Below are 57,671 nucleotides of genomic sequence, written 5' to 3' on the forward strand. Positions count from 1 at the left end.
CTCGCGCCGCCCGTACCCGTTCGTGTGGAGCACTTCGCGCGGCCGTCCGGCGGTGTGCGTCGGCCCGTCCGCGCGCCGCTCAGCCGCGCAGCGGCCGGGCGTACGTGACGTACTCGCGGTGGGCCGCGAAGCCCAGCCGTTCGTACAGGCCCAGCGCGCCGGACGGGTTGGCGGTGTCGACGGTCAGCGAGGCGGTGTCGTAGCCGTGGGTGAGGGCCGCGTCGAGGGTGGCGGCCATCAGGGCGGGGGCCGCGCCGAGGCCCCGGTGCGAGCGGCGGGTGGCGAGATAGCCGATGTGGCAGTCGCGGGACCCCTCGGCCGCGGTGTCCGCGTCGTACTCCTCGGCGATGAGGTACGCCACCACCTCGTCGCCGTCCAGGAGCAGCCGCGACAGGGCCGGGCGGAACGAGCGGGCGCCCACCACCCAGGTCCGCCAGTCCGTCGCGTCCATCGCGGTGAAGTCCCAGTGGTCCCGGAAGGCGTCGTTGTGGGCCAGCCGGGTGGCCTCCTCGTAGGCGCTCTCGAACGGCACCAGCCGCAGCCCCTGCGGCACGCCCCCGGTCACCGGGCGGCCCGTGGTGAGCGGATGGGTCATCTCGAACCACCACCGGCAGGCGGTGAACCCGCCGCTCGACGCCAGCGCCTCCAGGTTCGCGTCGCGGGACTTGCCGTTGATCAACAGCTCGCCCGGCAGCCGCGCGAAGCCCTCCGCGTGCAGCGCGCGGGCCCGCGCGTCCATCCAGGAGACCAGATGGCGGCCGAGCCCCTGGCGCCGCCACTCGGGGCGGACCGCCGCGTCGCTCCGGAAGCGGGCCGCGTCCACGGCGCCGTCCGGGGTGTGCACCACGGCGTACGCGACCATCCGCGCACCGTCCCACAGCGTCAGCGTGTCCCGCCCGAGGTCCAGCTTGGGGTTCTCCAGCTCCTCGGCGAGGTCGTCCGCGTCGACGTGGTGGCCGGTCCGGTCGGCCCGCTCGGCGTCCGCGCGCAGGTCCAGCCAGGCGGGCACGTCGGCCTTGCCCATCGGCCGCGTCAGGAACCCCCCGGGGGCGAGGTGCGACGTGGTGTTCACCGCTCCATGGTCGGCCGTGCGCACGACCTGTGCCCGCTGGCCCGTCCGGGTGGAGTACGCGGGGACTCGGCGCCCCCTCACCGTGGCGGATGACAGCGCCTGTCAACGTAGGGCCGCGTGTCCACGCCGCGTCCCGCGCCCCCTTCGCACCCTGTCCGCCGCACCCTGCTGCGCGCCGCCGTGGCCGGCGGGCTCACCGCGCTCACGGCGCCGAAGGCCCACGCGGCCGCTTCCGCGCCCCGGCCCTCCGGGGTGCCGGGGACCCAGATCCTCGCCTGTGACCAGGCGTCCCAGTCGGTGCTCCTGCTCGACGCGACCAGCGCTTACTGGCGGGCCGGGCAGAGCGACCGGACGGCGCGGGCCGCCGACCTGCTGCCGCTCTGGTCCTGGACACCCGTGAACGACCCCGGGCTCGCGGACCTGGATCCGAGGAGCGCCTGGCTGAACGTCAGCGAGGCCAAGGCCCGGTCCACCGCTTCCGGCACGCTCCTGCTGACCTGCGCCTCCGGCGGGTTCGTGGCGGCGGTGCGGCGCGAGGACGGGGCGGTGTACTGGGCGACGGCGCTGCCCGCCTGGACCAACCCGCACACCGTGGAGCTGCTGCCGGACGGCAATATCGCGGTGGCGGCGAGCACCGGCGGTTTCGTCCGCGTCTACACCGCCTCGCAGGGCGTGCGCTCCGGCGTGCACGCCTCGTTCACGCTGCCCGGCGCGCACGGGCTGCTGTGGGACAAGGGCAGCGGGCTGCTGTGGGCGCTGGGCGAGCGGCTGCTGGTGGGCCTGGCGGTGGAGGGCGGCGCCGCGAGCCCCCGGCTGACGGCGGCCCGCACGGTCACGCTGCCCGAGCCCGGCGGCCACGACCTGGCGCGGGCGCTCGGCGCGGAATCCCAGCTGTGGCTGTCGACGAGCGTCCATGTGCGCCGGTACGCCGTCGGCACCGGCGCGTTCGTCCCGTACCCGGACCAGGCCGCTGTCGACCGGGCCTCGGTCAAGAGCGTCAGCCAGAACCCCGTGACCGGGCAGCTGCTGACGGTGAGCCCCGAGCCGGGCTCCCCCTGCCCCTGGTGCACCTCGCGCATCAGCTTCCACGGCCCGGGCGGCGAGGAGGAGCTGAAGGGGTCGAGCCTGTACAAGGCGCGCTGGTGGACGGCCGACGCGCCGTGACGTCCGGCCGCCGGGGGAAAGCGGCCGGACGCCCGTGCGGCGGTCAGGGCGCGTTCACTGCCGCACGGTCCAGTGGTCGTTGGCGCCCGCCTGGAGGAACTTCAGGGGCGGGCACAGGAAGTCGCGCCCGGACGGGTTCGCCTCGGTCCACGGGGAGTCGGCGGGCCGTGCGGGCTTCCACACGCCGTTCTTGCGCAGCTGGATCGCGCTGCTGTCGAAGACGGTGCTCCTGGCCTCGGTGCAGTAGTAGCCCACGCCGGTGGCCGGGTTGACGCTCGCGTAGATCTCGAAGATGTCCCAGCCGTAGTCCAGGTCGCTCTGGTCGGTTCCGGACTGGCGGTAGAGCAGCTCCCACTGCGCGGTGCGGTGGTTGTACAGGTACGAGGACCAGCGGTTGCCGGATCCGCTGTCCTTGACGAGCTGGATGCTGAAGGCGGGGCGGCCGTCGACGGACGTCGTGTACTTGGCGCGGAAGTCGGCGTCCAGGGGCAGGATCTTGGCGGGGCCGCCGTCCCGCGAGCACCAGTCCCAGGCCCACAGCTCGTTGCCGCTGTTCCAGTAGGCGGTGACCACCTCGATGCAGGAGTTCTGCGCCTTGGTGGTGGGCGCGTAGGTGAAGTTGTCGGCGTTGCTGACGTGGTAGGCGGGATCGAGGCTGTGGGTGGCGGTGATGCCGTCGTGGGTGCCGGGCTGCGGGAAGATCCCCCACCAGTTGTGGGTGAGGGCGGCCGTGCGGGCGCCGCGGCCGTCCTTCAGCGCGGCGACCGCGCGGTCGCGGCCCGCGTCATGGCCGGGGGTGCGGGCCGAGGCGACGGTGCCGTGGTGCGGGGCGTCGGGCGCAGCGGCGGCGGCGACGGGGCGCTGGGCGGGCCGGGCGGCGGCGCTCCCGGCGCTCTGCGCGGTGCCCAGGGCCGCGGCGGCGACGAGCAGGGCGGTGGCGAGGGCGGTTCTCGCGGATCTGGCAGACCTCGCTGGGGTGGGCGTGCGTCTGTTCACGTGGCTCCTCCAGACCGGACCGGGGTCCGGACGTCATGGGGTACGACGGTGGGGGTGGGAGCACGGTCCGGCGGCGGCGCGGGATGGTGCGCCGCGGCGGAACCGGATGAGCGACTAGTAATGTTCATGTCATTGACAGAACTGTCAATAGCCGCAGGAGCCACACACGTTCACGGCTGGCGCTTTCGAGCCGCGCCCGCTCCGGAGGGCCGGGGCGGGCGGCGGACTCAGGAATCCGTTCCCCCCCTCGGGTCTACTGGGTGCCGTGGTCCAGACAGGGACACTCCCGCCCGCACCAACGGCAGGCCGGGGCCGGTGAGGGGGTCGGCGCGAACAGCAGGTCCAGGACCGCGTCCACGTCGTAGCCGTCCAACTCGCTTCCTTCCGGAACGAGCTGGTACGTACGGGAAAGGAACTCCGCGACGTCCTCCACACCGGCGAGCAGGTCCGCGCTGCCTTCGTCCGAATCCAGCCTGATCCGTAACCCTCCCGCGCCGCAGTACCACACCCGGACGTCGCCCATGCCGACCGGGCGGCGGGAGGTCAGCCCCTCGGCCACCAGGTCACGGCCCATCGTCCAGGTGGTGTGGGTGCCGTTGCCGCACACGAAGTCCACGGACACCGCGAGCGGATCGTCGGAGTCGTACGTCATCACGGCTTCCACCGGCGTCATGGCATCACCCCCCTCGTGCAACAGCTCCACATACAGCGGTACGCAGATCTCTTCCATGTCTCCCCCCTCGGGACGGGCACCAGCGTCGTCTCTATGTCCTCTATGACGAAATGGACAGTGGTGTTAGTGACGGATTCCACCACCTCACATACGCCCCGCGCGCCAGAACCGACTCAACTGCCCCCGGCCACCGTCGAAAACGTGTAAGCGCACCCCCCGTCAAGGGGGCGCGCCGGACACTCGGACGCGCCTGGGCGACCCCCCACGCCCCCTCGCCCTGCCGCACGCCCACTCCCCGGCCGCTCGACCCGCCCGCGTGCCGCTCGGCCCTCATTGTCAGTGGGGCGAGAGATGCTTGACGGTCCGACACCTTTTTCGGACACGAGGGAGAATCCGAGATGACCGAACCGGAGCGCACGGCCGCCAAGGCGTACGTCCGGCTGCTGCGGACCGCGCAGGCCGTGCTCGCCGACCCGGCGACGGCCCCGCGCGCCCTGGCGCTGCTCGCCGGGCCGATGGCCGAGGCCGAGGAGTCCCTGCGGGCGGCGGGGCTGGCGGGCAACGAGGCAAGACTGTTCGCCCTGGTGGACGACCTACAGACCGATACGTGCGCCTCGGGTCCCTGACCCCCGGGCGAGCCTGCCAGTATGGGGGCTCCGGGGGCCACGGCGAGAGGAAAGGGTGCGCGTCATGCGGGACTGGGTTGCCGAGCTCGGACTCGAACCCCACGCGGAGGGCGGATACTTCCGCCGGACCTACACAAGCGCACACACCCTGTCGCTGCCCCGGGGCCCCAGACCGGCCGCCACATCGATCCACTACCTGCTCACCACGGACGAACCGCGCGGCCGACTGCACCGCAACCGCAGCGACATCCTGCACTTCCTCATCGACGGCGGACCGCTCGAATACGTGACGCTCGCACCGGACGGCACCCTGGGGCGCGTCCGGCTCGGCCCGGACGACGAGCGGTTCCTGCTCGTCCCGGGCGGCCACTGGAAGGCGTCCCAGCTGGTCGACGGCGCCGGCCACGGCCTGGTCGCCGAAGTGGTCACCCCAGGCTTCGACTACGCGGACCACGAATTCGCGACGGAGGCGGACCTGTGCGGATTTCCGGACGCGAACGACGCGCTCCGGCCATTCCTCGCCGCGTGACCCGCGCGCCGCCTTGCCGACGTGTTGCAATCTCGCCAATGAACGGCCCCGGATCGCCTCGGCGGTCTAGACCAATGATACAAAGGCAGTCGCTCCACAGAACCACTCAGACACCCGCAGTGATCGATCTAGGGAGACACATGCCCGGCACACATGGTCATTCCCTGCCCCCCGTCCCCCGTTACCTGGAGATCGCCCACGACCTCAAGTCCACCATCGAGTCCGGCACTTCGGCCCCCGGCCACCGGCTGCCCGCCGAGCGCATCCTCGCCGAGCACTACGGCAGCAACCGCCAGACGATCCGTCAGGCCCTGGACGTGCTGCGACAGGAGGGGCTCATCAGCACCGAGAAGCGCGGCTCCTTCGTCCGGGGCGACCGCCCCGGCGAGGCGCACGCACGGCTGCTCCAAGCGCCCCCCGAGGCGCAGTTCCCACTGGGCGCGCTCAGCCCCCGGGCGGGCATCGCAGCCGCAACCCGGCTGGTCTGGGAGGCCCCGCCCGCCCCGTACGCGACGAGGCTGGGCCTGCGGCCCGGCGTGCGCACCCTGGTCCACTACTACACGGCCTCGGCCGGCGACCGGGTGATCCAGCACGCGGTCAGCTACCTCTCCCCCAGCCTGATCGCCCAGATCCCGCTGCTGGCCCGCTACGAGCGGACGCTGTCCCACCACACCCACAGCGATCTGCGCCGCCTCTACGCCTGGGCGGCGGACGCGGGGCTCAGCCTGGAGCACAACGAACAGCTCACCATGGCCCCCGGCGACGCACGCTCCGACGGAGTCCCGCAGCTGGAGATCCACCGCGAGGTGCGCGACCAGCACCACCGCACGGTGGAGATCACCCTGCTGACCTTCCCGCACGCGGAGCAAGGTCCGATATATCACTTCACGTCCCCGGCCCGGGATGTGCGCCCGCCGCTCTGACGCATACCCTTCCTCCCCATGACCAGATCATGGAAGACCGGGCTCACCGCCCTGGCCGCCGGGTTCGCCGCCGTCGCCGGATCCCTGGCGACGGCCGGTCCCGCCCAGGCGGCCACCCCGTTCGGCTCGCTCGACAGCGCCGTCGTCAGCCAGTTCACCCTCGACCCGGTGGCGGACTTCGGCGGACAGCGCCAGAACACCTTCGACGTCTACGACGAGGCGGTCAAGGCGGTGGAGGCCAAGGGCGCGGTCGCCCGGACGAACGCCACGAGCGTGCTCACGTCGGGCGGCCGCACCGGCATCAACGGCCTGTGCCACAGCACGGGCCTGGCGGCGGGCCTGAGCCCCACGGGCTTCTGCTGGGACAAGGCGGACGACACGTCCAACTCGTACACCGACGCGGGCGGCTGGACGCCCCAGGGCCTGACCGGCTCCTACGACGCCCAGCCCGGCGGTCTGGTCGACGGCCACAAGGCGTTCCTGGCCTCCTGGCACTTCAGCCGGGGCCTCGGCGGGGCGAACCCGGTACCCAACGAGTTCGCCCGCGTCAGCCTGGTCAACGCGGACAACAACAAGATCACGTACAATCATCTGCTGCTCGTCGAGCCGACCGGCACCCGGGCGGCCGGCGACGGCAACTTCCGGGCCGTCCAGGGCACCCACGCCGACGGTGTGGTCTGGTACGGCAACAAGCTCTTCGTCGCCAACGGCCGCTGGCTCCAGGTGTACGACCTCCAGCACATCTGGAAGGTCAACTCCAGCACGGAGTCGGTCGGTATCAACGGCACCACGTCCTCGGCGCGCTGGAGCAGCTACGCCCTGCCGATGATCGGCCGCTACCGCACCACCGCCGACGACAACACCCCGTGTGCCGTCGTCACCGGCACCAGCCCCTGTCTGAACTCGCTGAGCCTGGACCGCACCGGCCAGGACGGCCTGGTCTCCGCCGAGTACAAGTCCGGCGGGGCCGGCGGCCGCGTCGTGCGCTGGCCGCTGAACTACCTCACCGCGCTCCCCAGCACCACCGACCCCTCCGGCCACGGCGTCAGCCACGCCACCGTGGGCTACTCCTCCCCGGTCTGGGCGATGCAGGGCGCCACCACCAACGGCCAGTACTGGTACATGAGCGGCACCTGCCCCACCGGCACCGGCGGCGGCTCGGGGGACGCCATCGACTACTCGTGCATCCACCGGGCCCTGCCCGATGACGCCCCGCACGTGTACACCACCTCCCCGGTCCTGACCCAGAACCTGGGCTACTCGCCCGACACCGGACGGATCTGGGGCATCAACGAGCGCATCAACTCCACCACCGGCATACGGGTCGTCTTCTCGATCACGGGCTGACACCCTCCGCGCCACGACGGGCCGGACGCACCCCGCGTCCGGCCCGTCCCGCGTCCTGTCCGTGCCGCGTCCGGCCCGCGCGGTGGCTCAGCCGCCGCCCGGCCCGGGGAGCGCCGTCTCCTCCTTCGGACGGGCCGAGTGCAGCAGATACGGTACGTCGATGACGGCGACGCCCGGCGTGAACAGCAGCCTGGCCTTGAGCCGCAGCGCGTTCTGGTTGTGCAGCGGCTGCTCCCACCAGTGGCCCACGATGTACTCGGGGATCACCACCGAGACCATCGCGTCCGGATCGGCCGCCGCCCGCTCCTCGACGTACGCGATCAAAAGGGCGACCACCTCGCGGTAGGGCGAGTGCAGGATCTTCAGCGGTACGTCCAGGTCGTGCTCGCTCCACTGCCGCCGCAGCCGCTCCGCCTCCTCGTCGGCCGCGACGGTCAGGGCGGTGAGCGTGCTGGGCCGCAGGGCCTGCGCGAAGCCGATCGCCTTCAGGGTCGGGGCGTGCACCGAGGCGACCAGGACGAGCACATGGTGACGGGCGGGCTTGCGCGGCCGGTCCCGGGGCGAGACGGCGACCTGCTGGGCCACCCGCTCGTAGTGCCGCCGCACCCCCTTCATCCCGAGGAACAGCACGGGCATCGCGATGATCACCAGCCAGGCGCCATGGGTGAACTTGGTGATGAGCACGATATCGAGGACGAGACCGGTCAGGGCCGCGCCGATCGCGTTGATGGCTCGGGAGCGGTGGATCCCGCGCCGCCGCGCGGCGTCCGGGCCGGTCGCCAGCTCCTTGCGCCAGTGCCGGACCATACCCGCCTGGGAGAGCGTGAAGGAGACGAAGACGCCGATGATGTAGAGCTGGATCAGCCGGGTGAGCTCGGCGTCGAAGGCGATGATCAGCGCGATGGCGGCGAGCGCCAGCAGCACGACGCCGTTGGAGTAGACGAGCCGGTCGCCCCGGTTGTAGAGCTGGCGCGGCGCGTAGCGGTCCCGGGCCAGGATCGAGGCGAGCATCGGGAACCCGTTGAAGGCGGTGTTGGCGGCGAGGACCAGGACGCCCGCGGTGAACGCCTGCACCAGGTAGAAGAGGATGTCGACATCGCCGAAGCTGGCCCGGGCGATCTGCGCGAGCGCGGTGGAGGTGGCGGTCCCGGGCGGCAGCCCCAGCTCGGTGGGGTCGGCTGTCACATGCACCTTGTAGACCAGGGCCAGCGCCGTGATGCCCACGAACATGGTCACCGACAGGAACCCCATCGCGGCCAGGGTCGCCGCCGCGTTGTGGCTCTTGGGCTTGCGGAACGCGGGCACCCCGTTGCTGATCGCCTCGACTCCGGTGAGCGCCGTACAGCCGGACGCGAACGCCCGCATCGCCAGCAGCACCAGGGCGATGCCCGTGTAGGTGCCCGCCTGGTGGATCGGCAGGTCCGCCGACTCGGCCCGGATGGTGCTGCCGGTGGCCAGCCGGACGCCGGCCACCAGGAACATCACGTAGATGATCGCGACGAAGCCGTAGGTGGGAATCGCGAAGATACGGCCGGACTCGCGCACCCCGCGCAGGTTCAGCAGCGTCAGCACGGTGACGAAGCCCACGGACAGCGCCACTTGGTGGTCGTCGAGCGCCGGCACGGCGGAGGTGATGGCCGCGACACCCGAGACCACGGACACGGCGACGGTGAGCACATAGTCGACGAGCAGGGCGCTCGCCGCGGTCAACGCCGCCGTGGCGCCCAGGTTCTCGGCGCTCACCACATAGGCACCGCCCCCGCCGGGATAGGCGTAGCAGGTCTGCCGGTAGGAGGCGACCACCACGACCAGCAGGAAGACGATCGCGGCCGCCGCGTACCAGGCCAGATGCAGCAGGGTGACGCCGCCGAGCGCCAGGACGAGCAGGATCTCCTCGGTCGCGTACGCCACCGAGGAGAGCGGGTCGCTGCAGAAGATGGGCAGGGCCAGCCGTTTGGGCAACAGCGTCTCGCCGAGCCGTGAGCTGTCCAGCGGACGCCCGACCAGTACCTGTTTGGCATTGAACCTGCGCATTTGCGCATCATCGACGGGAGAGGGCCCGCCCCGGCCGTACGACACGGCCGGGAGTGGCCATCCGGGTGGGACCACTTCGGCGGGCCGTCGCCCGGATCCGGCCCAGCTCGCGGCGGGTACGGCGGCGAAGCCGATCGGCGTACGGGCCGTCGCGGGGCCCTGGGAGCGCGAGGCGAAGGCGACCAGCTCGCAGTTGTCCGCTCGGGCCGCGAGGGCGGCCGGAACACCTCCCGGCCGGCGCAACGGCCGTGACAGGAACGGTCGACGGGATGCGATACCGTCCGGCGGCCCGGCTTCGGTGAGCAGCCGCCGGAGGGGGTCGGGCAACGCCCCTCTCCCGGCGCTCGTTTCGGGCGCGGACAACCTGAATGCAGCTTGTGTTGCTTGTCATGACTTCGTCGATTCACACTCTGCTGTCACCGTTCCGACGAACAGTCGCCCCCCCCCACAGGAGGTCCCCGTGTCAGAACCGTTGCCCAGACGCCGTGTTCCCCGCCTGCGCGCCGCGCTGGCCGGCGCCGTCGCCCTCGGCTTCGCACTCGTCGGGGCGGGCGCGGGCCCCAGCGCCTCCGCCGCCGGAGCCGAGGACCTGCCGCTCTCCGGCGCCACCTCGTCGGGTCTGCACAACACCTATGACCCGGCGTCGTTCCGCTATCTGGCGCAGGCGCTCGACACCGGCACCTCGATGATCGAGCTCGATGTGTGGGACGACTTCCTCACCAAGGAGTGGAAGGTCAGCCACTCCAACCCCTTGGGCAACAGCAACAACTGTGTCAACGCGAGCACGCCCGCCCAGCTCTACTCCGGCAGCGCCAACAAGAACCTGGAGAGCTGTCTGGACGATGTACGGGTCTGGCTCGGGGCCCACCCCGGGCACCCGCCGCTCATGATCAAGCTGGAGATGAAGGCCGGGTTCCAGTCCCGCTTCGGCCTGGGCCCGGCCCAGTTGGACCAGGCGATCAGCGCCCACCTGGGCTCGACCGTCTTCCGCCCGGCCGATCTGCTCGCCAAACCCGGCGGCGGCCAGTACGCCACCCTCGACGAGGCGGCCACAGCCGGGAACTGGCCGACCCGCGCCCAGCTCGCCGGCAAGGTGATCCTGGAGATCATCCCCGGCACGGTCGAGGAGGGCAATCCGACCGACACCCTGTGGACGGACAAGGAGTACGCGACCTACCTCCGCGATCTGCACGCCGCCGGGCGCACCGCCCAGGCCCAGATCTTCCCCACGGTCCACGGCGCCCAGTCCGGCGACCCGCGCGCCCGCTACACGGACACCTCACTGCGCCCGTGGTTCGTCCTGTTCGACGGCGACGCCGCCACGTACCTCAACGGCACCATCGACACGGCCTGGTACGACGCCCGCCACTATCTGCTGGTGATGACCGACGCCCACAACGTCGCACCGGCGCTCGACGGCAAGAACCCGCCCCCGGCCGACGCCCAGGCCCGTGTCGCCCTGCTCGCCCGGTCCCACGCGACCATCGCCTCCAACGACTGGACCACGCTTCCCCAGGTCCAGGGCCTCACCGTGCCGCGCGGCTGACGCGGGCAGACAGCAGGGCGCGGGGCCGCTCCGGCCGGGACGGTGAACGCGGGATGCGTGAGCCAGGTCGGGGCGGCCCCGCCGCACACCCGGGCAGCAACACCCTTGATCATGGATTGATGCGTCCCGTACCCCTCTGCGTCCTCAGCAGCTCCGCCCCGCCCCACGTGGAGCACGGCCATGACCCCGAACGCTTCGTCCAAATAGGTTCGTTGACCAAGCCCCTCACCGGCACGCTGCTGGTCCGCCTGGCCGCCGAGGGCGTGCTGGCGCTCGACGACCCCCTTGAACGCTTCCTGCCCGCACCGGCGAACACCGGCATCACCCTGCGGCACCTGGCCGCCCACACCTCGGGCCTGCCCCGGCTGCCTCCGGGCCTCAACCGCCTCGATCCGTACGCCCCGTTCGACGCCGAGGCGCTCGACGCGCTCGTCCGCCGCCTCGACACCCTGACCACCGCGCCGCCGGGCGAGCACGAGGAGTACTCCAACTTCGGCTACGCGGTCCTGGGTTCGGCACTCGCGGCCGCGGGCGGCGCCCCGTACGAACGGCTTCTGGGCGAGCACGTCCTGGACCCCCTCGGCATCCGCGACGTCACCTCCACCCCGCCGCCACAGCGGCGCCTGGTCGCCCGAGGGCTGTTCGGCCGCCCCGTCCGACCATGGACCATGACCGGCGCGATCCTTCCGGCCGGCGGCCTGTGGGCCACCCCGCTCGCGGCCTCCCAGCTGCTCACCTCCCTGCTCGTAGAACGCCGGCTGGGCGAGCCCGCCCCGTCCTGGCAGCGGGCCGGACGCCTGCTCTGGCACAACGGGGCCACCAAGGACGCCTCCGTCTTCGCGGGCGCCCTGGAGGACGGCGCCTGGGTCCTCGTCCACCGGCTCAGCGGCGACGCCGACACCACCGACAAGATCGGCATCGAAACCCTGAAGGGGTGACACAGGCCCACGCTCCCGCCTGTCACGTCCGCCCACCCACGGCTGTCCCGTTCGCTCGCAGCCAACCAAGCAAGCGGCGGCCGTATGGTCTGCGCCCTCGCCATGGCGTCTGACCGGGACGAGGCGGGGGGGCAGGCCGGGCCGGGGCGAGGCGGCGGGACAGGCCGAGGCGGGGCGGGGCAGGCTGGGCCGAGGCGGGGCCCGGCTGCCTCAGTGCGCGTTCTCCGTCGGGCGCAGGTCCCTCGGGATCCACGCCCAGACCATCGCGGCGGCGGCCAGCGCAAGTCCCGCGGCGACCAGGAACGCGGGCGTCACGGCCGTGCTGTAGGCGTACGAGACGGTGTCCAGCAGCGCCTTGCCGGCCGTGCCGCCTATCTCGTCCGCCACGTGCGCCGCCTCACCGACGGAGTCACGCACCTTGTCGGCGCCCGGCCCGGTCAGGCCGAGCGACGGAAGGTTGGCTGTGTAGAGGACGGTGGCGAGGCTGCCGAGGATGGCCACGCCCATGGCCGCGCCCAGTTCGTAGCAGGTCTCCTCGATCGCCGCCGCACCGCCCACGTCCTCGGTGGGCGCGGCGGCCATCAGGGTCACGGACGCCACTGTGGTGGCCACACCGACGCCCAGCCCGAGCACCGCCAGGGCCACGGCGAAGGCCGGGTACCCCACCGTCGCGAACTGTTGGACGACCCACGGCAGCGCGAGCCCGGCCGCCATCGCGACCAACCCGGCGCCCATCACATGCCGGATGGGGAAGCGCTGCATCAGCGCGGGTGTGGTCATCGAGGTGACGATCAGGCCGAGCGGCGCGGGCAGCAGCCGCAGACCGGCCTGTAGTGGTGTGTACCCCTGTGCGTACTGGAACCACTGCGTCACCAGGAAGAGCACCGCGCCCATACCGACCATGCCGAGGAAGATGGCGATCGCGGCAAGGCTGAACGACCGGTTGGTGAAGAGCCGCACCTGGAGGAGGGGAGCCTCCAGACGCAACTGTCGGCGCACGAACACGGTCAGAGCGAGCGTCGCGACCGCCAGCAGGATCCACGGCAGGGGGTCGCCGACACCGCTCTTGCCGAGCTGCTTGATCCCGCCCGCCAGGGCGAGCATGCCGACGATCGACTGCCCCACACCCCACCAGTCCCACTTGCCACCCCGCGCGGAGCGCGACTCGGGCAGGAACCACAGCCCGAACCCGATCACCAGGGCCGCGACGGGGATGTTGAGCAGGAACGCCGACTGCCAGCCGTGGTCCTGGACCAGCAGCCCACCGATGATCGGCCCGAGCGCCATCCCGCCACCGAGGACCGCGGCCCACACGGCATACGCGAACGCCCTCTCGCGCGCGTCCGTGAAGACGGCTCGCAGGATCGACAGCGTGGACGGCATGATCGCGGCGCCGCCGACGCCGAGCAGTGCCCGCGCGCCGATGACGTGCCAGGCCTCGGTGGCGAACACGGCGAGCAGCGAGGCGAACGCGAAGATCCCGAAGCCGACCAGAAGCAGCCGCTTGCGCCCCCAGCGGTCTCCTAGGCCACCCGCGGTGACGAGCAGACCCGAGAGGGCCAGGGCGTAGACGTCGATGATCCAGAGCTGTTCGACCGAGCCGGGCTGGAGGTCCGCGACCAGCGACGGGAAGGCCACGTTGAGGATCGTGGTGTCCATCGCGATCAGCAGAAGGCTCCCGGAGAGGATCGCCAGGACGATCCAGCGCCGGGGATCCAGGCGCTCGGTGAGCTCGGCGGCGGGCCGGGAGACAGGGGCGTACATGGGGCTTCCGTTCGCAGCTGTGTGAAGCACTTGGTCAACAGGGGGTTTTGCCAGCAGGCGCCGTGACCGGCGCGGTGTCGTGCGGGCGGCACGGGCAGGGGGACGCAGTCGTCAGGGCGAGGCGCTCGGCGGTTCGACGCCATTGCGGAAGGTGGTGCCGATCAGGCGGCGGATCTCCCGGTGCCCGAGGTGGCCGTCGCGGACGCCCTCGGCGGCCGCGTCGAGCAGTCCCCACAGCATGTACCAGATCCAGTACGGCGGCAGGTCACCGCGGAGCCGGCCGAGCCGCTGCCCGAGGGTCACAAAACGCAGCGCGCGCTGGTCGTGCCCCTCCAGCCCGGCCCGGAAGACGGGATCCGCGAGGACGAGGCCGTCGTGGGCGGTGAAGCCGTACAGGTCCACGGCGGGCGCCAGGTCCGAGATCAGCCGTTCGAGTGAGGCGTCGAACGCCTCCGCGTCCGCGTCGTCGGGCAGATCGGTCGCGGCCAGCCGTTCGTCGATGACCTCGATGGCCCGCGCCGCGACAGCTCTGATCAGCGCTTCCCTGGTCGAGTACCGCCTGCTCAGCGTCGCGCGACTGATACCGATCCCGGTGGCGACCTGGACCAAGGAGGCACCACGGTTGTCCGCGAGCACCCGCGCGGCCGCGTCGAGCAGCGCTTCATCTTTCAGCATGACGATCCTCCCATGCCTCACATGATACAAATGTGTCTCACTCGAAGCAAAATGTGCTCACGGGAGCGACCCCCTCGGAGCAGCGCGGACTCCACGCGGCCCACCGATTCGGCGACACTTACCCTCCCCGGCACCCGGAGAAGGGATCACGGTGACGCCTCCCCCAGCGCGCGACGAGCGGGCCCCGGCAGCGGCGTTCGAGGCGGCGACCGGCGACGGACCGGCCCCCATGGAACCGCCCGCCCAGAGGGCTGCCGCGGTACGCGTCGCCTTCGAGGGACTACGACAGATCCGGCGCCTGATGAACACCGGGCACCCCGACCCGCTCGCCGCACCCGCAGCCTGGGAGCGGAACCAGATGGTGCGAGCCATCGCCTTGGCGCTGGAGGCCGCAGAAATCCCACCGTCCACAGTCGACTCAGCCGGGCAGCGCACTACGACCGGCTACCGCGTGAGTCCGGCGGACCAGCCCGGGGTCGTCCGTGTGGAGTGGGTTGGGCCACCTGGAAGCGGCGCCACCCAGGAGGAACCCGAAGCACTGCGCCGATGCGCGGACGCACTGCGGCCGTTGGGCTGGGAGGCACTGGAGTACCGGGGAGCACGCCGCCGCCGTCACTTGGAGGTCGAAGCCGCGACCTGACCGTCGCCGCCGCCCACCCCCACACCCCTCCCCCTCTGAACCGCACCCCACCTCTCACACCCTCCCCACAGCCCTCCACCCTTGCCCCCCACACACCCCTGCACTGACCCAGCACCCCCGCGACCCTTGCATCCATTTGAATATCCAACCCTCTCCGCTATGGTGAGTCCAGATTTCCAACTCACTGGCTTCCGACTCCAACGGCCTTCCACCGCTCCCGAAAGAAGTGAAGACACCCATGCGCAACACCACGGCACTCGTGACCGGCGCCAACCGAGGGCTGGGGCGTGCGTTCGCCCTCGCCCTGTTGGAGCGGGGCGCCAAGACCGTCTACGCGGCGGCGCGCGATCCGCGCACGATCACCGACCCAGGCCTCACCCCGGTCGCGCTCGACATCACCGACCCCTCCCAGGTCGCCGCGGCCGCCGAACTCTGCTCCGACACCTCCCTTCTCCTCAACAACGCGGGCATTCTCAGCGGGAGTTCCCTGATCGGCGCCGAGGCACTCGAAGGGGCGAGAGCCGAGCTGGAGACCAATCTCTTCGGCACCCTCGCGATGTGCCGGGCCTTCGCCCCCGTACTCGCCACGAACGGCGGCGGCACCGTGGTGAACATGCTCTCCGTGCTCTCCTGGCACACCCTTCCGCAGATCGGCTCGTACGGCGTCTCCAAGGCGGCCGCCCTGTCGATGACGAACGCGATACGCGAAGAGCTGCGCCCCCAGGGCACGTTGACCGTCGCCGTACACGCGGCCTTCATCGACACCGACATGGCGGCGGGCGTGGACCAGCCGAAGACACGCCCCCTCGATGTCGCCCACCAGGTACTCGACGCGGTCGAGGCGGGCCGCGAGGAAGTACTCGCCGACGAGATCACCCGCCAGGTCAAGGCCTCCCTCTCGGCGGTGCCGCATGGCGCGCGCTGAAACGCCCTCCAAGGGAAGCCCCCTGTCCGTCCTCGTGGCGGCCTGCCTCGGCCTGTTCGCCGTCTTCCTCCAGACCACCCAGACCATCGGCACGCTCAGCGCCGTCCAGGACGACCTCGGCATCGCCCCGGCAGACCTGGTCTGGGTGCCCAGCATGTACACCCTGGTCGTTGCCTCCTTCGTCCTCGGCGCCGGCGCCCTCTCGGACCGCTGGGGCCGCCGCAGGTCTTCGTCGCCGGAGCCCTGGCCATGGGCGCCGGAGGACTGGTCCTCGTCGTCGCCTCCAGCCTGCCGACGGTCCTGATCGGCCAGGCCCTCGCGGGCCTCGGCGGGGCGCTCATCACGCCGAGCTCGCTCGCACTGGTCAGCCACGCCTTTCCCGACCCGCGCCGCCGTGCGGGAGCCATCTCCGCCTGGGCCGCGGCCTCGGGGCTCGGCCTCGCCATCGGCCCGGTCACCGCAGGGCTGGCCCTGCGGTGGTGGACCTGGCACGCCGCCTTCTGGCTCAACCTCGTACTCGGCGCCCTGGCCGCCCTCGTGGCACTGACCCGGGTGGAGGAGTCACGTGTCCCCGGCGGCCGACCCGACTGGCCCGGCCAGATACTCGGCACAGCCGGACTCGCCCTGCTCATCTATTGGTTGATCGACGGCGGCCACCACGGCTACACCTCCGCCCGCGCCCTCTCCTCCCTCACCGGAGCACTCGCGCTCCTCGGTGTCTTCATCGCCGTCGAACTTCGCCGCGACCACCCGATGGTCGATCTGCGCCTGATGCGCGACCCTTCCTACAGCGCCTCCCTGCTGCTCGCGGCCACCGTCCTCTTCGGCTTCGTCGGGGTCTCCCTCCTGCAGGTCCTGTGGCTCCAGCGCGTACGTGGCCTGAGCGCGCTGGAGGTGGGCGTCCAACTCCTGGCCGAGTTCGGCACGTTCATCGCCGCGTCGGTGGCGGCGGGCGTCCTCGTACGCAAATGGGGACCCCGACCGCTGATCATCGCGGGGCTCCTCCTGGCCGCTCTCGGTGCGGGACTGTTCGCCACCGTCGAGCCGGGCGACACCTTCACCGCCTACGCCGCCGCCCTCGTCGTCTTCGGCCTGGGCTGTGGACTGGCCAACGCGCCCTCGACCGCACTCGGCGTCAGCCATGTGCCGCCCGGCCGCGAGGGGGAGGCGAGCGGCACGGTCAACGCCGCCCGCCAGGTCGGCGCGGTCCTGGGCACCAGCATCCTGGGCACCCTGATGACCTCCCGCTTCACAGACCGTCTGGCAGCGGGCGCCAAGAACCCGGGCGCGGCCTTCACGGACGCGGTGGGCTACGCCGCCGGGACCGGGGCGGCCGTGCTCGTCGCCGGAACCCTGACCGGTGTCGCCCTGCTGGCACTTGCGGGCCGCCGGGCGGCCGTGGCGGCGTACGAGACGGTCGGCTAGCGCCTGGCGAGGGACCGGGGCTGGGCGGACCAGCGGGGTGTGCCGCCCCCTCCGCCCCCGGCGACGGTGTCCGGTCAGCAGTGGCCTCCGCCTACCGGACCACTGCCGACCGGCGTCTCACCGGTGGGACAGCCCGCGGTCGATGGCCGCCATCAGCTCACCGTTCGCCGTGTCCCCGTCCAGCGACCAGACCATGGACCCGCCCAGCCCCCGGTCACGTATGTATGCCGTCTTGGTCCGCAGCACCTGGGGGTCGTCGTACGTCCACAGCGTCGTGCCATCGAAGAGCCACGCGGACCCGGCCGCGCGGTCTCGGTAGACCTTGTACGCCCCTGATTCGGCCAGTTGCTTGAGGACCTTGTAGTCCTCGTACCCCGCCTGCCAAGTGGCGGGTGCGGGGCCTGCCGCCGGCTGGTGGAGGCCGTCGCCGCCGCCTGCCACACCGGTCCAGCCCTGCCCGTAGAACGGTATGCCCACGACGAGCTTGCGCGCGGGCGCGCCGCGGCGAAGCCATGCGTCGACCGTTCCGTCCACGCTGAAGTCGTGGCGGGCGTAGAGCGCAGACTGCTGGTTGGTGGTCGGCTCACCCGGCACATGGAAGTCGTATCCCTGGAGGTTGACGAAGTCGAAGTCCCGCATGATCTTGGGCACTTCGAATCCCGCGTCGATCTTCGCGGGCGCGGTCGGCACGAACGCCGAGAGCTCGTAGTGCTTGCGCGACTTCTGCGAGCGCGCGTACGCGTCGAGCTGCGTCCGGAACTCATGTGCCAGCGCCGTGAAGTTCTGCTTGTCCTCCGGCCGGAACACCGTGTCCGTGTCCCCCGCCGAGCCGGGCCACTCCCAGTCGATGTCGACCCCATCGAACAGCCCGGCGGCCACGTCCGCCCCGCCCCGCGCCCCGTCCACCGGCAGATCGCCCTTGATGTAGAGGTCGATGCAGGAGGAGACGAACGCCTTGCGCGACTGCGGGGTGCGGGCGGCGTCCGAGAAGTGCGTGGACCAGCTCCAGCCTCCCAGCGAGATCATGACTTTCAGCCCTGGATGCTTGGCCTTGAGCTCTCTCAGCTGGTTGAAATTGCCGGCGAGGGGTTGCTCGGCGGTGTCCGCCGTACCGTCGACGGAGCTCGCGGCGTCCAGCGGCCTGACATAGTCGGCCCAGGCGTCCGCCTCCCCCGGCACATTGCCGGTGAAGCACTTGCCGTCCGCCGAGACGTTCCCGAAGGCATAGTTGACGTGGGTCAGCCTGCCGCCGGTGCCACTGGTGTCGAGGTCCTTCACCTGGAAGTTGCGTCCATAGACGCCCCATTGGGTGAAGTAGCCGACCTTCCTGTACGAGGCGCCGTGGCCGGAGTCGTGTTCGTAACCGCGTTCGGTGCCTTGGTCCGCGGCCTGGGCATCGCGGGCGGACGCCGCCGGGGCGATCGCGGCGAGGAGGGCGAGGGCGCAGCCGCTGACGGCCGCTCTGCCGAGAAGTCTTCGACGCATGAGGCTCTCTTCTGTACGTATACGGATGGATTCGTCTGCCGAAGGAAGCGCGGACGGTTGCCGGGAGTGCGAAGAAGGGTGCGAAGAGACGTGCGGTGGAGCATGGGCGGTACTCCGCGACGCTATTGGTCTGGACCACCAGGGGTCAAGGGTGGATAACCAGCGGATAACCCACCGTTTCCGCCCCGGGACTTATGTGGGTGATGGGGCAATTCCGGCCACTGACCTTGACATGGCATCCGCATGTCCTAGTTTCAGCCGGACCATTGCCAGCACATCTCCGCCGGGGGGCACGCGTGACTCTCAGGTTCTTGCCTTCGTCCTTCCGTCTCACCCGCCTCAGACCACGTGCTCTCGTCCTCCTCGCGACCGCCACGACAACCGCCGCGCTGCTCCCCCTCGCCCCGAGCGACGCGGCAGTCGGCCGACGCCCCGCTCCCCCGGTGGCCGACCTCAACGCCTCTCCGATGTCTCCCCACCACGGAGTGGCGCCCGCGGAAGCCATGCGCCCCACCGCACCCGTCCTGGACGAGTCCGGCTGGGGTGTCACTACGAGCGGCACCTCCCTCACCATCGACATGCACCGCACCGAGGTCGTCTCCGCGCTGGTCTACCGGCCGCGCAAGAGCGTCGAGGCCGGCCGGGTCACCGAGTATGCCGTCCGCCTGAGCACCGACGGGCGGCACTGGACCAAGCCCGTCACCACCGGAACCCTGGCCGACGACTTCACCGCCAAGACCCTCGACTTCGCCGCCCAGGGCGCCCGCTACATACGTCTGTCGGCCACGACAACGGCTGATGGTCACAACGGCTGGGCCGCCGGAACACAGCGAACCTCCGCCGGCTCCTCGCCTACGCCCCCCGCCTCACCAGCCGACGTCCAAGTCCTGGGCGACCCCGCCCTCACGGCGCCGTCCACCGCCTTCCTGCCGGTCGACGGCTGGACCGCGTCGGCGACCGACGAGGAGACAAAGGCGGAGAACGACGGTGCCGCCAACGTCCTGGACGGCAACCCCGCCACGCTCTGGCACAGCAGATGGTCGCCGAAGACCGTACGGCTCCCGCACGCCCTCGTCATCGACATGCACCGCACGACCACCGTCGCCGCGCTCACCTATCAGCCGCGCCAGACCGGAGCGAACGGCCGCATCGGCACCTATACCGTCTCCACCAGCCTCGACGGCGTCTCCTTCGACGCGCCTGTCGCCAGCGGCCACTGGAAGGACGACGCGTCCACGAAGACCGCCGTCTTCACCCGGCCCGTCTCCGCACGCTATGTACGACTCGTCGCCCTCAGCGAGGCGGGGCGACGGGGCATGTGGAGCTCCGCCGCCGAGATCCGGCTCAGCGCACCCGGCGACCCCTCCATCGCGGGCTCCTGGGGACCGGTCACCGGCTTCCCCCTGGTGCCGGTCGCCACGGCCGTCCTGCCCGGCAACAAACTGCTGGCGTGGTCGGCATACGGCGTCGACCGGTACGGCGGCAGCAACGGCTACACCCAGACCGCAATCATGAACCTCACCACCGGCAACGTGACCCAGCGCCGCGTCGACAACACCGGCCACGACATGTTCTGCCCCGGCATCGCCATGCTCGCCGACGGGCGGGTGCTGGTCACGGGCGGCAGCAACGCCTCCCGTGCGAGCATCTACGACCCGCGCACGGACACCTGGTCCTCGACGGCCGACATGAACATCGCCCGCGGCTACCAGGCGATGACCCTGCTCTCCAACGGCGACGCGTTCGTCCTCGGCGGCTCCTGGAGCGGCGCGAGCGAGCCCAAGGACGGCGAAGTGTGGTCGGCCGCCACCCACACCTGGCGCAAACTCCCCGGAGTGCCGGCCGCGGGCGCGATGACCGCTGACCCCCGGGGTGCCTACCGGGCCGACAACCACATGTGGCTGCATGCCACCTCCCAGGGCCGTGTCCTCCAGCTCGGCCCCAGCAAGCAGATGAACTGGATCACCACCGACGGAAACGGCAGCATCACCCCCGCCGGCACCCGGTCCGACAGTCCGGACGCGATGAACGGCAACGCCGTCTCGTACGACATCGGCAAGCTGCTCACCCTGGGCGGGGCAGCCGCCTACGAGAACGCTCCCGCCACCCGCCGCGCCTACACCGTCGACCTCAACGGAGGCGGACGCCCCACGGCCACCCGCACCGGCGACATGGCCAGCGCTCGGGCGTTCAGCAACAGCGTGGTGCTGCCGGACGGAAAGGTCGCCGTCTTCGGCGGACAGGAGATCCCGGTCCCCTTCAGCGACGCCAAGTCGGTCATGACCCCCGAGATCTGGGATCCGGAGACCGGCCGCTTCACACCGCTCGCCACCATGGCGGTGCCCCGCAACTACCACAGCACCGCGAACCTGCTGCCCGACGGGCGGATCTTCTCGGGCGGTGGCGGACTGTGCGGGGACTGCGCCACCAACCACCTCAACGGCGCGGTCTTCACCCCGCCCTATCTGCTGAACCCGGACGGCAGCGAGCGGACCCGGCCCGTGATCACCAGCGCCCCGCCGAGCCACGTGGCGCTCGGCTCGACGCTGCCCCTCTCCGCCGACTCGCCCGTCAGCTCCTTCGCGATGGTGCGCACCGGGGCGGCCACCCACTCCGTGGACAACGACCAGCGCCGGGTGCCCCTGACGTTCAAGCAGACCGGCGCGGGCTCCTACGCGCTCTCCATCCCCAGCGACCCCGGAGTCGCGCTTCCCGGCACATACCTGCTGTTCGCCCTCAATACAGACGGCGTACCGAGCGTCGCGAAGACGATCAGCGTGGGCTGACCCATTCGTCACCGTTCGGGTGTGGGGGGAAGCACAAATCCGCGCCCCGATGAACGAGTCGTACCGGACTCCCGTCTTCCCTGCCGGGCTCCGCAGGCCCCTGCGAGCTGTCGACGTACCCGGCGGGGAAACAGGAGCTGAACACACGTGCCGGCCATCAGTCAGCGGATGCACCTCGTGCTGCTCACCGCATGGACCGTTCTCTGGTTCGCCGTGGTGGAGCCGAACGGCGGCTTCTCCTGGCACTACCTGCGCACCGGCGGGGAACTGATCTACCAGGGGCCGTCCGGCGACGGCACCGGCGGACTCAACCTGTACGCCCACCACCCCGAGCTCCAGATGGGGCCTGTCAGCTTTCTGATCGCCGGGCTCTTCAACCCCTTCCCCGACTCCACCGGGCAGTTCCTCGCCGCGGCGCTGATGTCGGTGCTCGGCCTGGTGATCGTGGTGCTCGTCGGCCGCAGCGCCGCCTGGCACTTCCTGGGGACCGGCACCAACCACCAGCGGCTGCGCCAGCGCGTCCTCATCGCGGGACTCGCCTTCATCCCGATGTGGATCGAGGTCTCGGTCCGCTTCGGTCACCTCGACGACGTGCTGGCGCTGTTCTTCACCACCCTCGCCGTGCGGGCGGTCACCCGGGGGAACGCGGCCGGAACGGGCATCTGGCTCGCCCTGGCCATGGACTCCAAACCGACCGCCCTGGGCTTCGCCATGCTGCTCTTCGCCCTGCCCAGACAGTCCTGGCTGCGGGCGGGACTGTGGTGCGCGGGGCTCGTGGCCCTGGCCTGGCTGCCGTTCTTCATCGGCAACGCGGACAGCTTCGCCGCCACCGGATTCGCGATACCCAACCAGCCCGCCTCCGCGCTGCGCTGGCTGGGCGTCGGCGACGCCGAGACGCCCGGCTGGGACCGTCCCGCCCAGGCCGCGCTGAGCCTGGTGCTGGGCGGCATCGCGGTCTGGCGCAAACGCTGGACGGCGGTGGTGCTGCTGGGCGCCAACGCCCGTATCGTCCTCGACCCGAGCGTCTACACGTACTACACGGCGTCCGTCCTGCTCGGCACCCTCCTTTGGGATGTCATCGGGCAGCGCCGGTTGGTGCCGTGGTGGAGCTGGCTCGCGCTGATCGCGCTGTACGGCAGTGTCTTCGTCGTCCCGGACGACTCCGCCCGGGGCTTGATACGCCTCGCCTTCGTCGTGATCTCCACGGCGTACGTACTGGTATGGCCGCAACGGGACCGCACCCGCAGACGCGGACACGGGCGGCGAGGGCGGTCTGCGGCCCCCGACCAGCACTCGGTGCAGAGCTGATCCGAGCGCTCCCCGGATCCTGCTGAGGAGTCCTGTCTCTGTCATCGCTGCCGCCGACGTCAGCGCGCAGTGGTCGTCGTGCGAGCGCTCGCCCTGGGCCTCCGCAGCCGGGCCAGGCCGCGCCTCAGCCTTCCGTGGCCGGCCCTCGGCTCCCCGCGCTCGGCTCCGACGGGCTCGAGCGCGCTCTCCCTGGATGCGCGCCGCCCGAAGTCGTCCCACCCGGGTGCGACCTGCCGGAATTCGTCCTGCCTCTGTTCGCCCTGCCTCAGTTCGCCGTGCCTCAGTTCGCCGTGCCCGAAATCGTCGTGCCGGAGTCCAGGCTGCTTCGGTCGCGCAGGCGGCAGGGATGTCGGCGTGGGGGTGTAGAGCGGACGTGCTGTGCCAAAGGCTTCAGAGGTGGCGCGCTCCCACCCTGGCCGGGGCGCCGGACGGGACAGGCGGGCGACGCTCAGCTGCTGGGCGAGATCCATGCGGTACCACAGGACCTCGTCCAGGTCCTGGGCCAGTTGCAACCGGTCGATGATTTCCCGAGCGGCGGGCGAATCCGGGCCGACCCGGACCGCTTCGGGCCGGAGGCGGATGAGGTAGGCGCGCTCGTTCGGGTCCGTGACCACCTCCGCCACATGCGCGGGGTCGAGCGCGGAGGCGATGCCCGCGGCGCGCTCCCAAGGGTCGTCGGTCTGCTGGAGCAGCATGGCGGCTCGGCGACCGCGCCAGTTGCGCGGCCGCCGGTCCTCGCCGGCCCCCAGCCGGACCAGGGTCTCCTTGGGCAGCTGCCGGTCGCTGAGCAACTCGGGATGGCGAAGGGCGAGGTCGGTGACCTCTTCAGCAAGGTAGAGCCAGACAACGGCCCTGTACCGGTTCAGATAGCACTTGACCGGTGTGAAGTGGCCGCCGCGCGCGAGCCGCGTGAAGCGGTGGGCGGGAACGCCGAGCAGCTCCGCCGCGTCGGCAGTTCCCACCACACGGACCCGTTCCCGCAAGGCGTCCGGGAAGCCCTCGGCCGAGCGGATCCGCTCGATCTCATCTTGTGGGACCCGTGGACGCGCGCCCAGGTCTTCCCGCACGGTGCGGACATGGCCGAGCTGAACCGCTAGCTCGAATTCGCCTCGCTTCAGCTGCAGTTGCTGGGCCGCCCGGCCCAAGGCAACGGTCTTTCCACTCACTTCGGCCGTGGTCGTGGTGGTCATGAGGTCCTCCCCCGCGAGTTGTGAATACTCTCGGTGACGACCGTAACCCTCCGCGCAGACATCCCGCTGAGCCTGTGGATAACTTCTCCCGCCGGGCCATCTTCGCCGAAAAGTCGCTGCTCAGAGGCCAGAAACCGGGGGTGCAGGGCGACGCGCCGCGACGCCGAGGTGCTCACCGACGCGATTGACCAGCAGCGTCATCTCGTACGCGATCTGGCCGATGTCCGCCTCCGCGGTGCCCAGCACGCACAGACAACTCCCGTCGCCCGCCGCGGTGACGAAGAGAACCGCCTCGTCGAACTCGACCATCGTCTGTCGCACCGCGCCGGCCCGGAAGTGGCGCCCAGACCCCTTGGCCAGGCTGTGCAGGCCCGACGACACCGCGGCCAGATGCTCCGCGTCCTCACGCGGAAGATCGGCGCTGGCGCCGGTGACCAGACCGTCGTTGGACAGGACGATGGCGTGCCGTACATGCTCGACCCGCTTGGTCAAGTCGTCCAGTAGCCAGTCGAGTTCCTTGTTCAGTGCCATTACAGCCTCACCCCGCTCATGCGTTCCCCGTTCCCCCAGGTCTGCGGCAAGCCTTACCCATGGTTCGCGTGGGGGCAAGCAGGGGTTCCCGGCGGTAACGGAACCGCTCATCCGACGGAGTCGAGCAACCGGGCGGTGTGCACACGCCCGGCGTACTCGACGAGACGGACCAGGACCTCCTTTCCGGAGTCACGGTCACGGGCGTCACACAGCACGACAGGGGTGCCCTGGTCGAGGTCGAGGGCTTGGGAGACCTCGTGGGCGCCATAGGCGCGCGACCCCGCGAAGCAGTTCACGGCAACGACGAACGGGATGCGTCGGTGCTCGAAATAGTCGACAGCGGGGAAGCAGTCCTCCAGGCGTCGGGTGTCGGCCAGGACCACCGCACCGAGCGTGCCTTGCGACAGTTCGTCCCACAGGAACCAGAAGCGGTCCTGTCCAGGGGTACCGAACAGGTAGAGCGACAGACCGGACCGGATGGTGATGCGACCGAAGTCCATGGCCACGGTGGTCGTCGTCTTGTGGTCGACACCGTCGGTGTCGTCGACGTCCTCGCCGGCCTCGCTGAGCAGTTCTTCGGTGCGCAGGGGCCGGATCTCGCTGACAGCGCCGACGAGGGTGGTCTTGCCGACCCCGAATCCGCCCGCGACCAGTATTTTCAATGCGAGGGCGGGAGTGGGGTCAGAGTGCTCGGAGGCCATCGATCACTTCTCTCAGGATCTTCTCGTCGGGCAACTGCGACGGGGGTACGGGCCGGTGGACGGTGATGTGACCGGCTTCGAGGAGATCGCCGACGAGGACACGGACGACGCCGACAGGCAGATCGGAGTCGGCGGCGAGCTCCGCGACCGACTGGGTCTCCGTCCGGCACAGGGCGAGCAGGGACCGGTGTTCGGGCCCGAGCAGCGACTCCTCGGCGGGGCCGGGTGCGTCGGCTGCCATCGAGACCAGAGCGATGAAGTCGAGCCGGACGCCGCCGGTGGCCGGCTCGGTGCGGCCGCCCGTCATGGCATACGGGCGGACCAGTGGGCCGGCGTCGGCGTCGTACCAGCGGCCTCCCGTTGGTTGCGGGGCGGCCTCCTCGGGCGCGGTCATGGGTAGGTGACGTCCCTTGTCGTCCGGTCAACCGGCGGCAGGAGGCCGCGCGGTGTGCCGGGGCGGGGTGTGGAGATGTTCGCCGACTCGCCTGACGAGGCGGGCCATCTCGTACGCGATGAGTCCGATGTCCGAGGTGAGGGTGCTCAGCACGGCGAGGCAGGAGCCGTCCCCCGCCGCAGCGACGAAGAGGAAACCTTCGTCCATCTCGACCATCGTCTGCCGCACTCCTCCGGTACGGAAGTGGCGGCCCGCTCCTTTGGCGAGACTGTGGAACCCGGAGGCGACGGCCGCGAGATGTTCGGCGTCCTCGCGGGTGAGGCCGTTGGAGGCGCCGACGGCGAGTCCGTCATTGGAGAGTACGACTGCGTGCCGGACTTCTCCGACCCGTAGCACCAGATCGTCGAGCAACCAGTCGACCTCACCGGCGCGGAGCGGGGAGTCGAGCCTCTGGTGGTCGATCATGCGTGGTCTCCTTCGCTCGTGTGGTCGTCGCCGTGAGCGCCTGCGGGGGCGGAAGTGTCGGTGCGGGTGGGAGTTCGATCGGTGTCACGCCTGGATGTGAGAGTGCTCGGAGTGCTTCCTCGGGCGGTGCCGGTACGGGAGCCATCTCCCCCGGGCCCCTCTTCACGTGAGGCGCCGCCACGGGCCCAGCCACCCATGTAGGCGGTCATACGGTCCCGAACCAGCTCCGGGGTGCGGGCGTCCGTGGCTTGGTCGGTCTGGAGTTCGGCAACGGGAGCCTCACGTAGTTGAGGGGCGAGACTCGCCTGACGTACGCGGCGGGGGAGTCCGCTCCTGTCAGCGTTGTCGGGAGCGACGGTCAGGGCCCGCTGACGCAGCGTCGGGGCGTCCGGCGGTGGCGTCGGGACCACTGCGGGCGCAGACATCGCGCGCGTAGTTGGAGTTTCAGGTTGGGCGACGATGGCGGGGCGGACTGCGATCTGCTCGGTTGTGGAGGCAGGGGCCGCGCTCGTGGCGATGCCTTCAGGCGTTCCAGGCCGGCTGTCGTGCGTCTGTTCTTGTCGAGGGTTCGGCGCCCGGGTGAACGGTGCGACCCCCGCTGCACCAGGCACGCGGCCGCCATGCGCGGCACCCGACCGGGCGAAGGGGGCCGGCTCTGCACCCGTCCCGGGCCGTGCCGGCTGTCGTACGGCGGCAGTGATGGCGCTGTCCAGCAGCCCGGTCGGCAGCAGGACGACAGCAGTGGTGCCGCCGTAGGGCGAGGTGCGCAGGTGGACCTTGATGCCGTGCCGTGCGGCCAGTCGGCTGACTACGAAGAGACCGAGGCGGTCGGTGTCGAAGAGGTGGACGGCTTCGGAGTGCTCGATGCGGTGGTTCGCCTCGTCGAGGCTCTCTCTGCCCATACCCAGGCCCCGGTCTTCGATCTCCAGGGCGTAGCCGTTGCCTACGGGCTCGCCACTGACACGTACCTTGGTGTGCGGCGGTGAGAACTGTGCGGCGTTCTCCACGAGTTCGGCGAGCAGATGGGTGAGGTCGGCGACGGCGCCTCCGGTGACGGCTGCCTCGGGGAGCGGGCGTACCTCTACGCGCGCGTAGTCCTCGACTTCGGACACGGCCGCGCGTACGACGCTGGTGAGGGGGACGGGCACGCTCCAGGCACGCCCAGGGGCTGCCCCGGACAGGATGATCAGACTTTCCGCGTGGCGGCGCATCCGGGTGGTGAGGTGGTCCAGGCGGAACAGGTCGCCCAGCTCCCCCGGGTCCTCGGCGCGGCGTTCCATGCTGTCGAGAAGGTTGAGTTGCCGATGGACGAGGACCTGGCTGCGGCGGGCCAGGTTGACGAAAACCCCTGAGATTCCACTGGCCAGCTCGGCGCGTTCCACGGCGGCGGCAAGGGCAGCCCGGTGCACGGTGCCGAGCGCCTCCCCCACCTGACCGATCTCGTCTTCCGCAGCCAAACCCCGCGGCGCTTCGGCTGCGATGTCAAGGTTCTCGCCCGCCCGCAATCGGTCCATGGCGGAGGGGAGTTTATGCTGGGCGATCTGCAAGGCAGTGTCTCGAAGGGTGACCAGCTCGACGACGAGGCCGCGGCCGATCCGCACAGAGATCACCAGGGAAGCGGCCACTGCCACCAGCCCGAAGAGTACGGCCGTCCCGGCCGGGCTGAGCAGACCACGGGCGAACGGATCGGCACGCCCCACGACGTCGCGCGCGGCGCCGGACTCGATGTCGCGCATGCCCTTCTGCACGGTGACGAGTGCGTCGTTCCATGAAGCCTCGGGTACGGACTGGGCCGCATCGTGTCCGGGCGTCGCTCCCAGCACCTTGTCCTCTGCGGTGCGGAGCACCGCGTAGGCGGGCTCGCCGCTCAGGATGCGCCAGGCAGAGCGTTCCCCGCCGCCCAGATCGGCAGTGGCGGCGTCCGTGAAGGCGCGGCGCGAGTCGACGGCCCCCGCGAACGCGGTGTGGTGAGCGAAGGTGAACGTGCGCGCGAGCTGGGCCGAGCTGAGCAGAGCGTCCTCGCGAGCGAGCATCTCCGCCGCGCGGCTGAACTCGGCGACCACACGCGCCGCCGACCCGAGCGAGCCGTCCTTCATACCTGTGAGCGCGCCGGTCACATCCAAGGCGAGAGCGACGGTGTCGGTGTATTGCTGATAGACGGCGTCCCAGCCCGCCTTTCGGCTGACAGCGTTCGTGCGCAGGGTCGGCAGCTGCTGGGCGCGGGACACGAACTGACGCAGTCGGCCGGCCGCGTCGCCCGGAAGGTCGCCCTCGTCGGCGACGGTGTTCTTGTCCCCGAGGCGGAGCCGATCGATTGCCGCGTCGGTCCGCTTGGCCTGCTGGCTGAGCGCCCCTGCCCGATCGTCGGCCGGAGCCGCCAGGTATCGCGCCGCCGCACGCCGTTCGGCCTGGAGCTCGGCGACCGCCGCGGCGAGGGGCGTACGCACCTGCTCGTCCACGCGGCGCAGCTGGCGCATGGCCGAGACGTCCTGCGCGGTCGTGACGGTGGCGAATCCCCAGAGGGCCAGCAGCGATACGACCGGGACCATCAGCAGCGACACGATTTTGGCGCGGACGGTCGTCGGCCGCAGCCGCCCACGCGGCCTTGGCTCCGCCGACTCCCCCGGCTCCACTGAGTCCAATGAATCCACTGAATCCGCTGGCGGCGCTGACTTCGCGTGGCCGCGGACCGCTCGGCCCTGGCCCGTCGGCCCCTCAGTTCTCTCGGCCCCGGCAGAAGGGCCCTCGGCGGCAGGTCGGCCGGCGGCATGCGCGCGCCGCCCGCGCGCGGGTGAGGGGGACGGGGACGGTGGCCCGAGGCTGGCGTCTGGGGCCTTGCGGGGTATGCGCACGGATCGCCTCGCTTACGGGAACGGTTCTGCAGAAAAACTTGGAACGACTGTTCTGCGAGCGGAACTTCGGGCCATCAGCCGTCGTTGTGCAGGGTGGACGGCGAGGGGTGAACGAGGTCAGAGACGCGTATGCGGTCAAGGGGCGATCGCGTCGCGAGGGGATGCCGGGGATGCCAGGGATGTCAGGGACGACGCCTCGGTGTCCGCAGCGTTCGCGATTTCGGCAGAGCGATAGGCACTGCGATCACCAGCGGCGGGAGAGAGCGCGACGAAAGCTGAGGTGATGAAGAGATAGGAGCCGAGACCGACAGCGAGGGGGAAGATGAACTGCATCGCGGTCGCCCCGGGCAGCTCGGCACCGGACGGGGTGACGTGGACGCTGACGGCGATCATGCCGGTGTAATGCATGCTGCTGACGGCAGCGCCCATGACCAGGGCTGCGACGGCGACAGCGACGGGCGACTTGATGTTCAGTGCCGCCCACAGGGCGGCGGTGGCCGCGACGACGGCGATGAGCACGGAGAGAGCTACGAGCGCGGGATCGTAGTGGATCTCGCCGTGCAGCCGCAGGGCCGCCATGCCGAGGTAGTGCATGCTGGCGACGCCTAGGCCGGTGGTGAGGCCGCCCAGCAGGAGGGCCCGGGTGCGGTCCTTGCCGTAGCCGACGGCGAAGACTCCTGCGCCCACGACGATCATCGCGACGAGCAGACTGAGGAGGGTGAGTGGCACGTTGTAGTGGATGTCCGTGCCGGTGACGGCGAAGCCGAGCATAGCCACGAAGTGCATGGTCCAGATGCCGGTGCCGATCGCGGATGCTGCCGTGACAAGCCAGTTGCGGCGGGAGCGGCCGGTCGTCGACAGCGCCCTGACGGTGCAGCGGAGCCCGAGGGCGGCGCCTATACAAGCCATCACGTACGACAGCACGGGTGTCAGCCAGCCGAAGGCGGCGTGGTCCAGGTGTCCCATGGCCCCGGGACGGTAGTCCGGCCAGGGGCGCACGACAGGGGCGCAGTTCGAAAGCTGTTGAAAATTGACACAACGAGACTCGTGAACGACCGTGCCGCGTTCGAACGTGCGCGCCGAGGACTCATTTCAGCCATTCGAGTCAGCGGTGGACCGTTCGAGCCTGTGAGGGATCATTGGGCATATGGCCGATGACCACATGCACGTGCAGGAATTCTTCGGTGCCCGGGCGGCGGACTGGGACAGCCGCTTTCCGGACGACGGACCGGCGTACGCGGCGGCGGTCGCGGAGCTGGGGCTGCGCCCCGGCGCGGCGGTGCTCGACGCGGGGTGCGGGACTGGACGGGCGCTGCCTCCGCTTCGGGACGCGGTGGGCAGGGACGGCACGGTGCTCGGCCTCGACCTCACACCGGAGATGCTGGAGGCGGCGGTACGGGCCGGGCGAGGCCGGGCCGGGGCGCTGGCACTCGGTGATGTGGCACGGCTGCCGCTGCGCAACGCCATGCTGGACGCGGTGTTCGGGGCGGGCTTGATCTCGCATCTGCCGGAACCGGAGGCGAACCTGCGGGAGTTGGCGCGCGTGGTGCGCCCAGAGGGGAAGCTGGCGCTCTTCCACCCCATCGGACGCGCGGCCCTGGCCGCCCGCCAGGGGCGACAGATCACACCGGACGACCTCCGGGCGGAGCCTCAGCTGCGGCCGCTGCTCGCAGGGGCAGGCTGGCGGATGGTGTCGTACGTGGACGAGGACGAGCGCTTTTTGGCGGTGGCGGTACGGGAGGGGTGACTGGGGGGATGGGGGCGGGGGGGGAGGGGCCCCGGTTTATCGCTCAGGCTCGCCCCGCCCCGCTCGCCCCGCCTCGGCTTGCCTCACCCCGTCTCCCCCCTTTCACCCGCTGGCTTTTCCGCCCGCCATCCGCCACCCGCCGCCCATCCACCCGCCCACATCAGTCCCGATGTCAGCAAGTCAGCCCGCCAACGTGGCCCGGCTGCTGCCTGCCACCGCGTTGATGAAGGCCTCGGGGTTGTCGAACATGATGTTGTGGCCGGCGTTCGGGACGACCTCGATGCGGACACCCGAGGCAGCCAGTTCCTCGCGGCCGGGGAGGTCGTTGTCGCGATCGCCGACGAGGTAGGTGCGGTCGATCGGTAGGTCCATCAGGAGGTGGCGCATGGTGGGCTGGGTGCCGTGTATCAGGCCGACGGCAGTGCGGTGGAGCGCGAGCGGGTCGGCGAGCCTCATCGTCGCCGCCCACAGCGGGCCGACACGGTCGAGGACGGCCGCGAAACCGCCACCGTGGACAAAGTCATCTTCGGAGTAGGAGGCTATGCCGCTGCTGCCGGCCTTCGGGGCGGGGTTGGGGTCGAGGTTGGCCTCCGTGAGCACCAGCCGGGACACCAGGTCGGGGCGGTGCGAGGCGAGCACGATCGCTACGGCGCCGCCCATGCTGTGTCCGGCGATGTCGGCTCCGGTGACACCCGCCGCGTCCAGGGCGGCGGCGAGGGCGTCCGCGAGCTCCTCCAGGCGGTAGCCGAAGTCGGCCGGGCGATCGCTGATGCCATGGCCGGGCAGGTCGACGAAGAGTTGTCGGCGCGTGGCGAGGCGGGGGTCGGCGGCGACGTGGGCGTGGTAGACGGTCGAGGCCGAGCCGAGCCCGTGGACGTACACGAGTGGCGGCTGGCGCGTGTCCCCGCAGCGTTCGTCGCGGCCTGCCTCCGACTGACCGACGCCGACGTCCGGTCGGGCGCCATGCAGCTCCTCGCCGCCCCGCTCGTTGCCGCCCGACGTGCTGCCTTGCCGGTCCTTCCCGCCCCGCGCATCGGCGTTCAGAGCGCCGCCGTTCCGCCGGGATGCGTCGGGTATGCCCTTCGATTCGGTCCAGCGGATCTGACTGCCCTGCTTGTCGAACGCCGTCTGGTGCATGGTTCGGTCCCCCGTTCTGCTGGTGCCTCATAGGCGGTCCTGACAGTGGTCCCGTCAGGAAGTGCTGTGCGGAAGTGCCTCGCTGTTGAAGTGCTTCGCGGAAGCGCCTCTCTCAGGCGCTCCGGGCGATGACTATACATCGATGACGATGTACTGCGGCACGGATGTACTGCGGCCATGAGGCAGAATGCGGGCATGCTTGAGCTCGCGATCCTGGGATTTCTGTACGAAGCGCCGCTGCACGGCTATGAGCTGCGCAAACGGATTACCGCGCTGACCGGGCACGTACGCCCGGTCGCCGAGAGCACGCTCTATCCGGCGATCAAACGGCTGGAGAAGGCGGGGCTGCTCGCGCGGGAGATGCAGCCCGGGGCGGCGGCGGCGCCCCGCCATATGCTCACGCTCACCACCGAAGGCAGGGCGGAGCTGGTCCGGCGGCTCGCGGAGCCCGAGCAGGTGGAGATCACGGACGAGAACCGGTGGTTCACGCTGCTGGCCTTCCTGCGCCACCTGCCCGAGGCGGACCGGCAGGCCGAGGTGCTGCGGCGTCGGCTGCGCTTCCTCGATGAGCCCGCGAGCTTCTTCTACGACGGGGAACGGCCGCTCAGGGCGGAGGAGTTGGACGACCCCTTCCGGCAGGGGATCCTCACCATCGCGCGGGCCACGAGTGCGGCGGAGTTGAAGTGGCTGCGAACTACGCTCCGGTCGCTGGAATCGCCCGGGACGGGCAGCAGGGACGTGACCGGCGCGACCGACCTCACGGCGGAGGCCTAGGGGCCCCTGACGGACGACCGGGGGGAACGGGAGCTTCAGGGCGGGCCGCGCGACCGGCGCAGCGGGGGCGTACGGGTTGGCCCGCGCGTAAGCCGTTCACGGCACTCGTCGGCAGTTCACAGCGGGGTTCGGATCGGCTGTTCGCGTCAATCGACCCGTTCCGACCCCTATCTGTCACCGGGCCGCCAACTCTAGCTTGAGAAAGGCACTTTGGTGTCTACCTGGTGAGCGTACCTGCGGGGAAGGCGGTCCGGATGTTTCGTATGTTCGGCAGATTCCGGAAGCCGGAGCGGCCGGAGCCCGCGCGGCAGCACAACATCTTCGAGGCGGCCGCCACGTACGTCGCCGCGTGCGCGGACGACGATCAGGAGGCGCTGGAAGAGGCGGGGGGATGGGTGTCGCCGGAGGCGATGTCCTTCGGGGTGCGGGAGCTCGCGTGCCGGGCGCTCATCGCACTGGCGCGGGAGCGCGACGAGTCCCCGCAGACCGTGGCGCGTTCGCTGATGGGGCTGCCTGTCGCCTGACCGCACGCCGACCGGCTCGTGGCAGGGCCGTGGCATGCGATCTGGGCTGATTCCACGCGATCTCGCCCCATCCCCTCCGATGTCACCCGATCTCTCCGTGCGGCGGCTCTGGCCTCCGTCCCGGCCCGTCATCACGCCTCGGTTCCGTCCGCGCTCTTCGAGGCCGCAAACCCTCGACGATCGGGTTACCCACTGGTTATGGTGCGCCGACGAGCGATCCGAAGGGGAGGGTTCCGTGACCGGGACGGACGAGGCGGCGGCTGCCACAGCCGCAGCCGACGCGGCCGATGACGACGCGCTGTATGTGCTCACGGCGGTGTTGCTCACGCCCGCGCAGTTCCCCAGCGTGCTCGGTGACGACTTCCCGGAGGCGTGCGCGGCTCTCGGCCTGGAGCCGTACCCGGGCGGCTATGGCCTGGTGCTCGGCCAGGACGGCGACGGCGCCCGTTGGACCGTGGTGGTCGATGACGTGTCGCTGGTGGCGGTGGCGATCGCGTCGTGGGACTGCGGGATGGAGTACGACCTGTCGCCCGATGAGCGTACGGTCGTGGCCGCGCTGCCCGGCTGGCCGCTGGAGCTCGCCGTGGCCGCGCCCGGAGTGGCGCCGCCGCACGACCCCGAGCCGGAGCCGGAGGAGGACGGCAGCGTGCGTCCGCCGCTCTCGCCGCCCGACACCAGCGTGTGGGGCTCGGCGCAACGGCGCCTCGGCGCGGATCAGATCGCCCTCCAGTGGGCGATGTGGCGAGGTCAGATAGCTGACGGGGACGACGAGGACGACGAGGAATCCAGCGCGGGAGCGGACGGCCGCGCCCCTGGCGAGAACTCCGCGTCGGCGTCGGCCCCCGCAGTACCGATCGCCCCGTCGGACGGCGCTCCGGCCGACTCCCTAGAGCCCGTACCCGAATCGGAAGCACCGCGAGCTACGGGCCCGGCGGGCGTCGAGCCGAAGGCTTCGACGACACCGCAGGAGACCGCTGTGGACTCCCCCGGCGCCGACTCCGAAAGCCCCAAAGGCCCCGCCGAGGCGGAATCCCAGGCCGCCGACGATCTCAACGCGCGCGTGGAGCGAGTCCTCGACGAGGTACGCCAGTACCTCGACTCCCCTCCCCCGCTCGGGCGTGTCCGGTCCAGCTTCGCGCCCGGCGGGGCGCGTATGTTGCGGGCCGACGGCCCTGGGTGGTCGATCGTGGCCAGGACCGACGACATCGCGTTCGTGCTGCTGGACGACGAACCGGGGGAAGTCGTTCCGGTGGGGCGCGGGCCCAAGTTGCCCGAGCTCCTGGAGGCCTTGGACGCGATGGCCGTACGGCCGTCCTGAGCCACGCGCGCGGAGTCGTCGCGTCAGCGCTCACGACGACCCCGCGCCCGGCTCGGTCCTGCCCCCTCACCCCGGCTCGGTCCTGCTCCCCCTCACCCACTCCCGACTGACTCGGTCAGCAGCGCCGCCATCGCCGTATCAGGGTCGGCGTGCCGGCGGAGCGCGGACAGTTCGGTGCGCCAGGGCGCGCTCCAACCCGTACGCGCCCCCGCTGTCTGTACGAGCGCCACCGCCAGCAGTCCGGCTGTCGGCGTGCCGCGTTCGCGCAGCATGCGGGCTGTGCGGAGTGTGGTCTTGGGGTGGCGTACGGGGGTGGATCCGAGGCTGAACGAGTTCAGCTCGGGCAGTCGGCCCGGGTGGTCGTCGAGCAGGCGTAGCGCCTTCACCCAACGCTCGGGGGTCGCGTCGCCGCGCCGGAGTGCGGCCCATGCCGCGTCCAGCGCGAGGCGCGCGGCCTCGCGCAGCAGCCCGGCATCCTCCAGGGCCGTCGCCATCGCGTCCGCACGGCGCACCTGCACGGGTGAGCCGTAGCCGGAACTCACCGCGTTCGCGCACCCGGCGAGCCGTCGCAGGGCTTCCTGCCTCACGTCCTCCGTGCTCGAACTCGACTTCACCGTGTCGACGAGGTGGTTGAGCACGTAGCTCAGGGCATCACTCGACCGCCGCCCCGCGGAGACCTCACCCGCCTCAGCCGCCCCGCTCGTGTCATCCGCCTCAGCCGTCGAAGCGATCCCCACTACCGCAGCGATCGCCGCGTGCCACACCCGCCGCGGCCGCCCCTGGGCAATCGCCGCCTCCCCCAGCGCGCGGGCCGCGTCCCGCATGGCGGGGCTGTTCCCCGCGACCCGCCCGGCCAGGGTGGCGCATGCCGCGGCGGCGGTGTCGTCGTCGCTCTCGCGGACCAGGCGCGCGAGGAAGGTGATGTACGCGGCGGACGACACGGACCGTGTGATGACCGCGTCTCGGATCGCCGGTTCACGCGCGCCCTCCAGCAGCCGGCGGGCGATGTCGTCGCGATCCGCGAGGCGCAGCAGGAACGGAGCGATGGCCGCTCGTACGTCGCGGTGCTGATGCGGTTCGTCCCACGCCGCGAGCAGCGCCGCGCCCGCGTCCTCCCCGCCCAGAACCCCGAGAGTGCGAGCTGCCTCCTTCCGGGAACCAACTGGTGTTGCTGGGGAGTTGAGTAGGGGAGTGAGCAGCTCTATGACGTCGCCGTCGGGTTCCTCGGCCAGCAGACGGCGTACGGAGGCGACGGCCGCGCGGCCGCGCACGCCGCCCGTCCCGGCGTGGCGCAGCAGCGTGGCCAGGAGTTCCGGTGTGGCCGGGCCGCTTTCGCCGAGGGCGGTGAGGGCGGCTGCCGCGATCGGTTGGGGTGCGTGTTCAGTGAGGGGGTGCAGATGGGCGGGTGAGCGAAGGTGGGACGCCGCGTCGGCGCGGACGCGCATCGGAGCCCGGTTGTCGGTGGTGGCCGCCGCCAGCGTCTCGTACCACTCCTGGCGATCCTTCGGCCGCCAGCGTCCGATGGCTCCGGTTCTCGGCCGGAGTACCCAGGTGCCGCCTCGGGGCCGCACCCTGCCGCGCAGCCCCCGTACGTCGCCACGCGCACCCGCTGCCGCGAGGACGGGTGCGAGCAGGTCCGTACGGCGTTCGGTGATCGTCCTAAGCACCTCGGGGACGGCGGCGAACGACGGGTCCTCCGCTACCAGTTGGGCACAGCGCTCCTCCCTGACATGGGCCGGAGCGATCCAGACGGCGGCCGCGTGGGCTGCGGCCTCGGGGTCCTCCACCGTGAGCGCGGTGCGGCGCATCAGGGCGTCGGCGTCCGGGAGCTCGGTGAGGTGTGACGCGAGCAGTCCGGCGAGGGCGATGCGCAGAGCAGGGTCTTCGGAGCCCGGCTCAGATGGCTCGGATGGCTCCAACGGCTCCGATGGCTTCACCCAGTCATCCGAGGCGGCCGGCTGCTCCGAGACTGACCCGTCGCCCCAGCCTGCCCCCTCCCCCGAGCCTTGCCACGCACCCGACCCAAGCCGGCCACCCGACTCGGACGGGCTCGGCGGTTCGCCCGCCCCAGCCCGCTCGCCCGACGGCGCCCCCGACCCCGACCTCGATCCCGACCGATCGCCCGACCACAACCCCGACGCCAGCCCCGCACCCACACCCACACCCAAGCCGGACCGATCAACCTCGCCAGCCCCCAACGACCCCGCCGCCCAGATATGCCGTGCCATATCCACGCCCACCCGCAGTGGACGACCCGGGCCCCGGTGGCGCGGGTCCGTGACCACCTGGCACAGGAGCAGGGCGGCGGTTGCCGCACGCGCCCGGTCGCCGCGTGCGGCGGCGCTCTCTGTCGTGCGGCGCAGCAGGGACGCGGCGGCGGCGAGGGTTTCGGCCGTGGAGTCGCGGGATTGGACAGCTGTCAGTGTGGTGTCCCGGAGGACCCGTTCGGGCAGGGCGGCGAGCAGCCGTGGTGCGGTTCCCGCCAGTTGGCGCAGTGCGTAGCGTCGTACCTCTTCCTGGTCGTGCCATGCCCGTTCGCAGCTCAGCACGATACGGGCGAACTCGTCGGGATCTCCGTGGAGTTCGGCGCAGGCGAGCAACGCGGGCCAGGCGAAGACGCGTTGGTGGATCCGATGCTGGGAGGCCTGTTCGCGCAGGATCGGTTCGGCGGCGGCCAGTGGCAGACTGACGGCCACGGCGATCAGATGGACCGGGCGCCGCTTCCAGCGTTCCAGCCGGGCGTCGCTGAACTCGGCGCGGTCGGCGGGTTCGAGCGCGGCGAGGGCGGCCAGCGGGACCCGCCGCCCTGTGTCGTCGCCTGCCCGTTCGGCGACGAGCCGCCGCCGTACGGCCGGGGGCAGCAGGGCGAGCAGGGGGTCGGCGGCCACCTTCTGTCGTCCCGGCGCCCGCAGATGGCCGTCCACCGCACGGCAACGGGTGGCCAGTTCGGCGAGGTCGTGCTCGGACAGGGTGCGGAGTGCTGCCACGGCCGCCGGGGGCAAGGGGCCTGCCGGTATGGCCAGTTCGAAGGGTACGGACACCTCGCCGCACTGGACAGGCGCCAGGGAGCGGAGGCTGCGCAGGACGTCGAGGAGTTCGGCGGGGCGCCGTAGGAGTGCGACGGCCGCTTGTTCCCCGATGAGCCGTGGCGCGTGGCGCAGGAGCGACAGGCCGGCTGCCGGGTCGCGTTCCGCGACGACGCCGGCGAGGGCCCTTCTGCCTTGCGCATAGCGGTACGCTTGGGAGCCGGTGGCCCGTTCGCCGTACTCCTTGGTCAGGAGGGCGGCCACGGCGGCGGGCGCGGTGCGGGCGAGAGTGGACAGCACCCCCGGTGGAGCGTCCGTCCGGGGCAGCCAGCGGCCGACCGTCCCCGGTGAGCAGGCGATGAGCAGGCGTGCGGCCTCCTGGGCGCCGTGGCGTTCGTACACCTCGGGCAGGAGCCGGTCGGCGAGTCCGTGGCGTCGGCTGAGCCGCAGTACTCGGTATGCGGAGTGGCGTACCGCGCGAATGTCGCTCAGCACGAGGGCGGCGAGCGGTTCTTCCGGTACCGGCAGCCTGATGGCGGCGGCCAGGGCTCGGCGGCGGAGCAGGGGATCGCCGAGCGCGGCGGCGACGGTGTCGAGGTCGCGGCGGGCGACGGCGAGGAAGAGTCCGGTGTGCCGTTCGTCCTGGTCACCGGCGTCCAGCGCGCGGTGCAGGGTGGCGTAGGCGTCCGGGGCGAGCGTGCGCGCGTAACGCGCGAGGGCGGGCATCCGGGCCGGGAACGGCAGGGAGTCGAAGTGGGTGCTGATCCACTCGGGGGTCAGCGGCTGGGGCGGTGTGGAAGGGGAATGGGCCATCAGCGATCACCGTGGGATCGTGAGGCCTCCTTTCGGATCATCATGCGTACGATCCTGACAGTCTTTCGATCAGTGGGCAATGCGATTTCGAGGGAGGAGCTGGAAGCAAGGATCGCAAAGCGAGTAGCGAGTAGCGAGTTACGGGAGGGTTGGAGGAGTGGACATGGCGGAAGCTGAAGCCGACGCGCGCGGCGACGACGTGGTGTGCCGGGCCGTGGGGCGCGTGGTCGGTGGGCGGGCCGAGGTGGTCGACGACCACTGGGGCGGTGAGTCAGCGGTGATCCGGCTCGACGCCGAACGGTTCGGCCCCGAGGCGTTGTTCGGTCTGGCGGACTTCTCCCATCTGGAGGTCGTGTACCACTTCGACCGGGTGGCGCCCGAGAAGATCGAGTCGGGTGCGCGGCGTCCGCGCGGCAACCCCGACTGGCCGCTGGTCGGGATCTTCGCGCAGCGCGGCAAGAACCGGCCGAACCGGCTCGGTGTCTCGCGCTGTCGTCTGGTGCGGGTGGACGGACTGGATGTGCACGTCGTCGGCTTGGACGCGGTGGACGGCACTCCGGTGCTGGACCTCAAGCCGTACATGGAGGAGTTCGGCCCGCGCGGCGAGACGGTCCAGCCGCAATGGTCGACGGAGCTGATGCGGGACTACTACGCGGGTGAGCCGGGGTCCGGGAGCGGTCCCGACAGCTGAGGGACTGGGCGGCCAGGAAAGACCGGGCCCTCCCAGCGGGCACCGGGACCGGCCGCGCCCCTCGACTCGTACACCGGAAGGTGGCATCGCGACGGACTCGACCGCAGCGCCGCATCCATGGCCCAGGCCAGCCGACCCCCGGCCCCAGCCCCCCGGCCCCGGCCCCGGCCTCGGCCAGAGCTCAGCCCCTCCCCCGTCGCTCGCCGAGGGTCAGCGCAGCTCCCTGCGGCCGATGTGCCGCAGCCTGCGCCGCTGGCTGCGGTCCAGCATCAGATAACCGATGACGGGCAGCCCTATCAGCACCAGCAGCGCCGGCAGGAATCCGATCAGCGGGATCAGGATGAGTCCCACCACCACTCCACCAGCGGCGATCATCACGCGCTTCGACATGTCCGTCGCCTCCTTCGCGGCCGCTGCCGCCGCCGCTCTCTGTCCAGGGAACGCATGGCCGCGCCCTCCGGTTCCCGGCGCCGCTCCCGCTCCGCGCGGCACGCCGACCGTCTGCATCCACTATGCGGCAGATGCGCCGTGCTTCTCGGCAGGTGCGCCGTGCTTCTCGGCAGATGCGCCGTGCCTCTCGGCAGATGCGCCGTGCCTCTCGGCAGGTGCGCCGCGTCTATCCGGTGGCGCCGCCCCGCCTCAGCGGTGCTCCGACGGCGTGCATGTGCCGCAGGGCCTGCCGGTAGGAGTCGAGCAGTGCGGTCTCGGCGTACGGGATGCCGACGGTTCGGCAGTGCGCGCGGACCAGCGGTTGTACGAGCCGCAGGTGGGGCCGGGGCATGTTCGGGAAGAGGTGGTGTTCGATCTGGTAGTTCAGCCCGCCGAGGAACCAGTCGGTGAGCAGTCCGCCGCGCACGTTGCGCGAGGTCAGGACCTGGCGGCGCAGATGGCCCCAGCCGTCGTCGTCGGCGTCGGGCATCTCCATGCCCTTGTGGTTGGGGGCGAACGTCATGCCCAGGTGGAGTCCGAAGAGGGCGTGGTGCAGCAGCGCGAACACCAGCGCCCTGCCCGGTGAGAGCACGCTGAGCAGGAGGCCCGCGTAGGCGGCGAGGTGCAGCAGGAGGAGCGTGGCCTCCACGGCCCGTTCGCGCCGGGGCTGCCTGCGCAGGTCCTGGAATCCGTACACCTTCAGGGCGATGCCTTCGAGAAGCAGCATCGGGAGGAACAGCCGGGCCTGGTTGCGGGTGAGCCAGCGGGCGAAGCCCTCGCGGCGCTCGGCCTGCTTCTCGGTCCATACGAGCGCGCCGACGCCGACGTCCGGGTCCTTGTCGACGTGGTTGGGGTTGGCGTGGTGACGGTTGTGCTTGTCGTTCCACCAGGCGTAGCTCATGCCGAGCAGCAGGTTGCTGTGGAGCAGGCCGAGGGCCCGGCCCGCACGGCGGCCACGGGTTATCTGGGCGTGGCCGGCGTCGTGGCCGAAGAACGCGGTCCGGGCCCAGAGGCCCGCGAGCGGCACGGCGTACAGGAGGGTCCACCAGGTGTCGCCGGTGAGGACGATCGCCGTCACGGTCGCGGCGAGGGCGAGGAGGTTGACGGCGATGCCGCGCGCGTACCAGCCGGTGCGCCGCTCCAGGAGGCCCTGTCCTTTCACCGTCTTGAGGAGGGGAGCGAATTCGCTGCCCCGTCCTGCGGGGCGCGGTGGCGCGAGCGCGGTGGTGCTCTCGGCGTTCGCAAGGGCCTGGGGCATGGTCGGTCTCCGGTCGCTGGTCCGCCGCAGTCACCTGCGCTGACCTCATAGAACGTATGAATCCGGGGGCCTTTGCCGCCATGACGCCACCACCCGGGCCGGGCGGGGGCCTGTCCCGGGGGCGTGGTGGTGCTGATGCCACCCCGGCCCGGCGGGGTGGCATCAGGGCGTCTCGCAAGTGACCCGGATCACGGCGCGTATCCGTCCGCCGGGGCCTTGCCCGGTGTACCCTCGGCGATTCCAGAGCCGCAGTAGTCAAGTTTGAGGAATGTGTCATCGCCGCACACAGGCTTCCCGCGCCCACACCCTCCGAGATCGACGAACTCGCCCGCTGCCACGTCACCTTCCTGCCCGCCGACCCCGCCCGCCTCGGCCGTATCGCCTTCTGGCACACCGACGACGCCGCCCCGCAGGCCTTCGCGGGCCGCCTCGACGAGGCGGTCGAGGAGCTGACGGTGGTGGGGGCCGACCTCGAGCCGTACGAGGTCCGTGCGGTGCTGCTGCCCGTACGCGACGCGCTGCCCGTCCTCACCCGCGCCCGGCCCCGTCCCGACGCCTCGCGGGCCGCCGCCTTCTGGGGTACGGCCGCGCTGCGCGCGCTGCAACTCGCCGCGCGCGGCCTGCTGTTACCGGGCCTCACCGCGACCGACCACGACGCGTGGCGGATCGGCCCGCTGGGCGCCGACGAGCTGGAGCGCGTACGGGAGCTGGCGGCCTCGATGCCGCCGCAGGCGCACGCCGTGCCGCTGGAGGCCGGTGGCGAACCGTTGCTGCTGCCCGAACCCGAGGTGCTGCTGCGGCAGTTCCTCGACGCGGTCGCGGACGGGCTGCCGCGTACGCCCGCCGCCGCGCTGGCGACCGGCTCCCCCGCGTTCGCCACCGACGAGCCCCGACGGCTGCCCGAACAGCGCGCCTGGGCCACGGAGGTGGCCGCCGGGCACGACGCGGGCGTGCGCGTCTCGCTCCGCGTCGTGCCCGGCCTGGAGTCGGCGGACCCGGACGCGCCGGGACCGGCCTTCCGGGCCGTGGTCCAGCTGCACAGCGTGAGCGACCCCGCGCTGGTGGCGGACGCGGCCGAGGTCTGGGGCGAGTCCGGTGCCACCGCCGGCGCCTTCGGTCCACGCGCACGTATGGACGCGCTGCTGGCGCTGCGTCGCGCCACGCGCGCGTGGGCGCCGCTCGCGCCGCTGCTGTCGGCGGCCGTGCCGGACGCGATCGAGCTGGCCGACGAGGAGGTGGGCGAGCTGCTGGGCGGCGCGGCCCGTACGCTCGCCGCGATCGGCGTCCAGGTGCACTGGCCCAAGGACCTCGCCCGGAAGTTCACCACGCGCGCGGTGATCGGGCCCGTGGCGGACACCGGCGAGGGCGGCCCGTCGCGGGCGCGGCCCGACGCCATGCGGTCCGCCGCTCCCTCCACGCTCTCCGCCGACGCGCTGCTCGCCTTCGAGTGGTGGTTCGCGCTCGGCGACACCCAGCTCACGCGCGCGGAGCTGGACCAACTGGCCGAGGCCAGCCGCCCGGTGGTGCGGCTGCGCGACCAGTGGGTGCTGATCGACCCCGAGGAGGTCCGCCGCGCCCGCGCGGTCCAGGACCGCAAGGTGACCCCCGTGGACGCGCTGGGCGCCGTCCTGACCGGCTCCACGGAGGTCGACGGACGGCGGGTCGAGGTCGAGGCGGCGGGCTGGCTCGCGGGGCTGCGCGACCGCCTCGCCGACCCCGAGGGCGCGCACCTGCGCCCCGTGGAGCAGCCCGCTGCGCTCAGCGCCCAGTTGCGCGACTACCAGCTGCGCGGTCTGAACTGGCTGGCCGACATGACCTCGCTCGGCCTCGGCGGCTGTCTCGCCGACGACATGGGCCTGGGCAAGACGATCACCCTCATCGCCCTGCACCTGCACCGCCAGAGCGCCCCGGCGACCGCCGGCCCCACGCTGGTGGTCTGTCCGACGTCCCTGATGGGCAACTGGCAGCGGGAGATCGAGAAGTTCGCGCCGGGCACGCCCGTACGCCGCTTCCACGGCTCCGCGCGGCGCCTGGAGGACCTCGCGGACGGGGAGTTCGTCCTCACCACGTACGGGACGATGCGGCTCGACGCCGCGCGGCTGGGCGAGACGGCGTGGGGCATGGTCGTCGCGGACGAGGCCCAGCACATCAAGAACCCTTACTCGGCGACCGCCCGCCAGTTGCGCACCATCGGTGCCCGCGCGCGCGTGGCGCTCACCGGCACGCCGGTAGAGAACAACCTCTCCGAGCTGTGGGCGATCCTCGACTGGACGACGCCGGGGCTGCTCGGCCGTCTGGGCACGTTTCGGGCCAAGTACGCCCAGGCCGTCGAGGGCGGCACGGACCCGGCGGCGGCCGAGCGGCTCTCGCGCCTGGTCAGACCGTTTCTGCTGCGGCGCCGCAAGTCCGACCCGGGCATCGCGCCCGAGCTGCCGCCGAAGACGGAGACCGACCGGGCCGTCTCGCTCACCAAGGAGCAGACGGGGCTGTACGAGGCGGTCGTGCGCGAGACGCTGGCGGAGATCGCGGGCGCCGACGGCTTCGAGCGGCGCGGTCTCGTGGTGAAGCTGCTCACCGCGCTGAAGCAGATCTGCAACCACCCGGCGCAGTACCTCAAGGAGGAGCAGCCGCGTATCGCGGACCGCTCCGGGAAGCTGGAACTGCTCGACGAGCTCCTCGACACCATCCTCGCCGAGGACGGTTCGGTGCTGGTCTTCACCCAGTACGTGCAGATGGCACGGCTCATCGAGCAGCACCTGGCCGCGCGCGGGGTGGCCACGCAGTTCCTGCACGGCGGTACGCCCGTGGAGCGGCGCGAGCGGATGGTGCGGCGCTTCCAGGACGGTGAGGTGCCGGTGTTCCTGCTGTCGTTGAAGGCGGCGGGCACCGGTCTGAACCTCACCCGGGCGGGCCATGTCGTGCACTACGACCGCTGGTGGAACCCGGCCGTCGAGGCGCAGGCCACCGACCGCGCGTACCGCATCGGCCAGACGCAGCCGGTGCAGGTCCACCGGCTGATCGCGGAGGGGACGATCGAGGACCGCATCGCCGAGATGCTGACCCGCAAGCGGGAGCTGGCGGACGCGGTCCTGGGGACGGACGAGTCGGCACAGGCCGCGCTCACCGAACTGTCCGACGCCGAGCTGGCGGATCTGGTGGCACTGCGAGGGAGCGGGCGATGAGCGGGTACGGGGATCCTTCGGAGGAGCGGATGTACGGGGAGGAAGGCGCCGGCGCGTCGGAGGAGCGCACGTTCGCGGCGCTCGCGCCCGCGCACGGGCGTGGTTTCGCGAGCACCTGGTGGGGCCTGGCGTGGCTCAAGGCCCTCGAGGACACGGCGCTGGACGGTAAGCAGCTCAAGGCGGGCCGCCGCTACGCGCGCGAGGGCGCGGTCGGGGCGGTGTCGGTGCGGCCCGGGCGGATCACCGCGGTGGTCCGCGACCGGGACGGTACGACGCACCGCAGCGATGTGCTGTGGCAGCGGCTCTCCGAGGACGACTGGGACGGTTTCCTCGCCATGGCGGCGGAGCGGGCCGGGCACATCGCCGCGCTCCTCGACCGCGATATGCCGCCGCATCTGGTGGAGGACGCGGCGACGGCCGGGGTGGAACTCCTGCCGGGCATAGGCGACCTGGAGCCCGAGTGCACCTGTGGCGCCTGGGACCACTGCTGGCACACGGCGGCGCTCTGCTACCAGATGGCGCGGCTCCTCGACCAGGACCCGTTCGTCCTGCTGCTCATGCGGGGCCGGGGCGAGCGGAGGCTGCTGGCGGAGCTGGAGGAGCGGAGCGCGACGCCCCGCTCAACAGAACCGGAGGCTCCGCAAGGGGTACCGGCCGCTGAGGTCTTCGCGGCAGGTGACATCGTGCCGCCGTTGCCCGGCGCGCCCGAGGTACCGGCCGAGGCGGGGGCGCCGCCGCACCTCGACACGGAGACGGCCCCCGGGCCCGGCGTCGATCCCGCCGCGCTGGAGTTCCTTGCCGCGGACGCTGCACGGCGGGCCCGGGAGCTGCTCGCGGAGGCGCTGGCGCCGGGCCATGAACTCCAGCCGCCGTCCGCCGAACTGACAGCGGCTCAGGACGCCGTGCGCCTCGCGGCGGACTGCGAGGACAGGGGGATCACCGCCCGTCTCGCGGCCGGTTCCGGGCGGCGGCCCGCCGAGCTGGACCTCGCCGTACAGGCATGGCGGTACGGGGGCGCCGCCTCCCTCTCCGTACTGGAGGAGGAGTGGACCCCCGGCCCGGAGGCACTGGCGCGCGCCCGGGACGCGCTCGCACGGGCCTGGCAGGACGAGGACCGGCCGGTCCTGCGCACGTCGGGTGCGAACCGCTGGACGGTCGTCGCAGGCGGCGCACAGCTGCGGCTCGGCCGGGACGGCCGGTGGTGGCCGTACCGCAAGGAGCGCGGGGCCTGGGTCCCGGCGGGGCCCGCCGACGCGGATCCGGGGGCGGTGCTGGAGCGGTAGGGCTACGTCCTCGTCACCTCTACGTCCGTCGCCCCTACGCCCTCGGCGGCACCCTCGGGCCAGGTGCCGCCACGGCGCGGATCTCGTAGACCGGCAGTTCGTCGGCGGGCCCGTTAGCCGCGGAGGGGAGTATCCCGCCGGGGATCTCGGTCGGCAGATCGGGCAGCTCCGGCAGATCGCTGGGGAAGCCGCTCGGCAGCTCCGTGGGGAATTTCGAGGGCACGCCGGACGGCAGGCTCGTGGGGAGTTCGGAGGGCAGCTCCGTCGGGATGCCGCTCGGCAGGCTGAGCGACGGCGTCGGCGTCGGTGTCGGCCCGCTCGTCGGGGTCTTCGTCGGCTTGTCGTCGGCCGCGTCGCCGCTGCCGTTCACCACCAGCACGATGGCGAGAACGGCCGCGGCGGCCACCACGATGGCCAGCAGTATGAACACTCCCTTGCGACCGCCCCCGATCGGCGCTTCGGGGGGCGGCGGGGTCGGGGGCTGCCAGTCGGGAGGACCGAAGCCCCCGCCCGGCGAGGACGGCGGCCCGGGTGGACGCGGAGGAAGGGGCGGCGTGGCCATAGCCTCCAGAGTCGGACCGAAACGGTTCATCTCACGGCCTCTGGCCGGAATTTACGCCAAAGTCGGTCAGTCGCGACGCCCGGCGGAGCCGCCCGGGGCGTCACGGCGCACCGTCGCGCGCCCGGCGTCCGCCGCGCGCGGCGACTGCTCTTCCACGCCTGTGCACCGCGCCGTACCGTAACCTCGGCGAAGTTCTTGCCGGTTGAACGTGACGTATCGACGTACACAGGACGTAGACGCACTCACGACATACAGGAGCTCCGTTAGCCGTGGACCGCCGAAGACTCCTCCAGGGCGCCGCCGCCACCGTGGCCGCGGGCGCGCTCTTCCCCGCGACGCGCGCCCAGGCCGCCGCCGACACCGACTATCCGGACGCGCAGTGGGTCGCCGCCTCGGCCTCCAACTACACGAAGTCCCAGCGGCCGCTCACGTATACCGTCGACCGGGTGATCATCCATGTCACCCAGGAGTCGTTCGGCACCACCCTGGCGATCTTCCAGAACCCCGCGAAGAAGGTCTCCGCGCACTATGTGGTCCGTTCGGCCGACGGCTATGTGGCGCAGATGGTCCGCGAGCACGACGTCGCCTGGCACGCGGGCAACTGGGGGTACAACACCCGCAGCGTCGGCATCGAGCACGAGGGGTGGGTGGACCAGCCGGCGTACTTCACCGACGCGCTGTACGAGCAGTCCGCGCGCCTGACCGCCTCGGTCTGCGACCGGTACGGCATCCCCAAGGACCGCGAGCACATCATCGGCCACTACCAGGTCCCGGGCAGCGACCACACCGACCCGGGGACCAACTGGGACTGGGTGCGCTACATCCGGCTGGTCAACTTCGCCTGACCGCGCTGTCTGCCGGGGCCGCGCCCGGCCGTCGCGGTTCCATGCCCGGTCCGTGGCCGTTCCATGCCCGGCCCGTCGCCGTTCCATGCCCGGTCCGTGGCCGGGCCTTGCCGGGCGCCGGGTGCGGGGCGGAGCCCGAAGGGGGTGCGGGGTGCCTTGCCGGGTGCGCGCGGCGGCCCGACGATGGACCGGTCGCAGCCCACCCCGCCCTCCCGGAGGCCCCGTTGACCGATACGCGGTACACGTCGCGGTTTGAGTCGCGGGAGTCGCGGTCCGACTCCTGGGTGGCCCTGGAGGCGGGCGCCGACCCCGTCGAGCGGACCGGCGAGCTGCGCCGCGCCCACGAGGCGTTCACCTCGGCCGGGCGGGTGGTCCGCCCCGTACGCCCGCTGGTGGCCGCGTCCTGGCGGCGCTCGGCCAGAGCCCGGGTGAACCCGGACGGCACGGCCGGAGTGGAGCTGGGCGAGGACGAGCTGGCCGCGTACCGCGAAGGACATCCCCTCGCCCGCGCGATGCCGGTGATCCGCGAGCTGATGGACTCGTACGCGAAGGACGGCGAGCACCTGGTGGCCGTCTGCGACGCGCAGGGCCGGCTGCTGTGGGTCGAGGGCCACGCGCGGACCCGGCGCGAGGCGGGTGCGATGAACTTCGTGCCGGGCGCCCGCTGGGCCGAGTCGGCGGTGGGCACCAACGCGCCGGGCACGGCCCTGGCGGAGGACCGCCCCGTCCAGGTCTTCTCCGCCGAGCACTTCCGCCGCCCGGTGCACCCCTGGACCTGCGCGGCGGCCCCGCTGCACGACCCGCGTACGGGTCGGCTGCTCGGCGCCGTGGACATCACCGGCGGCGACGGTCTGGCGCACCCGCACAGCCTCGCGTTCGTCCAGGCGGTGGCGCGGGCGGCGGAGTCGGAACTCGCCCTGCTCGCCCCGGCGCCCACCGGCGACACCATTCAGCTGAGCGCCCTCGGCCGCGACGAGGCGCTGCTGGTCGCCGCCGGACGCAAAGTGCGCCTGAGCCGCCGCCACAGCGAACTGCTGGTCCTGCTCGCCCGCCACCCCGAGGGCCTGACGGGAGATCAGCTCCTGATCGACTTGTACGAGGACGAGTCCGTGACCCCGGTGACGGTCCGCGCCGAACTCTCCCGGCTGCGCCGCCTGCTGGGCCCGGATCTGCTCTCCTCCCGCCCGTACCGCCTCAAGCTGCCCGTCGACACCGACTTCGACCTGGTCGCCCGACGGCTGGCCTCGGGCGCGGTGGCGGGCGCGATGGGCGCGTACGCGGGCCCGCTGCTGCCCACCTCGCAGGCGCCCGCGGTGGCACGGATACGGTCCCGGCTCGCCGGACAGCTGCGCGCGGCCCTGATCGAACGCGGCGACCCCGGCCTGCTGGCGGACTGGGCGCGCAGCCCGTGGGGCGAGGAGGACCGGCGGGTGTGGCGGGCACTGGTGGAGACACTTCCGCAGAGCCGGCGGGGCGCGGCGCGGGCTAGGTTGGCGGACTTGGAGGCGGAGCAGGGAGCGGGTCTCCCGGGCGTCGCGGGTTTCCCGGACCTCCCGGGCGTCGCGGGCGTCGCGGGCCGCCCGGGTGTCGCGGGCGTGCCGGGTGTCGCAGGTGTGCCGGGTGTCGCAGGTGTGCCGGGTGTCGCAGGTGTGCCGGGTGTCGCAGGTAGGGCCGGTGTCGCAGGTGGGACCGGCGTCACGGGTTTCCCGGATACCGCGGGCGCCCCGGACGCCGCAGGCGCCCCAGATGCCCCCGTTCCGCCCCGCCGCCTCGCAACGAGGCCGCAACGTCGTCGTCCCTAGCCTCCGCTGCGAGTGCCGTCCAAGGGCGGGCGGCACCGGAGGGAGGCCACGGAGATGACCCGTTACGCAGCGCCCGGCACCGAGGGCGCACTCGTCTCGTACGAGTCGCGCTACGACCACTTCATCGGCGGCGAGTACGTGCCACCGGCCGGCGGCCAGTACTTCGAGAACCCCAGCCCCGTGAACGGCCGCCCCTTCACCGAGATCGCCCGGGGCACGGCGCAGGACGTGGAGCGCGCGCTGGACGCCGCCCACGCGGCGGCCCCCGCGTGGGGCCGCACCGCCCCCACCGAGCGCGCCAACATCCTCAACAAGATCGCCGACCGGATGGAGGCGCGGCTGGAGGAGCTGGCGGTCGCCGAGAGCTGGGAGAACGGCAAGCCCGTACGCGAGACGCTGGCGGCCGACATCCCGCTGGCGATCGACCACTTCCGCTACTTCGCGGGGGCGCTGCGGGCGCAGGAGGGCTCGCTGAGCCAGCTGGACGACGACACGGTGGCGTACCACTTCCACGAGCCGCTCGGCGTGGTCGGTCAGATCATCCCGTGGAACTTCCCGATCCTGATGGCCGTGTGGAAGCTCGCGCCCGCGCTGGCGGCGGGCAACGCGGTGGTGCTCAAACCGGCCGAGCAGACTCCGGCGTCCGTGCACGTATGGCTGTCCATGGTCGCGGACCTGATCCCGCCGGGCGTGCTGAACATCGTCAACGGCTTCGGGGTGGAGGCGGGCAAGCCGCTGGCGTCGAGCCCGCGGGTGGCGAAGATCGCCTTCACCGGCGAGACGACCACGGGCCGTCTGATCATGCAGTACGCGTCCGAGAAGATCCGCCCCGTGACGCTGGAACTGGGCGGCAAGTCCCCGAACATCTTCTTCGACGACGTCTGGTCGGCGGACGACGACTTCCGCGACAAGGCGCTGGAGGGCTTCACGATGTTCGCCCTCAACCAGGGCGAGGTCTGCACGTGCCCGTCCCGCGCACTGATCCAGCGCGGCCACTACAGCGAGTTCCTGGACGCGGGCATCGCCCGCACCGAGGCGATCGTGGCGGGCCACCCCCTAGACACCGACACGATGATCGGCGCCCAGGCCTCCAACGACCAGCTCCAGAAGATCCTCTCCTATCTAGACATCGGCCAGCAGGAGGGCGCGAAGATCCTGACGGGTGGTCAGCGCGTCGAGTACGACGGTGAACTCGCGGGCGGCTACTACGTCCAGCCCACGATCTTCGAGGGCGACAACCGCATGCGGATCTTCCAGGAGGAGATCTTCGGCCCGGTCGTCGCGGTGACGTCCTTCACGGACTTCGACGACGCGATCCGCACCGCGAACGACACCCTGTACGGCCTCGGCGCCGGCGTCTGGACCCGCGACGGCAACCAGGCCTACCGCGCGGGCCGAGCGATCCAGGCGGGCCGCGTCTGGACCAACTGCTACCACGCGTACCCGGCACATGCCGCCTTCGGCGGGTACAAGCAGTCGGGGATCGGGCGGGAGAACCACAGGATGATGCTGGAGCACTACCAGCAGACCAAGAACTTGCTGGTCTCGTACTCGGCGAAGAAGCTCGGCTTCTTCTAGGACCACAAGAAAAGGCGCCTGACCGGGGAATTGACCGGTCAGGCGCCTTCGTACGACACGCTCGCGCTCCACGACGCGCTGTGGGCGCGGCCGGCCGCTGAGTGCACCGGCTTCGCCGCCCCGGGCAGTGACGACAGGTGGCACCAGGGGGCTGCGTGGATTGTGGAGAAGCTCTGCACGCCTCGCACATCCCGGCCCGCCCGCCGTGGCTAGATTCACCGGTGTTGCAGATCGCAGCTCTCCCTCATGAAAGGCGTGTCATGCGCAAGCCATTGGCGTACCTGTCGGCGGTCTTCCTGGCAGTGGGCTTCCATACGGCCATGGCCCCGCAGGCCTCGGCGGCCGGCCCCAACTGGGGAGAGCTCTTCACCCCGGTCGGGCCCGGCACCTGGTACCCCGGGAAGTGCGCCACTCCCAAGGGCAACAGCACGGCCAACGGGACCATCATCACCCTGTGGGACTGCACAGGAGACGAGCTCCAGAAGTGGGACCACGACGGCTACCAGATCGTCCACAAGGCGAGCGGGAAGTGTCTGACCCCGCGGGGCGACGCGTACAACGTCAACGGCGCGGTGCTCACCCTGTGGCCGTGCGACAACAGCGGCAACAACCGCAGCCAGCAGTTCTGGTCGGACCCCGACTGGTCCATCAAGACCAACTACTCCGACAAGTGCCTCACCAACAAGGGCGGTTCGGCCGGCAACGGCACCTACCTCACCCTGTGAACCTGCGCCTCGGACTATCCGCCGGAGCAGCACTGGATGATGCGGTACTGACCGGGGGCACCCCGGTGGCCGGCTCAGCGGCACGCGGGTTCAAGGACGGGTTCCGGGTTCCGGCGTTCACCCGGCGTGTGACGCGCCGCATGTGATGTCCTCGCGCACCGGTCGGAGCAGGTAGACCCCCTGCTCGGGCCGGTGCCCCTCGCTACTGCCCGGCCCCATGACTTACTTCCCGTACGCGGGACTTCTCCGGCTCTGCCGCCGAGACCGTGCGCGCCGGGAGCCGCCCGCAGGTGTGCGGGCGATCCGTTCATCGGAGCGCTGTTGGCCGCACCGGATGTGCGGACCAGCTGGATAGACGCCCGGACCGCCGGGGGCGGCCCTGTGGAGGCTTGGTCCCACCGGCCGGGTGAACTCGGCTGTGCCCGAACGGGCGCAGCCCCTGACCGACGAGATACGGGGGAGTTCTCTCTTGAGATCCATCCGACGGGCGTGTGTGCCGGTAGCCGCGGTGGCTGCCTGTGCGGCCTTGACCGGGGGCCTGCTCCAAGCCGCTCCCGCGGCCGCCGCGCCGACGCCCTCCACCGGGGATGCCCCGCCACCCGCCGCGTCCGGACGTGTGGACAGTCCGGACGAGAAGCTGGGCCAGGGCTGGAAGACCTCCGAGGACCGCGCGGTGACCGGCGCGGCCGACGCCAAGGCCTTCAAGATACTCGTCGCCGACGAGGCGAAGGCGTACGAGTGGAAGACGGTCGCCGCGCTGGCGGAGCCGGGAGTGCCCGCCGACTCGTGGATCGGCAACCAGTGCGTCATGGACGACTCCCATGTGGCCGCCGTGTACGCCCCGCGCGCGTTCACGAACAAGCCCGATCTGATGCAGGGCGGCGCGTTCACGGCGATCGTGAACACCAGGACGGGTGAGGTGACGAAGCTGCCATTCACCGCCACGCTCGCCTACTTCGACCCCACCTGTAACACCGTCACACACACGGCCGCCTTCACCCAGTACCGCGACATGAACGACATGGCGCAGGTGAAGACGCAGGTGATCACCGTGGACACGGCCGGCACCACGGTCGTGAAGACGGGGGAGCTGCGAGGCCAGGTGTCGTCGGCGGCGCCGGTGAAGGGCGGTGTCGTCGCCGGTCTGGGCCGCGATCTCGTCCGGATCGACGGCAGGGGGAAGGTCCGCCGACTCGCCAGGGGCGACAGCATCCCCTTCGACATCCGCCCCATGGCAGGCGACCGCATCGGCTTCGTCGACCGCAAGGACACAAAGACGGCACAGGCGAAGGTGTACGGCGGCAGCGGTGAGCCGCGCACGGTCGCCACCGGGCCCCTGGGCGACCTGGAGCTGGCGCCCGGCGCGCAGGGCCGCGTCTTCCTCACCGGCCGTCCCCGCAACGTCAAGGTGGAGGGGAGCGGAGTCACCCGGCTCGACGCGCCGGCCGACACCGACGTCTCCTCCCACGGCCGCCTCGCCGTCGCCCCCGTACTCACCCCGGGGGTCCGCGCCGGACTGACCCGGATCAAGGCGGCCGGGAAGGACTTCGACAGGCCGGCCGAGCCCGAGGCGGGTGTGCGGGCCCGCTCCGGGACGGCCCCCGAGACGTCGGACGACGACACCGCGATGACGGTCACGTCGACCGTCACGGCGACGGGCAAGGAGGTCCACCAGCAGGTCGCTCCGACGCGGCAGAGCCCCGTCGACGGCCTCTCCCCCGCCCTGACCGGCGAAGCCAAGCCGCGTACGCTGCGCCGTGCGGCCGCGGCCGCGCCCGACTCCCACGACCCCCGAGACACCGACCGCTGGTGCTCCGTCTCCCGCAACGACCTGGGTGTGCAGGCGCTGCAGCCGACGTCCAACCAGGTCGAGTGGGCGGTGGACATGGCCGTACGCGGCGAGCTGCGAAGCAACTGGATCCGTCAGGGCGACTACCGCGGCCAGGCCGGGCTCCTCTCGACCGACCCCCAGGGCCTGTTCCCCCGCCCGGAGCTGAAGGGCGGCGGCCGGATCCCCGCCAACGTGCTGCTCGGCATCCTGGCGCAGGAGTCCAACCTGTGGCAGGCCGAATCCGGCGCGGTCCCCGGCCAGATGGGCAGCCCGCTGGCAGCCGTGGACGGCTATTACGGACACAGCGCGAAGGACACCCTGCTCGGATACTGGCGTATCAACTGGGACAAGTCCGACTGCGGTTACGGTGTCGGCCAGGTCACCGACGGTATGCGTATGAAGGGGCACGAGAAGGCCGGCGAAACCAGCCTGGAGCCGGCGCTCCAGAAGGCGATCGCCGTCGACTACGCCACCAACATCGCCGCCTCCATGAAGATCCTCGCCGACAAGTGGAACGAGGTGCACGCCGACGGGCAGAAGATCACGGTCAACAACGACGACCCCTCCCGCGTGGAGAACTGGTTCACGGCGGCCTGGAACTACAACCTCGGCTTCAACCCCAGGTCGGCGGCCGGCCAGAACGGCGGCAGCTGGGGCCTCGGCTGGTACAACAACCCCGCCAACCCCATGTACAAGAAGGGTGCCTGGGACCACCCGTTCATGGATGTGAGCCTCAACACGAACAACATCCGTGACGCGGCGACCCCGCAGTACTGGCCGTACGAGATGAAGGTGATGGGCTGGTCCGCCTGGTCGATCGACACCGGCTTCTCCTACGGCACGGACGGCCGCCAGGACTGGAAGGGCGAATCGGGGTTCTCCTCCGCCGGCTTCAACCCCGCCTGGTGGACCACCGTCGCCGACCGCTCCCGCGTGAGCCCGCCGATCAGCACCTTCTGCAACACGAAGAACAACTGCAACCCCGCCAGCCCGATCGACTGCCCGGACGAGGCCTGCTACCGGCAGTTCTGGTGGAACCAGGAGAACGCGACGTGGAAGTCCGACTGTGACCAGACGTGCGGGCACGAGAACATCAAGTACCAGACCCTGCGCGCCGAGCCCGGCCGGGGCTACCGGCTGAAGAACGGCAGTCCGGTGTGCGCCGGCGCCCCGGCGGGCTCCGACGTCGTCGCCTCCGTCCCCACCGGCACACCGACGTGGTCGGCCTGCGGGGCGGCGGCCTCGACGGGCACGTTCGAGTTCACCTTCCACCCCGACTGGGACCAGCACTACGAGGCCAAGGCCGATCTGCATTCGATCGGCGGCGGCCACGGCGGCCACTTCTGGTACACCCACACCCGTGACGAGAACCACCTCGGCGGCGACGGCAACCGGATGACCATCGGCGGCGAGTGGACGGCGGGCAAGACCTACGACCTCGCAGCCGTCTACGCCTACATCCCCGACACCGGAGCGCAGACCAAGGACGCGAAGTACGTCATCAGCGGCGCTGTCGGCGGCCCGTACGAGCGGTACGTCGACCAGGACGCGAACAACGGCCAGTGGGTGCCGCTGGGCGCGTACAAGTTCACCTCCACGCCGAAGGTGACACTGTCGAACTACTCGAAGGGGGCCACCGCCGACCGCGACATCGCCTGGAACTCCGTCGCCTTCAAGCCGATCAGGGGCAGGTTCGTGCAGCGCTCCCTGACCGCGGCCGCGATCTTCGACCCGAACCAGGAGCTGAACTCCAACTGGCCGGTGTCGACGGAGATCAACTCACCCGTGCGGTCCATGAAGTCCCTCTACGACTGGGGTCTTGGCCTGGCCGACAAGGGGCCGCTGTGGAACAACCCGGAGGGAGCGGACGCCCGCGGTCTGTCCTCCGAGGCCCGCTGCCCGACGGCGAAAGCCGTCGGCGAGTGCACCGGGCAGCAGACGTGGGACGCGGCCGACCAGTGGGCCAAGGACATCAGGGAGGGTGGATCGGCTCCGCGCGCCGACGGCTCCGCCCCCAGGATGTCGATCCCCGTGTGGATGGCCATGTCCAACGAGCGTCCCGACGTGTCCAAGCCGGCGTCCGAGGCGTACCGGGACCCGAACAGCTACAAGATCAAGTCCGATGTGAACGTGACGTTCGTGGTCGGCGAGGACGGGAAGATCGTTGACGGCAGCGCCGGGTCGAACTACCGGGCCCGCGTCGGCAACGCCCACCTGCCCCACTTCGTCACCAAGATCATGAAGACGATCGAGGCGGACTACGGGATTCCGGCGCCGGACATCGACTACACCACGCAGGACGCGCTGGAGTACGGCAACGTCCACACCTCCCACCCCTACACGGACGGGGACACTCCGGGTCAGGCGTACCTGCCGCACTTCCGCGGGGCCCGCGTCGACGACGCCAAGCAGTGTGTCGACTTCCGCGCCGTCGGCGGCGGCGTGCACGGCTACCGCGACATGATCGGCCACAAGTCGGTCAACGACAACGTCAAGGCGTGGGTGGACAAGGTCAACGCGAGCCTGACGGCCAACCACGCGGTGAAGCGGTTCGCCGGAGACGTCTACGCGATGTTCTTCAAGAACACCGGATCCTGGAACAACAACATGGGCGGCTCCATGATCGGCAATGCTCCTCCGATCTGGCAGGACATCGCCGCGGCCTTCTGCGCCGACGGGTCCGTGAAGCCGACGCACCTGCAGAGGAACGGCGACGCGACTCCGTCCAACGGCATCGTCTTCCAGTCCTACATGCCCGACCTGTACCTGTACGTCGACGACCAGCTGACCGACAACCTCGGCCGCCGGTCGAGCCAGAAGATCAACGGCGGAGACTGGAAGAACTTCTCCAACTTCCCCGCCACCGCTCCCAACGGCAACGCCTACGGAAGCTGCTCGAACGCCACCCGCGGCAGTGGCGGCAACCCGTGGGGGGTCGACGCCCCGGCACCGATCATCGGTGACGGCCCGGGAAACCGGCCGGGCAAGGTGGTCCACTGCGACGACCCGGCCAACGAGTTCACCGTCCCTCTCACCCGGTGACCGCGTCAGCCATCGCGTGAGGTAATGCGAGGAGAAGGGGGGCGGCCATCACAGGCCGCTCCCCTTCTCCTCGCGCACACCATCCGAGAACTCCTCATGGGCATGCTGTACGTCGCCTTCTTCGCCGCGATCCGCTACCCCGCTCGGTCGCGGTCGGCGCCAGGCGTGCAGGGCTGCTGGACACACGGTGCCGTACTCAAGGACCGGGCGGCCGCGCGGTGTTCGCCGGGTGTGACCCCGTACTCGTTCCGGAACGCACGGCCGAAAGCGGTGGCGCTGGCGAAACCCCAGCGGGCCGCGATGGCCTCGACGGTGCGGTGGCTCGACTCGGGGCGGGCCAGCTCGGCGTGGCAGCGGGCCAGCCGGCGTCGGCGGATCGATTCGGCGACACTCGCCGGCTGGTCGCGAAAGAGGGTGTAGAGGCCGCGCAGGGACATGTTGTGCCGGTCGGCGACGACCTGCGGGGTCAACCCGTGGTCGTGGAGGTTGTCGTCGATGAACCGCAGGACGCGCCGGAGCATCGCCTGGGCGTGCGCCTCGGCCGGTGTCACGACCGGTCTCCCGTCCCGGGCCTGGGCCCCGAGCCGTTGCGTCAGGCAGGCGGTGGCGAGGTCGAGGGCGACGGAGCCCAGGCGGGGCAACTCGTCGGGCCCGCACCGGGGGCCGTGGTGGTGCAGGGAGTGCAGGAAGTCGGCCAGGATCTCGGCCGTCCCCACGCCGGCGCCCGCATACAGGGGGCTCGGCTCCGCGAGGATGCGGTCCACCGTCTCGGATTGCAGCGGCAGGACCGTGTGCGGGATTTCCAGCACGATCGCCTCGACCGACCCGTAGTCGCTGAGACAGATGTTCTCCATCGGGCGCGAGGTGTCCGTCAGGACGAGGCCCCCCGCCACCACGGACGCATTGCGTAACCGGGCCATGTTGAACGCGCCCCGAGTGGCGAGGGCCAGTTGATACGACCCGGGATCGTCCCGCCGTCCGTGGGTGGCCGTCCGGCGCGAGCACACCCGCGAGAACGCGACCGATGCGACCGTCACCTGACCCAGATTCAGCCCGGTGTGCCGGGCGTGGACTTCCGACGCGCGCCGGCCGCCGAGTGGTGCGGACGTCAGCTCACTCCGCACCATCTCGCAGAACCAGCCTGCCCCGTCGGCCGACGCCCCCGTCTCGTCAGAGACCGCGGACCGTCTCATGGCATCCCCCTTGCTCGCGGCGCGACACCGACCGACTGGTCACCGGCGGACGCACAGCCGCACTTCCACTGAAGCGAATATCGACTGTCCGGCACCAACCCCGCTGCGGGGCCCGGCATTCCTCGGGGGCGAGGAGAAGGCGCCCGAACCGGGCTGCTGCCCGTCAGGCGCCTTCGCTCAGGCCGTCAGCGGGCCACGAACTGCGTCAGGATCGCCTGGACCTCGTAGATGTCGACACCCTTCGTGAACGTCTTCTGCAGCGGCGTCGGGTTGCCGGAGATCCAGATCTTCAGCTCCGCGTCGAGGTCGAAGTGCCCGGCCGTCTCCACGGCGAAGTGGGTGATGCTGCGGTACGGCACCGAGTGGTACTCGACCTTCTTGCCGGTGATCCCCTGCTTGTCGACCATGATCAGACGACGGTCGGTGAACAGCATGGTGTCGCGTATCAGCGTGTACGCGGCGTGGACCTGCTCACCGTGGCCGAGCAACCGCCCGTACTCGCTCTGCGCCTTCACCGGATCGACGGTGTGCGCATTTCCGAACAGTGCCATGTCAGGCCCCCCACTCGATGGATATGTGGCCCCGCAGCCCGGGTGAAATGCGGGAGCTTGCCACTGTATACGGGGGTGAGCGAGGGGAGTCGAAGGGCTGTGCGAGCAGGGGGCGGCGCCGGGAAGCGTACGGGAGCCGCCGCGGGTCCCGGCGACGCGGATCAGGCCCGCCCCCGCCTCACGGCGACGAGGGCCGGGCCGCCGTCTTCGTCTCGTTCATGTCGCCGATCGTCCGCCACAGCCGCAGCGCCCGTTCCCGGTGCTCGTGCGCCAGGTCGTGGGCGCCGGTCGTGGCGGCCAGGTCGCCGAGCAGCTGCCAGCAGGTGGCCTCGTCCTGGCGGTCGCCGTGGCGGTGGAACAGGCCCGCCGCG

Annotated in this window: 45 protein-coding genes and 1 pseudogene (1 of these 46 cut by a window edge); 24 read left to right on the plus strand and 22 right to left on the minus strand. The window is 71.3% G+C overall.

Going from position 1 to position 57,671, the window contains the following annotated elements:
* Positions 1-79 precede the first annotated feature (79 nt).
* The gene (locus ABD236_RS13950) at positions 80-1,072 is read right to left on the minus strand and encodes a GNAT family N-acetyltransferase (protein WP_344073915.1); all 993 of its coding nucleotides are present in this window, start codon (positions 1,070-1,072) and stop codon (positions 80-82) included.
* A gap of 117 nt (positions 1,073-1,189) precedes the next feature.
* Here ABD236_RS13950 and ABD236_RS13955 point away from each other — a divergent pair, with 117 nt between their 5' ends.
* Entirely contained in the window at positions 1,190-2,236 is a 1,047-nt protein-coding gene (locus ABD236_RS13955; protein WP_344073917.1) for a DUF6528 family protein, read from the plus strand.
* A gap of 54 nt (positions 2,237-2,290) precedes the next feature.
* Here the strand turns inward: ABD236_RS13955 and ABD236_RS13960 are convergent, their stop codons facing one another.
* Positions 2,291-3,232: a carbohydrate-binding protein gene (locus tag ABD236_RS13960; RefSeq protein ID WP_344073918.1), complete on the minus strand. Its 942-nt coding sequence runs from the start codon at positions 3,230-3,232 to the stop codon at positions 2,291-2,293.
* A 253-nt stretch (positions 3,233-3,485) separates the two neighbouring features.
* Positions 3,486-3,962 carry an SsgA family sporulation/cell division regulator gene (locus tag ABD236_RS13965; RefSeq protein ID WP_344073919.1) on the minus strand — a complete coding sequence of 159 codons (477 nt, stop codon included), beginning with the start codon at positions 3,960-3,962 and terminating at the stop codon, positions 3,486-3,488.
* 341 nt (positions 3,963-4,303) lie between these two features.
* Here ABD236_RS13965 and ABD236_RS13970 point away from each other — a divergent pair, with 341 nt between their 5' ends.
* The 4 genes from ABD236_RS13970 to ABD236_RS13985 all read left to right on the plus strand — a co-directional run bounded on the left by ABD236_RS13970 (position 4,304) and on the right by ABD236_RS13985 (position 7,330).
* Positions 4,304-4,531 (plus strand): hypothetical protein, encoded by a 228-nt coding sequence (locus tag ABD236_RS13970; RefSeq protein WP_344073920.1) that lies wholly within the window; start codon positions 4,304-4,306, stop codon positions 4,529-4,531.
* Positions 4,532-4,595: 64 nt separating this feature from the next.
* The gene (locus tag ABD236_RS13975; RefSeq protein WP_344073921.1) at positions 4,596-5,060 is read left to right on the plus strand and encodes a cupin domain-containing protein; all 465 of its coding nucleotides are present in this window, start codon (positions 4,596-4,598) and stop codon (positions 5,058-5,060) included.
* Between the two features lie 140 nt (positions 5,061-5,200).
* Positions 5,201-5,983, plus strand: coding sequence for a GntR family transcriptional regulator (locus ABD236_RS13980; protein WP_344073923.1), 783 nt, complete (start codon positions 5,201-5,203; stop codon positions 5,981-5,983).
* A gap of 18 nt (positions 5,984-6,001) precedes the next feature.
* Positions 6,002-7,330 carry a hypothetical protein gene (locus ABD236_RS13985; RefSeq protein ID WP_344073925.1) on the plus strand — a complete coding sequence of 443 codons (1,329 nt, stop codon included), beginning with the start codon at positions 6,002-6,004 and terminating at the stop codon, positions 7,328-7,330.
* 87 nt (positions 7,331-7,417) lie between these two features.
* On the opposite strand, the gene ABD236_RS13990 is transcribed toward ABD236_RS13985, so the two are convergent.
* On the minus strand, positions 7,418-9,364 hold the full coding sequence (locus ABD236_RS13990) for an APC family permease (RefSeq protein ID WP_344073926.1): 1,947 nt from the start codon (positions 9,362-9,364) through the stop codon (positions 7,418-7,420).
* 460 nt (positions 9,365-9,824) lie between these two features.
* Here ABD236_RS13990 and ABD236_RS13995 point away from each other — a divergent pair, with 460 nt between their 5' ends.
* Both ABD236_RS13995 and ABD236_RS14000 read left to right on the plus strand, forming a co-directional pair.
* Positions 9,825-10,910: a phosphatidylinositol-specific phospholipase C domain-containing protein gene (locus ABD236_RS13995; protein WP_344073927.1), complete on the plus strand. Its 1,086-nt coding sequence runs from the start codon at positions 9,825-9,827 to the stop codon at positions 10,908-10,910.
* 119 nt (positions 10,911-11,029) lie between these two features.
* Entirely contained in the window at positions 11,030-11,848 is an 819-nt protein-coding gene (locus ABD236_RS14000) for a serine hydrolase domain-containing protein (protein ID WP_344073929.1), read from the plus strand.
* Between the two features lie 210 nt (positions 11,849-12,058).
* Here ABD236_RS14000 and ABD236_RS14005 read toward each other — a convergent pair whose 3' ends face one another.
* Together ABD236_RS14005 and ABD236_RS14010 are read right to left on the minus strand one after the other, a co-directional pair.
* The gene (locus tag ABD236_RS14005; RefSeq protein ID WP_344073930.1) at positions 12,059-13,612 is read right to left on the minus strand and encodes an MFS transporter; all 1,554 of its coding nucleotides are present in this window, start codon (positions 13,610-13,612) and stop codon (positions 12,059-12,061) included.
* A 111-nt stretch (positions 13,613-13,723) separates the two neighbouring features.
* The gene (locus ABD236_RS14010) at positions 13,724-14,287 is read right to left on the minus strand and encodes a TetR/AcrR family transcriptional regulator (protein WP_344073931.1); all 564 of its coding nucleotides are present in this window, start codon (positions 14,285-14,287) and stop codon (positions 13,724-13,726) included.
* Between the two features lie 878 nt (positions 14,288-15,165).
* Between ABD236_RS14010 and ABD236_RS14020 the strand changes: the two genes are divergently transcribed.
* Genes ABD236_RS14020 through ABD236_RS14030 form a run of 3 tightly spaced genes read left to right on the plus strand, consistent with a single transcriptional unit; the run spans position 15,166 to position 17,277 of the window.
* Positions 15,166-15,852, plus strand: coding sequence for an SDR family oxidoreductase (locus ABD236_RS14020; protein WP_344073932.1), 687 nt, complete (start codon positions 15,166-15,168; stop codon positions 15,850-15,852).
* Entirely contained in the window at positions 15,839-16,156 is a 318-nt protein-coding gene (locus ABD236_RS14025) for a hypothetical protein (protein ID WP_344073934.1), read from the plus strand. Before ABD236_RS14020 ends, ABD236_RS14025 begins: the two co-directional genes overlap by 14 nt.
* Positions 16,102-17,277 carry an MFS transporter gene (locus ABD236_RS14030; RefSeq protein ID WP_344073936.1) on the plus strand — a complete coding sequence of 392 codons (1,176 nt, stop codon included), beginning with the start codon at positions 16,102-16,104 and terminating at the stop codon, positions 17,275-17,277. The genes ABD236_RS14025 and ABD236_RS14030 overlap by 55 nt, the downstream gene beginning before the upstream one ends.
* Before the next feature lie 117 nt (positions 17,278-17,394).
* Here the strand turns inward: ABD236_RS14030 and ABD236_RS14035 are convergent, their stop codons facing one another.
* Complete coding sequence (locus tag ABD236_RS14035) at positions 17,395-18,762, minus strand: glycoside hydrolase family 18 protein (RefSeq protein WP_344073937.1); 1,368 nt, start codon at positions 18,760-18,762, stop codon at positions 17,395-17,397.
* Between the two features lie 467 nt (positions 18,763-19,229).
* On the opposite strand from ABD236_RS14035, the gene ABD236_RS14040 reads away from it, so the two are divergent.
* Together ABD236_RS14040 and ABD236_RS14045 are read left to right on the plus strand one after the other, a co-directional pair.
* A complete protein-coding gene (locus ABD236_RS14040; RefSeq protein ID WP_344073939.1) occupies positions 19,230-21,548 on the plus strand; it encodes a galactose oxidase family protein in 2,319 nt (772 codons plus the stop codon).
* 168 nt (positions 21,549-21,716) lie between these two features.
* Positions 21,717-22,856: a hypothetical protein gene (locus ABD236_RS14045; protein ID WP_344074236.1), complete on the plus strand. Its 1,140-nt coding sequence runs from the start codon at positions 21,717-21,719 to the stop codon at positions 22,854-22,856.
* 59 nt (positions 22,857-22,915) lie between these two features.
* Here the strand turns inward: ABD236_RS14045 and ABD236_RS14050 are convergent, their stop codons facing one another.
* The 7 genes from ABD236_RS14050 to ABD236_RS14080 form a co-directional block, all read right to left on the minus strand.
* Positions 22,916-24,046 (minus strand): DUF6397 family protein, encoded by a 1,131-nt coding sequence (locus ABD236_RS14050; RefSeq protein ID WP_344073941.1) that lies wholly within the window; start codon positions 24,044-24,046, stop codon positions 22,916-22,918.
* 120 nt (positions 24,047-24,166) lie between these two features.
* The gene (locus ABD236_RS14055; RefSeq protein WP_344073943.1) at positions 24,167-24,577 is read right to left on the minus strand and encodes a roadblock/LC7 domain-containing protein; all 411 of its coding nucleotides are present in this window, start codon (positions 24,575-24,577) and stop codon (positions 24,167-24,169) included.
* 107 nt (positions 24,578-24,684) lie between these two features.
* Positions 24,685-25,278, minus strand: coding sequence for a GTP-binding protein (locus ABD236_RS14060; RefSeq protein WP_344073944.1), 594 nt, complete (start codon positions 25,276-25,278; stop codon positions 24,685-24,687).
* Complete coding sequence (locus tag ABD236_RS14065) at positions 25,259-25,672, minus strand: DUF742 domain-containing protein (protein WP_344073945.1); 414 nt, start codon at positions 25,670-25,672, stop codon at positions 25,259-25,261. The genes ABD236_RS14060 and ABD236_RS14065 overlap by 20 nt, the downstream gene beginning before the upstream one ends.
* 27 nt (positions 25,673-25,699) lie before the next feature.
* The gene (locus ABD236_RS14070) at positions 25,700-26,137 is read right to left on the minus strand and encodes a roadblock/LC7 domain-containing protein (protein ID WP_344073946.1); all 438 of its coding nucleotides are present in this window, start codon (positions 26,135-26,137) and stop codon (positions 25,700-25,702) included.
* Entirely contained in the window at positions 26,134-28,989 is a 2,856-nt protein-coding gene (locus tag ABD236_RS14075; protein WP_425543864.1) for a sensor histidine kinase, read from the minus strand. The genes ABD236_RS14070 and ABD236_RS14075 overlap by 4 nt, the downstream gene beginning before the upstream one ends.
* Before the next feature lie 135 nt (positions 28,990-29,124).
* Positions 29,125-29,955: an MHYT domain-containing protein gene (locus tag ABD236_RS14080; RefSeq protein WP_344073948.1), complete on the minus strand. Its 831-nt coding sequence runs from the start codon at positions 29,953-29,955 to the stop codon at positions 29,125-29,127.
* A 181-nt stretch (positions 29,956-30,136) separates the two neighbouring features.
* Between ABD236_RS14080 and ABD236_RS14085 the strand changes: the two genes are divergently transcribed.
* Positions 30,137-30,736, plus strand: coding sequence for a class I SAM-dependent methyltransferase (locus tag ABD236_RS14085; protein WP_344073949.1), 600 nt, complete (start codon positions 30,137-30,139; stop codon positions 30,734-30,736).
* A gap of 180 nt (positions 30,737-30,916) precedes the next feature.
* On the opposite strand, the gene ABD236_RS14090 is transcribed toward ABD236_RS14085, so the two are convergent.
* Positions 30,917-31,873, minus strand: coding sequence for an alpha/beta fold hydrolase (locus ABD236_RS14090; protein WP_344073950.1), 957 nt, complete (start codon positions 31,871-31,873; stop codon positions 30,917-30,919).
* 195 nt (positions 31,874-32,068) lie between these two features.
* On the opposite strand from ABD236_RS14090, the gene ABD236_RS14095 reads away from it, so the two are divergent.
* The 3 genes from ABD236_RS14095 (at position 32,069) to ABD236_RS14105 (ending at position 34,489) form a co-directional block, all read left to right on the plus strand.
* Entirely contained in the window at positions 32,069-32,647 is a 579-nt protein-coding gene (locus ABD236_RS14095) for a PadR family transcriptional regulator (protein ID WP_344073951.1), read from the plus strand.
* A gap of 263 nt (positions 32,648-32,910) precedes the next feature.
* A complete protein-coding gene (locus ABD236_RS14100) occupies positions 32,911-33,171 on the plus strand; it encodes a hypothetical protein (RefSeq protein WP_344073952.1) in 261 nt (86 codons plus the stop codon).
* 235 nt (positions 33,172-33,406) lie between these two features.
* Positions 33,407-34,489, plus strand: coding sequence for a hypothetical protein (locus tag ABD236_RS14105; RefSeq protein ID WP_344073953.1), 1,083 nt, complete (start codon positions 33,407-33,409; stop codon positions 34,487-34,489).
* A gap of 92 nt (positions 34,490-34,581) precedes the next feature.
* Here ABD236_RS14105 and ABD236_RS14110 read toward each other — a convergent pair whose 3' ends face one another.
* Positions 34,582-38,328, minus strand: a complete 3,747-nt coding sequence (locus ABD236_RS14110) for a hypothetical protein (protein WP_344073954.1) — start codon at positions 38,326-38,328, stop codon at positions 34,582-34,584.
* A 163-nt stretch (positions 38,329-38,491) separates the two neighbouring features.
* Here ABD236_RS14110 and ABD236_RS14115 point away from each other — a divergent pair, with 163 nt between their 5' ends.
* Positions 38,492-39,019 carry an SAM-dependent methyltransferase gene (locus tag ABD236_RS14115; RefSeq protein ID WP_344073955.1) on the plus strand — a complete coding sequence of 176 codons (528 nt, stop codon included), beginning with the start codon at positions 38,492-38,494 and terminating at the stop codon, positions 39,017-39,019.
* A gap of 210 nt (positions 39,020-39,229) precedes the next feature.
* On the opposite strand, the gene ABD236_RS14120 is transcribed toward ABD236_RS14115, so the two are convergent.
* Both ABD236_RS14120 and ABD236_RS14125 read right to left on the minus strand, forming a co-directional pair.
* Entirely contained in the window at positions 39,230-39,409 is a 180-nt protein-coding gene (locus ABD236_RS14120) for a hypothetical protein (protein ID WP_344073957.1), read from the minus strand.
* A 226-nt stretch (positions 39,410-39,635) separates the two neighbouring features.
* Positions 39,636-40,706, minus strand: coding sequence for a fatty acid desaturase family protein (locus tag ABD236_RS14125; protein ID WP_344073958.1), 1,071 nt, complete (start codon positions 40,704-40,706; stop codon positions 39,636-39,638).
* A 275-nt stretch (positions 40,707-40,981) separates the two neighbouring features.
* Between ABD236_RS14125 and ABD236_RS14130 the strand changes: the two genes are divergently transcribed.
* Positions 40,982-43,888 carry a DEAD/DEAH box helicase gene (locus ABD236_RS14130; RefSeq protein WP_425543877.1) on the plus strand — a complete coding sequence of 969 codons (2,907 nt, stop codon included), beginning with the start codon at positions 40,982-40,984 and terminating at the stop codon, positions 43,886-43,888.
* Entirely contained in the window at positions 43,885-45,171 is a 1,287-nt protein-coding gene (locus ABD236_RS14135; RefSeq protein WP_425543865.1) for an SWIM zinc finger family protein, read from the plus strand. Before ABD236_RS14130 ends, ABD236_RS14135 begins: the two co-directional genes overlap by 4 nt.
* A 34-nt stretch (positions 45,172-45,205) precedes the next feature.
* Here the strand turns inward: ABD236_RS14135 and ABD236_RS14140 are convergent, their stop codons facing one another.
* Positions 45,206-45,601, minus strand: a complete 396-nt coding sequence (locus tag ABD236_RS14140) for a hypothetical protein (protein ID WP_344073959.1) — start codon at positions 45,599-45,601, stop codon at positions 45,206-45,208.
* Positions 45,602-46,002: 401 nt separating this feature from the next.
* On the opposite strand from ABD236_RS14140, the gene ABD236_RS14145 reads away from it, so the two are divergent.
* The 5 genes and pseudogenes from ABD236_RS14145 to ABD236_RS14165 all read left to right on the plus strand — a co-directional run bounded on the left by ABD236_RS14145 (position 46,003) and on the right by ABD236_RS14165 (position 55,556).
* Entirely contained in the window at positions 46,003-46,578 is a 576-nt protein-coding gene (locus ABD236_RS14145) for an N-acetylmuramoyl-L-alanine amidase (RefSeq protein WP_344073960.1), read from the plus strand.
* Between the two features lie 284 nt (positions 46,579-46,862).
* Positions 46,863-48,092 (plus strand): annotated as a pseudogene (locus ABD236_RS14150) (GAF domain-containing protein); the annotation flags it as partial.
* Positions 48,093-48,434: 342 nt separating this feature from the next.
* On the plus strand, positions 48,435-49,958 hold the full coding sequence (gene exaC / locus ABD236_RS14155; protein ID WP_344073961.1) for an acetaldehyde dehydrogenase ExaC: 1,524 nt from the start codon (positions 48,435-48,437) through the stop codon (positions 49,956-49,958).
* Positions 49,959-50,218: 260 nt separating this feature from the next.
* Positions 50,219-50,683, plus strand: a complete 465-nt coding sequence (locus tag ABD236_RS14160; RefSeq protein ID WP_344073962.1) for an RICIN domain-containing protein — start codon at positions 50,219-50,221, stop codon at positions 50,681-50,683.
* Positions 50,684-51,299: 616 nt separating this feature from the next.
* Positions 51,300-55,556, plus strand: a complete 4,257-nt coding sequence (locus tag ABD236_RS14165; RefSeq protein WP_344073963.1) for a golvesin C-terminal-like domain-containing protein — start codon at positions 51,300-51,302, stop codon at positions 55,554-55,556.
* 134 nt (positions 55,557-55,690) lie between these two features.
* Here the strand turns inward: ABD236_RS14165 and ABD236_RS14170 are convergent, their stop codons facing one another.
* From ABD236_RS14170 to ABD236_RS14180, 3 genes are all read right to left on the minus strand, one after another.
* Positions 55,691-56,593 carry a helix-turn-helix domain-containing protein gene (locus ABD236_RS14170; protein ID WP_344073964.1) on the minus strand — a complete coding sequence of 301 codons (903 nt, stop codon included), beginning with the start codon at positions 56,591-56,593 and terminating at the stop codon, positions 55,691-55,693.
* Positions 56,594-56,934: 341 nt separating this feature from the next.
* Complete coding sequence (locus ABD236_RS14175) at positions 56,935-57,300, minus strand: PH domain-containing protein (RefSeq protein WP_344073966.1); 366 nt, start codon at positions 57,298-57,300, stop codon at positions 56,935-56,937.
* Between the two features lie 178 nt (positions 57,301-57,478).
* Positions 57,479-57,671 carry the end of an AfsR/SARP family transcriptional regulator gene (locus ABD236_RS14180; protein WP_344073968.1) on the minus strand. Its footprint extends 2,747 nt past the window's final position, so 193 of the gene's 2,940 nt are visible here — the last part of the coding sequence; its start codon lies off the right edge, out of view; its stop codon occupies positions 57,479-57,481.

It is taken from the genome of Streptomyces crystallinus (assembly GCF_039521265.1).
Classification (GTDB): domain Bacteria; phylum Actinomycetota; class Actinomycetes; order Streptomycetales; family Streptomycetaceae; genus Streptomyces; species Streptomyces crystallinus.

What these genes read in the sequence shown, in the direction of transcription:
- ABD236_RS13965 (WP_344073919.1), bottom strand. Translation starts at nt 3,962, where the DNA reads ATGGAAGAGATCTGCGTACCGCTGTATGTGGAGCTGTTGCACGAGGGG.
- ABD236_RS13970 (WP_344073920.1), top strand. Translation starts at nt 4,304, where the DNA reads ATGACCGAACCGGAGCGCACGGCCGCCAAGGCGTACGTCCGGCTGCTG.
- ABD236_RS13975 (WP_344073921.1), top strand. Translation starts at nt 4,596, where the DNA reads ATGCGGGACTGGGTTGCCGAGCTCGGACTCGAACCCCACGCGGAGGGC.
- ABD236_RS13980 (WP_344073923.1), top strand. Translation starts at nt 5,201, where the DNA reads ATGCCCGGCACACATGGTCATTCCCTGCCCCCCGTCCCCCGTTACCTG.
- ABD236_RS13985 (WP_344073925.1), top strand. Translation starts at nt 6,002, where the DNA reads ATGACCAGATCATGGAAGACCGGGCTCACCGCCCTGGCCGCCGGGTTC.
- ABD236_RS13990 (WP_344073926.1), bottom strand. Translation starts at nt 9,364, where the DNA reads ATGCGCAGGTTCAATGCCAAACAGGTACTGGTCGGGCGTCCGCTGGAC.
- ABD236_RS14000 (WP_344073929.1), top strand. Translation starts at nt 11,030, where the DNA reads ATGCGTCCCGTACCCCTCTGCGTCCTCAGCAGCTCCGCCCCGCCCCAC.
- ABD236_RS14005 (WP_344073930.1), bottom strand. Translation starts at nt 13,612, where the DNA reads ATGTACGCCCCTGTCTCCCGGCCCGCCGCCGAGCTCACCGAGCGCCTG.
- ABD236_RS14010 (WP_344073931.1), bottom strand. Translation starts at nt 14,287, where the DNA reads ATGCTGAAAGATGAAGCGCTGCTCGACGCGGCCGCGCGGGTGCTCGCG.
- ABD236_RS14020 (WP_344073932.1), top strand. Translation starts at nt 15,166, where the DNA reads ATGCGCAACACCACGGCACTCGTGACCGGCGCCAACCGAGGGCTGGGG.
- ABD236_RS14025 (WP_344073934.1), top strand. Translation starts at nt 15,839, where the DNA reads ATGGCGCGCGCTGAAACGCCCTCCAAGGGAAGCCCCCTGTCCGTCCTC.
- ABD236_RS14030 (WP_344073936.1), top strand. Translation starts at nt 16,102, where the DNA reads ATGGGCGCCGGAGGACTGGTCCTCGTCGTCGCCTCCAGCCTGCCGACG.
- ABD236_RS14035 (WP_344073937.1), bottom strand. Translation starts at nt 18,762, where the DNA reads ATGCGTCGAAGACTTCTCGGCAGAGCGGCCGTCAGCGGCTGCGCCCTC.
- ABD236_RS14040 (WP_344073939.1), top strand. Translation starts at nt 19,230, where the DNA reads ATGTCTCCCCACCACGGAGTGGCGCCCGCGGAAGCCATGCGCCCCACC.
- ABD236_RS14045 (WP_344074236.1), top strand. Translation starts at nt 21,717, where the DNA reads ATGCACCTCGTGCTGCTCACCGCATGGACCGTTCTCTGGTTCGCCGTG.
- ABD236_RS14050 (WP_344073941.1), bottom strand. Translation starts at nt 24,046, where the DNA reads ATGACCACCACGACCACGGCCGAAGTGAGTGGAAAGACCGTTGCCTTG.
- ABD236_RS14055 (WP_344073943.1), bottom strand. Translation starts at nt 24,577, where the DNA reads ATGGCACTGAACAAGGAACTCGACTGGCTACTGGACGACTTGACCAAG.
- ABD236_RS14060 (WP_344073944.1), bottom strand. Translation starts at nt 25,278, where the DNA reads ATGGCCTCCGAGCACTCTGACCCCACTCCCGCCCTCGCATTGAAAATA.
- ABD236_RS14065 (WP_344073945.1), bottom strand. Translation starts at nt 25,672, where the DNA reads ATGACCGCGCCCGAGGAGGCCGCCCCGCAACCAACGGGAGGCCGCTGG.
- ABD236_RS14070 (WP_344073946.1), bottom strand. Translation starts at nt 26,137, where the DNA reads ATGATCGACCACCAGAGGCTCGACTCCCCGCTCCGCGCCGGTGAGGTC.
- ABD236_RS14080 (WP_344073948.1), bottom strand. Translation starts at nt 29,955, where the DNA reads ATGGGACACCTGGACCACGCCGCCTTCGGCTGGCTGACACCCGTGCTG.
- ABD236_RS14085 (WP_344073949.1), top strand. Translation starts at nt 30,137, where the DNA reads ATGGCCGATGACCACATGCACGTGCAGGAATTCTTCGGTGCCCGGGCG.
- ABD236_RS14090 (WP_344073950.1), bottom strand. Translation starts at nt 31,873, where the DNA reads ATGCACCAGACGGCGTTCGACAAGCAGGGCAGTCAGATCCGCTGGACC.
- ABD236_RS14095 (WP_344073951.1), top strand. Translation starts at nt 32,069, where the DNA reads ATGCTTGAGCTCGCGATCCTGGGATTTCTGTACGAAGCGCCGCTGCAC.
- ABD236_RS14100 (WP_344073952.1), top strand. Translation starts at nt 32,911, where the DNA reads ATGTTCGGCAGATTCCGGAAGCCGGAGCGGCCGGAGCCCGCGCGGCAG.
- ABD236_RS14110 (WP_344073954.1), bottom strand. Translation starts at nt 38,328, where the DNA reads ATGGCCCATTCCCCTTCCACACCGCCCCAGCCGCTGACCCCCGAGTGG.
- ABD236_RS14115 (WP_344073955.1), top strand. Translation starts at nt 38,492, where the DNA reads ATGGCGGAAGCTGAAGCCGACGCGCGCGGCGACGACGTGGTGTGCCGG.
- ABD236_RS14120 (WP_344073957.1), bottom strand. Translation starts at nt 39,409, where the DNA reads ATGTCGAAGCGCGTGATGATCGCCGCTGGTGGAGTGGTGGTGGGACTC.
- ABD236_RS14125 (WP_344073958.1), bottom strand. Translation starts at nt 40,706, where the DNA reads ATGCCCCAGGCCCTTGCGAACGCCGAGAGCACCACCGCGCTCGCGCCA.
- ABD236_RS14135 (WP_425543865.1), top strand. Translation starts at nt 43,885, where the DNA reads ATGAGCGGGTACGGGGATCCTTCGGAGGAGCGGATGTACGGGGAGGAA.
- exaC (WP_344073961.1), top strand. Translation starts at nt 48,435, where the DNA reads ATGACCCGTTACGCAGCGCCCGGCACCGAGGGCGCACTCGTCTCGTAC.
- ABD236_RS14160 (WP_344073962.1), top strand. Translation starts at nt 50,219, where the DNA reads ATGCGCAAGCCATTGGCGTACCTGTCGGCGGTCTTCCTGGCAGTGGGC.
- ABD236_RS14175 (WP_344073966.1), bottom strand. Translation starts at nt 57,300, where the DNA reads ATGGCACTGTTCGGAAATGCGCACACCGTCGATCCGGTGAAGGCGCAG.